Genomic DNA, 54,548 nt, shown 5'->3' on the forward strand with positions numbered 1-54,548 from the left:
CATCACCGGTTGTGGCACCAGCCGGATAAACTTGCCCAGCCGCAGCAGCCCGGCCACTATCTGCAACAGGCCAGCCAGCACAACCGTGGCAAAAACATACTCCACACCGTGCGACTTGGCCAGTGTGACAATGACCACCGCGACGGCCCCGGTAGCCCCGGAGATCATACCCGGCCGACCACCTAGCACAGACGTGACCAGCCCAATGGTAAAGGCGGCGTACAGACCGGTTAGCGGTGACAGACCCGCGATGAGCGCAAAAGCAACCGCTTCGGGAATCAGCGCCAGCGCAACGGTAAGCCCGGACAGAATTTCGTTTTTGTAATCAACTTTTTGATTGAAATCGAACAGATTGAGCGTGACTTGCATCGTATCGAGTGTAAAAACAGATGATAGGTCTACCCACCTAGGTCGGCAGACGGCGGTATAGATTCGGATTTATAAAGGCAGAAAAGCAACCAGGAGGGGTTAACCGTACCGGCAGGCCTGGTTAGCAGCTCGACAATAGCCTAAATGTGACGGATATAGGCGACGAGCGCGGTTCCTGAGTAAGACAGGGCCATAAGCGACATGGTGGCTCCAGGCCGCAGAGCGACAGCCAGACCAGCCTTACCAACTAGAAACGAATAGTAATCTCCCCAGCCCGGAACGGGCGGTTACGCAATGTGCTGAGCTGTAGAGGTCAGCGGTGATTGATCAATCAGGGGGGAGTAAGCAGTAGCATGATTCTCGTAACTGATCGCAAAGGTTGGAAAGAATCGACCAACCTTCACACGTAATCTGAAAACTCAATAAAGTCTATTGAAAAAGGTCTATTTTCAGTGGTAATCCCACGAACACCGGCCCCTATTGTACTGGACAAGGGCAGTGGATTACACCACAGGACCAACTGGCCAATTCATAACTGGTGCCGTCTTCATCTTGGCAGTCGTTCCAGTTGTTCAAAAACGGGGATCAGGGCCTGCCCCTTTTCCGACAGGGTGTATTCGATATGCAACGGCTTCTGTCTCACCGTTATCTTGTCCAGGTAGCCTTCCTCTACTAACTCTCGCAACGAAAGGGCAAGCGACTGTTTGTTGGCCCCTTCGATCGTGCGCAGCAGCGCGTTGAATCGCAAGGGCCCATTCAACGCCAACCGGAATAGCTGGGGTTTCCATTTGCCCGACAGCAACTTGAGCACCTCTTCGGCCGGGCAATTGTTTTCTGGTTTCTGCATAATCTGGTAGTCAGCTTTTTTTTACTAATTGACTGTAGCCTCAACGCCGGCGCACCTTTGCAGGCGCCGGATAGCCACGTCAGGAAGCCGTCGTTTTCTCAACAACGTTGGGCAGGCTGGCGCCCAAGTAAACAGAAGATCATGGAAACTCAACGAATCAATCCGCTTTTGTGTGACATCGAGTCCGGGTTGTGTGAATTGCCGGATTCACCCTCCGCCACACAGCAACACGTGTCATCGAGCCCAACTCAACCCGTCCGAATCATCTATTTTACCGATCCGATTTGCTCGTCCTGCTGGGGCATCGAGCCGCAACTGCGCCGATTGAAACTCGAATATGGCCCTTACATTGAGCTGGAGTACCGGATGGGCGGGCTCCTGCCCGACTGGAGTTACAACAGTGGGGGCATCAGCAAACCCGCCGACGTAGCCTCTCATTGGGATGAGGTAAGTGGGCATTACGACATGCCTATCGATGGCGACGTATGGCTGGAAGACCCGCTCGACTCTTCGTATCCGGCTTCGATCGCCTTCAAAGCCGCGCAGTTGCAGGGTTCTCAAAAAGCCATCCGTTTCCTGCGGGCAGTGCGCGAACTGGTTTTTCTGCACAAAAAGAACATTGCTAAGTGGGCGCATCTGGCTACGGCGGCGAAGCAGGCAGGCCTGGATGTCGATCAATTTGAGACCGACTACAACGGAAAGGCCATCGCGCTGTTTGAAGACGACCTGGCGCTGGGCAGGCAGTTGGGCGTGCGGGGCTTTCCAACGCTGTTTTTCGTCGACAGTCAGGGGCAACTGGAAAAAGTGTATGGTACTCAACCCTACGCCACCTACGAAAACGCGCTACAGAAACAGCTGCCTTCGGTAGCCAAAATGCCGATTGATTCCGATTGGAAGCGGTTGTTTGCCACCTTCCGCACCCTCACAACCCGTGAATTTGCTGAACTCTCAGGCCATGATCGGCAGGAAGCAGCCGGTTATCTGCAAAGCCTGGTCGATGGGGGGCACCTCGATAAAGTCGTCACCAAAAATGGGGTCTTGTGGGTACGTCCCTGAGCGGTGCCTTGTATCACAGACAGGAGAGCTATCAACTCATTCATCCCCCCTTTGGAGATAAGCCGACCGCTGCCTTCTGAATACATAGAAGACCAACTGTAAAGCGTCCACAGAAAGAGCGCCCCGCAACTAGTTGCGGGGCGCTCTTTCTGTGTGGCAGCGAAGCCTAGCAACCATGTAGTTACTATTTCAGCTATCGTATATCATCGATAGTAATATACCGGTAGATTTATGGCGCTTCTAAAAAACCATAAACCAATGAAAATAACGTTTACCCACGCGCTTTGGGTGCTGCTTGTTGTTACTTCTTTCGCGGGCTGTAAAAAGAATAACGATCCGGCTATAACAAAAGCTGTCCCAGACCTATCAGCTGCTGCGGCCGGGACATACGTAGTAACGAACACATCTACGGAAATCGGTACCAAATCCTATTTGGCAGAATCTGCCCCCAAAGTAACGATCACGTCAAAGGGAGAGAACCTAGCCGATATGGAGTTCGTCCAAAGCCCGTCTCTGGAGTCTAGTTACAAGGCCATTGGGGTAAGCTTGACAGGTGTCTTGGGGGCCATCACCTTTAACCAGACATACACGACCGGGAACCTGAAAAGTGTATCAGGAACAATAAACAATAACGCATTAACCTGGAAGTTCCTGCCCACCAATAGTCGGGAGACTACAGCTGTTGCCCAAAAGCAGTGATTGAACGTTATCGGTATGACTTTCTGAGTTGTCGAGCTATGCGGAGACGCCTACCCTCACCCAGCATGTTTTTTGTATCTATGAAGCTTCAAGACCTTATTCGCCAGCAAAAAGCTGGCGTACAAATGCTCCAAACGGTCGTTTTACCTCCTAATAAATAGGGTATGTTATTACTGGTTACAATTCGTCGATAACTGCGTATATTTAGTGGTAAGAATGGGTTAAACCCCTCCCCTATGATTTTTGCCTATATCCGCGTATCGACTGACCGCCAAACGGCCGAAAACCAGCGGTATGAGATCCTGAAGAAAGCTGCCGCCGACCGGGTTCACGTCGACCACTGGGTTGAGGAAACCGTATCGGGCACCCGATCAGCCGACGAGCGCGCAGTGGGCCAACTATTATCCTCGATGAAGCCTAAGGATGTGCTGTATGTGACGGAGCTATCACGCCTTGGCCGTAGCCTAATGGAGATCATGGCTATCCTGCATTCGTGTATGGAGAAAGACGCCCGCGTCTATGCCATCAAGGAGGGGTACGAGTTGGGCAACAACATCAATAGCAAGATGCTAGCTTTTGCCTTCGGCCTATCCGCTGAGATTGAGCAGCAATTGATTAGTCAGCGTACACGCGAAGCGCTGGAACGTAAGAAAGCTGAGGGGACTAAACTTGGTCGACCGCAAGGAAGCCAGAACAAGCAAGTAAAACTGACGGGTAAGGAGGGCGCTATCCGCGAGTTGCTAAAGGCTATTGTGTCCCAATCTGCGATCGCCCGAATTTTAGGGGTTGACCGTCAAACTGTCAGTACATTCATCAAAAGTCGCATCATTCAGTAAATCTGTAAACCTATGTTTATTAAGAAATTTAATGTAAAAAATTACAAGTCTATAGTTGATTCAGGTGATTGTTACTTAGAAGCAGATATGACTATACTTGCTGGAAAAAATGAAAGTGGAAAATCCTCAATACTAGAAGCACTACACGACTTTAACGTATCAAATAGCATTGATAGAAGTTCCGTACCTCTTGATAAGAGGCCGGAAGATCTCGCGATATCTATAACCTTTTTAGCTTCAGAAAATGAAATTAAGGACTATTTAGGAATACGTGCAGTTTCTTTTGAAAATGGATGGCTGGAGATCACCGTAACCAAAGATTTTTACGATAGATATTTTATCCAGAAAGATTTGCTATCATTCCTCAAATTAGTAGACATACATTCGCCCGAATATTTAAAAAAAGAAAAAGAATTATTACAGGATTCATATAATGAATTCAAAGATATCTATGAGGAATTTGCTACGTCCATCAATCTGACAGACCTTTTTGTATTTGACAGTTCAGATATTGAAGGTTCCAGAGAGAATTTGCAATCTGAAATAGAGGCTCTTGTAGGCTTAAAAGAAGAAGATAATGATGATACAACACAAAGTACTCTAAGCAGCTACATAAAAATATTAAGCAACTTTTACAATGTGCTCAGTATTGTTTTAGATCAAGAGCAGAGCAACAAAGAGCAATGGGACAAATTCTTATCTTTTTTGCCTAATTTTATAATATTTAAATCATTTGAAGATATTTTACCAAACAGTATATCTTTTGAAAAACTCAAAGAGTCACCATTTATCCAAGATCTCGCATCAGTTAGTAGTATTGATGTTGAACTATTATTATCAAGCGATACTCGCCGTAAAATAAAGCACAAGGGCGACATAAATTTTAACATAAACACCACTTACTCAACATATTGGAACCAAGACAAGACTGAGTTAAAAATTGATTGGGATTCAAATGATTTAACCTTCTGGGTTGAAGAAGAATCGGAATTATATAGCCCAACTCAGAGAAGCAAGGGGAAACAATGGCATCTATCATTCTATTTAAAGACTTCAGCTAGGACTATTGACAATAAAACAAATATTCTCTTAGTTGATGAACCAGGCCTGTTTTTACACGCTAAAGCTCAGAGAGACATATATGATAGATTATTAAATACATCTCAAAATCAAAATATACAGTCTTTATTTACAACGCATTCACCATACCTTATTCGTCATGATGAACTTCAAAGAATAAGGTTAGTCCAGAAAAGCAGTATCAAATTAGGCACACAAATTATTTCAAAACTACATGCTGTCTCTGATAAAGAGACATTGACCCCGATAATGACTGCTATTGGCTTAGAATTGAACCAAGGTATTCAAAACATTAATCAAGCAAACAACATTGTCGTTGAAGGCCCGTCAGATGTGCATTATTTTAATGCCTTTTCAACTCTAATTAATGATAAGAGCATAAATTTTGTATTTGGCGGTGGCTCAGGTAATATGGGAAACATTGGCGCCATACTTACCGGATGGGGATGTAACGTTGGATACATCTATGATAATGATAAGGGCAAAGCTGATGGAGTGAAAAATTTGAAAAACACTTGGTTTGTTGATGGAAGTCAAATATTTTCAGTAACAGATATACTGAACGGATCTATAGAAGACATCTTTACAGTAGAAGAGTTCAAGCTCTATATATTGGAGGATGAAGAACAAGAAATATCAGGAACAGTGTCTGATTTTATGAAAAGCTCAGGTAAGTTCAAGTCTAAAATCAATAAGGTACTTGCTTCAAAAAAATTCTTAACATCTGTAAATAAAAAATCTGTCAACTTATCTGAAGAAACCTTAACAAAAATTCGCAACGTTTTTGAAAATCTGAAAAGTATATTCTATAATTCGCATAATAGTTAGTGTTTGTTTGAAACTACCACAATAAGCTCATCCTGTTTCGATGCCGCTTACTGCTAACACATTATTGTGTCAACATTTGTTTTGACGTGTGAAATTATATCATTTGATAAAGTGATCGAAAACATTGATCTGCTCCCGCTTCCGTCGCTCGCTCAAATGAACATACAGCATAGTTGTTTTAATTGAACTGTGGCCCATGTAGGCTTGAAGTGTTACCACATCGCCGCCTAGCTCAATGAAGTTAGTGCCAAATGTATGTCGGGCAGTGTGAGTGCTCATCTTAATAGTCCAGCCAAGCGAATCCGCGATTTTGCGTAATTGTCGGTTGGTGTATTGCTCGGTATACGTGGCAAAAAGCCGACCAGCATTTGCCGTTATAAACCGCTTGGCAATGGGGTATAAAGGAATGGATATCGTCTTGTGTTTGCTGTTGCGTGTCTTATGGGCGTTGAACACTAGGCAGTCCTCAAGGATGTCTTCTGCCTTAACGCGTTGAATGTCAGAACAGGCCAGTGAAGCAGGAGAACAGAAGATATTAGAGGATGCAGTACTTGGCGGCCGGTAAGTGGGGTTATCCCTGATGGCACGTGCATTACTTGCACCGACGGTGCGGTAGTGCACGAAAACGCCCCGCAACTCAACTAGCTGCGGGGCGTTTTCTGTGGGCCAGCCTGGGCTCGAACCAGGGACCACCTGATTATGAGTCAGGTGCTCTAACCAACTGAGCTACAAGCCCTTGCCTTATCTGACAAAGCAGTAAGACGGCACAAAAATACGCCATTTCGCTAAATTGTGCGCGATTTGATGGAATTTTATGGGCGAATGAAGCCTCTTGCCAGATAGCCGCAAGCGGTAATGCGTTAGCCAACAGGGTCTAACGTACCCAAGCCATCCGATCAAGCGCTGCCAACTGGCCTCCGTCCCATGACCAACCGCAAGAAGTTACTCAACGATCCTGTCTACGGCTTTATCAGCATCTCGTCGCCGCTGCTGTTCGACCTGATCGAACACCCTTACTTCCAGCGGTTACGGCGTATCAAACAATTGGGGCTGTCGGAATACGTCTACCCCGGCGCGTTGCACACCCGCTTTCACCACGCCCTGGGCGCCATGCACCTGATGGGGCAGGCCACCGCCACGCTATGCAGCAAAGGGCACCAACTCTCCGAGGCCGAATGTGAAGCCGCGCAGATCGCCATTCTGCTGCACGACATTGGTCACGGCCCCTTCTCGCACGTGCTCGAATGCTGCATTCTGGAAGACGTTCACCACGAGCAGATCTCGCTCATGCTCATGCACGACCTCAACCGGCAGTTTGGGGGGGCGCTGTCGCTGGCCATCCAGATGTTTGAAGGAACGTACCCACGACCGTTTTTCCATCAGCTGATTTCGAGTCAGCTCGATATGGACCGGATGGATTACCTCAACCGCGACTGTTTCTACACGGGCGTGGCCGAGGGCGCCATCGGTGCCGAACGGATCATCAAAATGCTCGACCTGGCCGACGATCAGCTGGTGGTGGAAGACAAAGGCATCCTGAGCGTCGAGAACTTCCTGAACGCCCGGCGGCTCATGTACTGGCAGGTATACCTCCACAAAACGTCGATCTGCTGCGAGTCGATGCTGGTGCAGATTCTGCGGCGGGCCCGTTTTCTAGCGCGCAACCCCGACATCGGTCACGAACCCATCGACGCTCTGCCCGACTTCATGCTGTTTCTGCGGGGCACCATTTCCCTGACCGATTTCATGTCGGACACCACGTACCTGCAGGCCTTTACCCACCTCGACGATTACGACATCTGGGGCTGCGTAAAAGCCTGGGCCAACCACTCCGACCTTGTGCTCGCCACCCTCTGCCGAATGCTGCTTGATCGGCACCTGTTCAAAATCATGCTGTCGACCGAACCCTTTGCCCCCACGCTGGTCGACGAACTGGCGCAGCAGCTTCGTAGCAAGGGCCTTTCCGACGACGAACTGTCGTACTTCCTGGTGGAAGGGCAAGCCTCCAACGCCGCTTACCTGCCCGCCATCGACTCCATCCGGATCAAGTCCAAAAACGGCTACGTGCGCGACATTGCCGACGCCTCCGACCTGGCCAACATCGGTGCTCTCTCGACCATTGTGCGGCGTCACTATATCTGCTGGGCGCGCGAGCTGGCCTGGGAGGCCAAGGCCAAGCAGGTTTGAGGTTTGGTGTATACCGTTTGACGTTAACACCCTGGTAAACCAGCATTAGCCAACGCCGTACAGTAAACACCAAACGCCAAACCCTGTACAGGGGTAACAATAAATTGAATTAATTGGCCATTTATACGAATAGTGCAATTTGTTGGTTACCTTGCGACCCTATTGTCGGCCCAGACAACCACTGTTTTTTTCGGGCATGAATCGCAAATGGAGTTTACAGTCAGGCAGATAGCCGCTCTACTGGATGGGGAAGTAAACGGGGACGACACATTAACAGTCAGCCGTTTAGCCAAAATTGAAGAAGCAACAACGGGCAGCATTTCTTTCCTTTCCAACCTAAAATACGAGCCCTATCTGTACAGCACTGGCGCATCGGCCGTCATTGTTGACCGCTCCTTTACGCCCCGCGAACCGGTTGCGGCGGCGCTTATTTTGGTCGAAAACTCCTATTCCGCGTTCACCCGATTATTAGAAGAGTACCATCGGCAGCTTACGTTTGCCCGGGTGGGTATCGAGCAGCCAACGTACCTGCACGCGAGTAGCCAACTCGGTGAGCACGTGTATGTTGGCGCATTTGCCTACGTTGGCAAAAACTGCCGCATCGGGTCGAACGTGAAGATTTACCCCCACGTGTACATTGGCGATAATGTCACAATCGGTGATAATACCGTCATCCACTCGGGGGCCAAACTCATCGATAACACGGTGGTTGGCAAGTTTTGCGTCATCCACCCCAACGCCGTCATTGGCTCCGATGGCTTTGGCTTTGCCCCCCAGCCCGATGGCACTTACAAAACCATCCCGCAGTTGGGCAACGTGATCCTCGAAGACTTCGTCAGCGTGGGCACCAATACCACGATCGACTGCGCCACGATGGGCTCGACGATCATCCGGCAGGGGGCCAAGCTCGACAACCTCATTCAGATTGGCCACAACGTCGAAATTGGCCGCAATACCGTGATTGCCGCCCAAACCGGCGTGTCGGGTTCGACCAAGATTGGGGAGAACTGCGTGGTGGCGGGGCAGGTCGGCTTTGCCGGGCACCTGATCATCGCCAACAACACCCGATTTGGCGCCCAAACCGGCGTGTCGAAGTCAGTGAAAGAAGAAGGGCAGTCGCTCAACGGCTCGCCCGCTTTCGATCTGAAAGACTCCCTGCGCGCGGCGGCCGTTCATCGCCGGCTGCCCGATCTGGAACGGCGACTTATTGACCTTGAAAAAGAAGTGCAGCGTCAGCAACGTACCGAATCTGGGCAAGCCTAGGCACCTAGTCGCTCCTGGCAGCTCAACGTTTCTCTTCAGTGACTGCGTACTAAACAAACATGAATATTAAACAGCAAACCATCCAGAAGGCCGTCTCAGTATCGGGCGTAGGCTTGCATACCGGCGTGTCGGCAACGATGACGTTTATGCCCGCCCCGGCCAATCATGGGTTCAAATTTCAGCGTATTGATCTGCCGGGCCAACCCACCGTCGACGCCGACGTCGACTTCGTGGTGGATCTGTCGCGCGGCACAACGCTCGAACAAAATGGGGCGCGGGTGCACACCGTCGAACATACACTGGCCGCGTTGGTAGGCCTGCAAATCGACAACGCGCTCATTCAGCTCGACGGCCCCGAACCGCCCATCATGGATGGCTCATCGATCAAGTTCGTCGAGGCGCTTCAGTTTGCCGGTATCGAAGAGCAAAACGCCGATCGTAAGTATTTCGAAGTTAGCGAATTCGTTCATTACCGCAACCCCGAAAAAGACATCGAGATTGCGGCCCTGCCCCTCAACGACTACCGCCTGACGGTAATGGTCGACTACAACTCGCAGGTAATCAGCAGCCAACACGCGTCGCTCAACGACCTCACGCTGTTTGCCGACGAAATCGCCTCGTGCCGCACGTTCGTGTTCCTGCACGAGCTGGAAATGCTCTATAAGCAGAACCTGATCAAAGGCGGCGACCTGAGCAACGCCATCGTGATCGTCGACCGCGACGTCGACGAAGACGAGCTGGATCATCTGGCCAAGATGCTCAACAAATCGAAGGTGGGTGTCAACAAGCAGGCGGGGATTCTGAACAACCTGCAGCTGCATTACCCCAACGAGATGGCCCGCCACAAGCTGCTCGACATGCTGGGCGATCTGGCCCTGATTGGGCGGCCCATCAAGGCGCAGATTCTGGCGGCGCGGCCCGGCCACGCGGCCAACGTGGCGTTTGCCAAGAAAATCAAGAGCCTGATTCAGAAGAATGCGCAGAATCAGGTACCGCAGTACGACCCGAAACAGCCGCCGATCTTCGACATCAACCGCATCGCACAGCTGCTGCCCCACCGCTACCCGTTCCAGATGGTCGACAAGATCATCGCGCTGGACGAAAGCAGTGTCATCGGCATCAAAAACGTGACGATGAACGAGCCGTACTTCCCCGGCCACTTCCCCGGCAACCCCGTAATGCCGGGCGTGATGCAGCTGGAAGCCATGGCGCAAACGGGTGGCATTCTGGTACTGAGCACCGTGCCCGACCCCGAAAACTACTGGCCGTACCTGATCGGGATCGAAAATTGCCGGTTCCGCCGCAACGTATTGCCCGGCGACACGGTAATCTTTCGGTGTGAGTTCACCTCGCCCATGAAACGCGGCATCGTTAAAATGCAGGGACGTGGGTATGTGAACAACAACCTTGTCTGCGAAGCCGACATGATCGCGAGTCTGGTGAAAAAGAAATAGTTCACTGTTCACCGTTCTCTGTCGGCTGTTGCTCTCTCCCAACAGGCAACTGACGACAGTGAACAGCGGACTTTTTTAACAGTACAGATGATTCAACCATTAGCCTACGTCCATCCCGAAGCTAAGATTGCTCAGAATGTGGTCATTGAGCCTTTCGCCATTATCCACAAGGACGTTGAGATAAAAGAAGGTACCTGGATTGGCTCCCACGCGGTGATCAATTCCGGCGCTCGCATTGGCCGTAACTGCAAGGTCTATCCGGGCGCTGTCATTGCGGGCACGCCCCAGGACCTGAAGTTCAAAGGCGAGATTACCCAGGCCATCATTGGCGACAACACCACCATTCGTGAATACGCGACCATCAGCCGCGGCACCGAAGAGCACTGGAAAACCGAGATTGGTTCAGACTGCCTCATCATGGCCTACGCCCACGTGGCGCACGATTGCCGCATCGGCAACCACTGCATCCTGACCAACAACGTGCAGATGGCCGGCCATGTGTACATGGGCGACTGGGCGATCATCGGCGGGTCGAGCTCGGTGCTTCAGTTTACTAAAATCGGGGCACACGCCATGATTTCGGGCGGGTCACTGGTACGGAAAGACGTACCCCCGTTTACCAAAGCGGCCCGCGAACCCCTCTCCTATGCCGGTATTAACTCGGTGGGGCTGCGTCGTCGGGGGTTCACCAACGAGCAAATCAACGAGATTCAGGAGATCTATCGGTACGTGTTCCTGCGGGGCCTCAACAACGCCGAGGCGCTCAACCGAATCGAACTCGACATTCCCGCCACGGCCGAACGCGACGAAATTCTCAATTTCATCCGCAACTCGGAGCGGGGCATCATGAAAGGCCCCGGCAGCAGCAGCGGGGAGTAATGTTGAATGCACAATGAATAATGGACAATGCACAATGAGGTTGCACATCCTGGGTTGGCGCTGGTTCGTTGTCCATTATTCATTGTGCATTGTCCATTCCTTTTTCAATGATCATCACGGCTCAACAGCTTGGCAAAAAGTACCGCCGCGAATGGATCTTCCGCGGCGTTGATCTGACGCTGTCGGCCGGAAACAGCTACACGTTTGTTGGCCCCAACGGGAGTGGCAAATCGACCCTGCTACAGGTCTTGGCCGGTATGCAGCCTTCGTCGGCCGGTACGCTGACTTATACCCACGCCGGACAGCCGCTTGCCGATGAGCACTGGTACCGCCACATGGTGCTGGCCGCCCCCTACCTCGAACTGATCGAGGAATTGACGCTGACCGAATTGCTCACGTTTCATGGCCGCTTCAAACCTTTTCGGGCCAACGCCAACGTACCTGAGCTCATCGACCGCATGCAGTTGAGCCACGCTCGCAACAAAGAGATTAAGTTTTATTCGTCGGGAATGAAGCAGCGGGTGAAGCTGGGGCTGGCCTTTTTCTCCGATGCCCAGCTGGTCATGCTCGACGAGCCAACGGCCAACCTAGACTGGCAGGGAGCTGCCTGGTACAAAGAACACGTACTCCAACTCCCGCCCGACGTCTTGCTGCTGATTGGCTCCAATCAACCCAGCGAATACGACTTTTTCCCCCGTGCACACGCCAACGTCATCGAGGTGACGCAGTGGAAATAAGGCCAGTCGGGATGCCCCGACTGGATAGTAGGCTGGTAACAGTGCAAAGCCGTTCATGGTAATCAAGGCAAACGAACGTACCTGAACAGCAAAAGCCCGGAGTGTAGTCGTCGGCTTTTTGCTGTTCAGGTACGTTCGTTTGCTGGCGTTTGCTCTACTGAACTGCCAGAATCTTGAATTCTGTCCGTCGGTTCTGCTGGTGTTCGTTTTCCGAACATTCAACCCCGTCTGTACAGCCGTTTACAATCTCGTTTTCGCCGTAGCCTCTGGCCGATAGCCGTCCTGCCTGAATGCCCCGCGACACCATGTAATCCATGGCCGCCCGCGCCCGGCTCTCCGACAGCCGCATGTTGAAGGCATCCCCCGAGCGCGCGTCGGTATGTGACCGCAGTTCGATTTTCATCGTCGGATATTCTTTCAGCAGCGATACCACCCGGTCAAGTTCGCGGGCCGCGTCGGGGCGGATAAAGAATTTACCCAGATCGTAATAGATGTTTTTCAGCTGAAAGACGTCGCCCTCCCCGTAAATCCCGATCGAGTCCGGGGCGGTTTTCTGGCTGGCCACCACCCGCTTGGGCTGTTTACCGATTTTGGCTTTCTTGGTCGCGTATCGGTCTTTCTCGGCCGTGAGCGAGTAGCCAGCGTTGGGTTTCACGTTAAACTCATAGCCGCCATCGGGGCCAGTCACCACGGTCTGCGTGTTTTTGTTCTTGTCGTCGCGCAGCGTCACCTTCACGCCTTCGGCCGGCTTCTGGTTCACCTCAGTTTTTACCACACCCCGGATAATCGTGTTCTCGCTCTTCTCCAGATAAATCGAGATGTTCATCTCGGGCTTGTTCGACTGGGTCAGGGTTGAGAAACGGGCGCTGTTGGAAGCATAGCCTTCTTTCAGTGCTTTGAATTCGTATTCCGTATTGATGTCGAGGCACAGGTCGGTTTTACCATCGGGGCTCGTCATTTTCAGTTCCTGGTTTGACCCGTTGCGTACAATCCGTACGTCGGCCGATTCAATGGGGCGGCCCGTTTTGGCATCAAACACCAGAATGTTCAACTGCTTACAGGCGCGGCGGAATGAATAGATATCATCGTCGCTGACGCCCTTACGGCGGTTACTGCTGAAATACCCGGTGGTGCGGCCCCGATCCGTGATTAGCCCGAAATCATCTTTTTCCGAATTGATGGGGTACCCTACGTTCTGCACGCCCCGGAAAGGGATGCCGTCGCGCATTTCGGCATAGAAAATGTCGAGCCCGCCGATGCCCTCGTGCCCGTCTGACGCGAAGTACAGGTTACCCGCCGAATCCACGTACGGGAACATCTCGTTGCCCTCCGTATTCAGTTCCTTACCCATGTTTACCGGCGTACCCCACTGCCCGTTGTTAAACTCCACCACATACAGGTCCGTGCCGCCATAGCCGCCGGGCATGTCCGACACGAAGTAGAGCTTCTGATCGTCGGGTGAGAAGGCCGGGTGCCCCACCGAATATTCGGGGCTGTTGAATGGTAACTCCGTTACGTCGTGCCATTTGTTGTTGCGCATCACCGCCGAGTACAGCTTCAGCTTACGGACCCCATCGGTGCTTTTGCCTGACTTGCCTTTGCTGCCGTTGTTGCGGGTGAAGACAATGAATGTCTGGTCTTTGGTGAAGGTCATCGGGCCTTCGTGGTACTTGGTATTCAGCGTGCGGCTGAATTTTTCGGCTTTCGACGTAGGCTTGCTTTCGGCTTCAATCTCAACCGACTGATCGCCCGCCGGGCCGCCACCGCCCAACACCGCCGTACCCGCCGGCCGAACGATCTGATCGAAGCCGGGGATGCGCAACTGATTGGTATCGGGGAAGAAATACAGGTCGAGGAAGGGCGTCTGGTTCCAGTTGAACACCCGTTTGATGACGCCGCCTTCGTCGCGCGACGACACAAACACCAGACCCGACTTATAGTACATCGGGCTGAAATCGGCCTGCCGGGAGTTGATCGCCAGGTTTTGCACCCGGAACGACGACGAGTCGAGGTAGAACCGGCTGGGATCCATCAGACCGATCGTGTTTTTCTTACCACGCAGGTCCTGCGTCTGGCGGCGCCCATATTCGCTATACATCTTCTGCCCGTCGCGCGTCTTGCCATTGCTGACGAGGGCCTGCGCGTAGTAGAGATAGATTTCGCTTTCCAGGTCGGGGTAGTTGGCGATCAGTTCGGCATAGACCCGTTCGGCGTTGCGCGAGTCCTGAAGCTTCCGATAGCAAATACCCAATTTGGTTAAGGCCTCGCGTGATTCTGCCGGTTCAACGCGGCCACGAAGGAAATCCTCATACATCCGCACGGCGGTGAGGTAGCTGTAGTTGTCAAACTGCTTATTGGCTGCCCGTAGCCGCATGCTTTGCGCCTGTAGCGTCAGCGAAGTGGCCAATAGCCCTCCAACAAGGAGCAGAACCCGCAGGTATCGGTTCATGTAGTAAGCGTTTTTTCTATGGGTATTCCGACTATTGCTGTAGTCCATCAAATTAAGTGCCAAAATTCAGGTTGTTGGAGTCAAACTCAACCGAACAATCTGTTCGGTCGTTTCGGTAATCCGGCTTCGATGCGCTGTACGCACACCGATCACCCACATCACTTCGCCGCCCGCTTCCAGCACCCAGACCGACGATCGTTGCGGCGCGGGCACTTTGGCGTTGGTCAGCAAATCGCTCACCAGTTGCGTACCCGCCAGCCCCAGTGGCCTGAACCGGTCGCCGGGTTGCCAGCGGCGCAGTAGCCAGGGTAGCAAGAGTTGTGCCGCATCGAACAGGGCCACCGTTGAGGGCGTTTTTAGGTTGCCATCCCAATTCGTCCGGTCAAATCGTTCGGCGGTAACGTACCCAGCGCCCGGTAAGTCGATGGGCTGCGCCGGCCACGCGGTCACCCGAATCGGCTGGGGAAGCGGGTCAGCCTGGGGAAGGAGCCAGATAGCGCCCCGCTCATGCACAAGCCGATGCGTAGCCGATTGGATTACCTGCCCATTTTTGACGAACGTATCCCCCTCGGCGTCAACTGAATGCCAAAATTGTTGTAAGGCCTGCGCCGAAAACCCATAGGGTCGGAGCCACTCGCCTAGCCGGAAGAGCGGTTCCGACAACGCTTTCACGGCCGCCACGTCCATTTTTACGCCCGTCGGTTGCGGTTGGGCAACTGCCGCCCAGGACGCGGTCATCGTTTCCTGCACAATCGCATCGGCAGCACGCAGGTAACCCACCGTTCGGGGCAGGTGAGCCAACAACCCCGGATTGATCGTTTTCAACACCGGCACTACCTGATGCCGGATTCGGTTTCGGGCGTATTTGTCGGTGGCGTTGGAGGTGTCTTCTCGCCAGGGCAGGCCCCGCTCCTGGGCATAGGCTTCGATCTGCTCACGGCTCGCAAACCACAGCGGCCGCACCACGCCCTGCTCCGTCCGGATGGGAATACCCGTCAGGCCAGTGAGGCCGGTGCCTCGCGTCAGGTTCAACAGCATGGTCTCCAGCACGTCGTCGGCCTGGTGGGCAGTAGCCACGGCAACGTACCCGTGCGCCGGGCAGAGCTGCGCAAACCAGCCATAGCGCAACTGCCGGGCCGTTACCTGCACCGACTCGCCCCGCCGGGCCGCTTCGGCTTCGGTGTCGAACCGTATCTGGTGAAACGGAACCCCGTAGTCGTTGGCCCTGTTTTCGACAAAAACGGCGTCGGCCTCCGATTCGGCCCCGCGCAGGGCGAAGTTCACGTGGGCGATCCCGAACGTAAAGCCATGCTGATGCAGCAGGTCGGTCAGCACCATCGAATCGATGCCTCCGCTGACGGCCACCAGCAGCCGATCCGTTTTGTTGAAGAGGCGGTGCTCGTTAATAAATGCTAAAAAGCCTTCCATCCGCCAGGTACGTTCTAACTTTGTCGGTCATTTGTCGTTGGTCATTCGTCGTCATGTGTTGCCTAAACACCGCCTGATCCCTTCGTCCGCCCATGACCAATGACCCACTACCTAATGACACAAGTGCAAAAATATAGCCTTTCTGTCCGTTTAATCGCGCTGCTCACCTTGCTGTTGGGCGGCGTCAGCCCGTTGTGGGCGCAGGTGGGGCGCCCGCCGGCCGCCGGTGGCACCGAGCAGGTCGAAATCCTAAACGCTGACAGTCTGGAGGTATTGCAAACGCCGGGCAACGTGACCCGCCGTCTGGTAAATAACGTGCGGCTACGGCACAAAGGGGCGCTGATGTACTGCAACCTCGCCATTCAGAACGCCACGTCCAACGTGATCGAGGCGTACGGTAACGTCCGGATTTTGCAGGGCGATACCATTACCGTACGCGGCGACACCATGTATTATTATGGCAACACGCGCTCATCAACCCTGTTGGGACGGGTGTCGCTCAAGGACCGGAAAATGACCTTGACTACTGCCCGCCTCGACTACGACCTGGCCAACGGTATCGCGCACTATCCGGTAAAGGGCCGCATCGTAGATAAGGAAAATATCCTGACGAGCGACGAAGGTTACTACGACACCCGGCTGAAGCAGTTCACGTTTATCCGCAACGTGCGGCTCGTCAGCCCGAAAAGCCTGCTCACGGCCGATTCACTGCTTTACAACAGCTTTACAAAGGTCGCCACCTTCCAGGGGCCAACCCGGATCGTCAACGAAGACGGCACCCTGCTGGCGCGCAATGGTACGTATAATACCGTCACACGCGTCTCAAATTTCCGACAGCGCGCTACGGCCTACACCGACAAATACACGCTCACCGGCGACACGCTGAATTTCGACAACCAAACCGAACTGGGCATTGCCCGGGGCAACGTGGTGCTGGTTGGGAAAGAGAACAACACCGTTATCACCGGCGATCAAGGACGCTACAACGGCAAAGCGGGCGTATCGCGGGTGACGGGCCACGCCGTATTGCGATCCGTCGTCAGCAAAGACACGCTTTACATGCGGGCCGATACGCTTTTCTCCTACGATACGCCGTCGGGCGCGAAAGAAAAACGCCCCCGCAAACTGATTGGGCAGCGAAACGTGCTGGTGTACAAATCGGACCTGCAAAGCCGCTGCGACTCGCTAGTGTACTCCGTTTCGGATTCGACCTTTTATTTCTACAAGAAGCCCATCGTCTGGAGCCAAAGCTATCAGATGGAGGCCGACACCCTGACCGCCAAGCTGAAAAACAACCGCATCAATACCATGCTGCTGCGGGGCAAGTCGTTTGTGGTGTCGCAGGATACGCTCAAATACTTTAACCAGATTAAAGGCCGGTCGATCACGGCTACCTTCCGCGACGTGCGCGATACGCTGCGCCCGCCGGTGGCCAAACGCGCCGTGAAGGCGGGAAGCCGAACGGCCGCCCGCACCGCGAGTGCGCCCAAAGCGCCGCGATCGACCACGGCCGTAGGGGGCCCACCCAAGGTAGAAGAGAAAACGGTTTTGGATCGCGTGGTGGTTGAAGGCAACGGTCAGAGCATTTATTTCGTAATAGACGATAAGAACGTGTTTACGGGTATGAACCGCGTGGATTGCAGCAAGATGACCATCGACTTCAAGAAGAATCGCGTAGGTACCATCCGATTCTATGGACAACCCGACGGGACGCTGATTCCGCCCAAACAGTTGACTGAAGACAAGAAAAAGCTCGACGGTTTCCGTTGGCGCGAGAAAGAAAAACCCACAAAAGAGCAGGTATTGGGGCAACCGGAGCCTAAACCAAAGCCCGCTGCCCAAACCACAGCGGGGCCAATTACTGTCTCGACGGCCATACCGGCTTCGATCAATGCGGCTTCACTTCAGAAAGAAGTTAATACAACTGGCCTGCCGGTAAATAGGAACGGCATTAAAATTGACGCCCTGAATAAACCATTCACCCCCAAATCGGGTCAAAAGCAGTAAATCGCAGGCAGAATTAACAATTTTTTAAGTACGAACGCGTTGACATTCCCCTTTCACACAGGTACGTTTGTAGTAAGCAATGGTAACGCATTGATTGTCAAGCATGAAACAAACTTTACAGATATATGGGTGTTTACTGGGCCTCTTGGTGGCCACTTCGTTGCGGGCGCAGGATCCCGGGCGGAGTCGGCTTAACCTGGGCCGCAAGGCACCTGCCAACTCACCAACCGCCACCACGTCGGTCAGCAAGCCCCAGCGATTGTTGGTGCCCCGCCCCTATGTGATGGCCCCGATGGACCGCCTGCTGACGCTGGGCAAGAACTCGGCCATCCGCGATTACTACCGCTCGATTCTGATTGCTCCGAGCGCCCAGTCGACCCGCACCGCCAGCAGCACTCGGGCCACCGCGGCCGAGACGCCTTCGATGCCGATCGTTGAGCGAAACCTCTCGGAGAATACGCTGCATTCGGAAGAGCGGATGTACGCCAGCGACCACCTCACGGTATCGAATATCTACCCGAACCCGGCCAACGACTTCGCCGACATTGATTACGCGATGAGCAGTGGCGTAGGTAGTGCCAGCATCACCCTGCTGAATATTTTGGGATCGCCCATTGCCGAGTACACCCTCGACCGCAATGAACGCAAGGTGCGCCTTCAAACCCGTGACCTGCCCACAGGCTACTACTTTTACCAACTCTCGGTAGAAGGCACCAAAGTCGCCACCAAGAAGCTACTGGTAAAGCATCAATAAGGTAGTCTGGTCAGTCGTGCTAAACTAAGTACGAAGTCTGGAAAGACGTTTTAAGCGGAAGCGGCGTAAGCAATACAGAACAGACTTTCCAGACTTCGTACTTAGTTTAGCACGACTGACCAGACTCTTAAAGAACGTTAATCCCTGCACCAGAATGGCTACCGGCACGTTAACTAGCCGGTAGCCATTCTTTTTTGTATATTTGCACCCTTATGCGAAATCGCCGTATCCTTGTTTATTGTCTGGGCCTTTTGCTCGTAAGCCTATCGGCCTGTTCTGACTTCTCGAAGATCCAGAAAAACGGCACCGACGACGACAAGTACAAAGCCGCGCTGAAGTACTACAACAAGCAGGACTGGTATCGGGCCGGGGTTCTGTTTGAAGAGATTATCCCGAAACTGCGGGGCAGTGCCGAGCAGGAGTTGTCGCAGTTCAATTACGCCTACACCCAGTACAATCAGGGCCTGTATGAGCCAGCCGCTCAGCTCTTTAAGCGGTTCTACGAAACGTTTGCCCGCAGCGAGCAGGCCCCCGAGGCGATGTACATGTATGCCGTTTCGCTGTACAAAAGCACGCCGAGCTTCAACCTCGATCAGTCGGGTACCATCGGTGCCATGTCGGCCCTGCAGGATTTCGTGAACACGTACCCGGAGAGCGAACACGTCAAAGATTGCACCGACCTGATTCTAAACCTGCGGAAGCGACTCGAACGCAAAGCATACGAACGGGCTAAGCAGTATTACAAAGTGAGTGGTTTCAGCATCGCCAACTACAAATCGGCGGTGGTGGCCATCAACAATTTCCAGCGTGAGTTTCCCGATTCGGAATTCAACGAAGAATTGGCCTATCTGAAAGTAGACGCGCAGTATAGCCTGGCTAAAAACTCGCTCGATACGAAGCAGAAGGAACGTTATCAGGAGTCGTTGGCGTTTTATCAGGCATTCAAGGAGAAGTACCCCAACAGCAAGTACCTCAAGCAGGCCGACAAGATGGTCGAGGGCAGCCAGAAGGAACTCGACCGGATTGCCAAAGAAGAGAAGGCTCGCGAAGAACTTAAAAAGCAACAACAACCCGCCCCCAACGCACCCGCCAAGGTGACTTCAGGGCAGTAATCGATTATGGCAACGTCAAATCCGTCAATCATCACGCGCGACACCGACAAGATCGCAGCAGTAACGGGCAATCTGTACGAGTCGGTCTCGCTTATTTCGAAGCGTGCCCGTCAGATCTCGACCCGCAATAAGGAAGAACTGAGCAACAAACTGTCGGAGTTTGTATCGGCGGTCGATAACCTCGAAGAAGTGTTCGAAAACCGCGAGCAGATCGAGATTTCGAAATTCTACGAGCGCCTGCCCAAGCCGACGACGCTGGCCACCGACGAGTTTTTGCAGGGCAAAGTGTACCACCGGTACCCCGAAGAAGGCGAAGCCGCGGCCCAGTAAGCGTTTCACCCGCCTAGCCAAAAGCAAGCAACCAGACCGCAGGTACTACCCGCGTCGGGTTTCTTGCTTTTTTTGTTGTCGATGAATTCACTCCACAAAAAACGCATTCTGCTTGGTGTGTCGGGCAGTATTGCTGCCTACAAAGCGGCCTTGCTGGTGCGGTTGCTGGTCAAAGCCGGGGCCGAGGTGCAGGTTGTCATGACCGAGTCGGCAACGGCTTTCATTACCCCCCTCACGCTGGCGACCTTGTCGAAACGGCCCGTGCTGTCGCGGTTTGTAGCCGACGACACCGGTACCTGGAACAACCACGTCGAGTTGGGGCTCTGGGCCGATGCCCTCGTGATCGCCCCGGCTTCGGCCCGAACGCTGGCCCGCTGCGCCACCGCCCTCTGCGACGACCTGCTGTCGGCGGTGTACCTGTCGGCCAAGTGCCCCGTGTTTCTGGCGCCCGCCATGGACCTCGACATGTATCGCCACCCGGCCACGGTCGACAACCTGAACCGGCTGCGGTCGTTTGGCAACCACATCATCGACGCCACCCACGGCGAGCTGGCGAGCGGGTTGGTGGGTGAAGGTCGCCTGGCTGAGCCCGAAACGATTGTACAAACGCTAGAACGGCACTTCAGCCGGCGCCCCGAGCTGGTCGGCAAATCTATCCTGATTACGGCAGGCCCCACGCAGGAGCCCATCGATCCGGTCAGGTACGTTAGTAACCACTCGACCGGCAAAATGGGCTTCGCCATTGCGCACGCTTTTGCCCGCGCCGGTGCCAACGTGACACTCGTAGCGGGTCCAACGTACCTGGCTACCCCCGACGAGGCCATCCGACGCATCAACGTGCGGTCGGCGCAGGAGATGTTCCAATCGACGGCCGATGCCTTCCCTACCGCCGACGTTACGATCCTCAACGCGGCCGTGGCTGATTATACACCGGCCTACCCGGCCGACAAAAAGATCAAGAAAAACGACGCGCAGTTTGCCATCGAACTAACAAAAACGGTCGATATCGCCGCCACGTTGGGTGCCCAGAAACGACCCGATCAGTTGATGATGGGGTTTGCGCTTGAAACCGATAATGAGCGCGCCAACGCGCTGGGCAAACTGCACCGCAAAAACCTGGACTGGATTGTGTTGAACTCCCTGCGCGATTCGGGCGCGGGCTTTGGACACGACACCAACAAGATTACCGTTATTAGCAGGCAGGAGATCGTCCACGAATTTGACCTCAAACGCAAAGACGAAGTGGCCGATGATTTGCTGACGATTATCGCAGAGCAGTTGATGACGAAACTGCCTCCAAAAAACGAATGAAAAGAGCGATGAAACGCTACCTGTTTCTCTTTGCCTGCCTGCTGCTCGCCTACGTTGCCCCGGCGCAGGAACTGAACTGCACGGTGAACCTCAACTCCGATCAGTTGGTGGCCGTGCAGAAAACCGACTTCTCGTATTTCAGCCAGTTGAAAACGGTCATCAGCGACCTGATGAACAACCGCCGCTGGACCAACGATCAGTTTGGGCAGAACGAAAAAATCAACTGCACGCTGACGGTCAACCTGCTGCGCTCCGAGACGCAGGGCGTTTTTCAGGGCAACGCGCAGCTGACGGTAAGCCGGCCGGTTTATGGCACCAATTACCAGACCATTATTCTGAGCTACGTCGATCGGGGCTTCAACTTTTCGTGGTTGCCGACGCAGCCCATTTTTTACCGCGAAAACCAGTTTTCCGACGACCTGACCCAGATGCTGGCTTTCTACGCCAACATCATTCTGGCGGTCGATTACGATTCGTTTTCGCGGCAGGGCGGCAATCCCTACATCCAGCGGGCCTATCAGGTCGTGAACCTGGCGCAGGCGTCGAGCCCCAACCAGAGCGACTGGTCAAATACCGACAACGGACGGCGCAACCGGTTCTGGCTGGTCGAGAATCTGCAAAGCCAGCAGGTGATTCCCTTCCGCGACGGGTTCTACAACTACCACCGGCTGGGGCTCGATGCCTTCGCCAGCAACCCGGTTCAGGCTCGAAAATACACGATGGATTTGCTGACCAACATGCGGCAGATTACCTTGCAAAAGCCCGGCGCGGTGCTGTTGAACTCCTTCTTCGACGCCAAATCCGATGAGTTGCTGAACATCATGGCCGAGGGCACGCGCGACGAACGCAGGCGGGCGTTTGACCTGCTCTCGTTCCTCGACCCCAGTAAAACCGAGAATTACCGACGACTGCTGAACTAACACGTTCTCTGTTCACCGTTGCCCATCTTCAGCTGGCCACTTAAGCGTAAAAGTTTGGCGAAAGTAGCGTAACTGAGGACGGTCAACGGTGAACAGAGAGCCGAAAATGCTTGTTCTTTTTTCGTATGCTATCGCACTTATTGATCAAGAATTACGCGCTGATTGAGCAGTTGGAGATGGTGCCTGATGGGGCCCTGAATATCATTACGGGCGAAACCGGAGCGGGCAAATCCATAATGCTGGGTGCTATTGGGTTGTTGCTCGGTCACCGGGCCGACACGCGGGTGCTGTATGACCCTTCCCAAAAGTGCGTGATCGAGGGATCGTTCAACGTGACTGGGTACGTGATCGAAACCATTTTTGAGGAAGAAGAACTGGATTACGCCGAGCTGTGCATCGTGCGGCGGGAAATCAGCCCCAGCGGAAAATCGCGGGCGTTTGTCAACGACACGCCGGTGAACCTGGAAACCCTGCGGCGCGTGACGAGTCAGTTGATGGACATCCACTCGCAGCACGATTCGGTCATGCTGGGATCCAACGAGTACCAGTTGCAGATTGTGGACACCTACGCGCAGGACGACGACCGGCTACGTACCTACCGGGCCGATTACCAGACCTACCGCGACCGGCAGATGACCTACGATCACCTCCAGAACGAGGCCGGGGCCATGCGCCGCGAGTTTGACTACAACAATTTTCTGTACCAGGAACTGCTGAAAGCCAACCTTCAGGCCGACGAGCAGGAATTGCTGGAGCAGGAATTGAACGTGCTGGAAAACGCGGGCGAGATCAAGGAGCGGCTGCTGATGGCCTTCGAATACCTCGACAACCCCGAACAGTCGGTCGTGTCGCAGTTGAAAAGCGCGGTCGGCTGCCTCAATCAGGTCACGAAGGTTGCCGAGCAGTACAAAGCGTTGCAGGAGCGCGCCCAAAGTGCCCTGATCGAACTCCGTGATCTGGCCGACGAGATCAGCACCGAGCAGGAAAGCGTTGATATTGATGACAGCCGCGCCGAAGTGGTGCGTGAACGGCTCAGCCTCATTTACCAGCTTCAGACCAAGCATCAGGCGAGCAACATTGCCGCGCTGATCGCGCTGCGCGATGAACTGGGCCAGAAAGTGAGTCAGGTGCTCAACCTCGACGATGAACTGGCCAAGGCCAAGGCAAAAGCCGAAGCGGCCCAGAAGAAGATGCTGACGTCGGCCGAGGCACTCTCGAAAGCCCGGATGGCGGTGCTGAAACCCATCGAAAAAGAGATCAAAGGCCTGCTCGACGATCTGGGGATGCCCAATGCCTCATTGCAGATCAGCGCCGAAAAAGGTCGCCCGACTCCTTCGGGTATCGATACGGTGTCGTTCCTGTTTTCGGCCAACAAAGGCGTCAAACCGCAGCAGTTGAAGAACGTCGCGTCGGGCGGTGAATTTTCGCGGTTGATGATGGCGATCAAATACATTCTGGCCAGCAAACGCTCGTTGCCGACCATCATCTTTGACGAAATCGACACGGGCGTTTCGGGCGAAATCGCCATCAAAATGGGCCACATGATGCGCGATATGGCCCATACGCACCAGTTGATCGCCATCACGCACCTGCCCCAGATTGCTGCTCAGGGTACGGCGCACTATTTCGTCTACAAAGACCATTCCGCCGCCAAAACGGTCAGCCGGGTACGTCGGTTGTCGTTTGAAGAGCGGGTGCAGGAGATTGCGCAGATGATCGGTGGCAAAACTCCGTCGCCCAGCGCTGTCAGTTCGGCCCGCGAGATCCTGGAACAGAACGCGGTGGCCTAACGGCAACGTAACCGGATGCTCCGTTGCCGCCGGCCATCAACCTTACCATTATTGACCATTACTGGAATGAAAATCCCCCACTACCCTATCGCGCTGGCCCTGTTGACGCTGGCCTGCGGCCCGTCTGATTCAGACAAGAAAGAAGGCACCGAGCAGGCTGCTTCTGTTGAGCAACTCGAGAAAGACGTATTCGCCGTTCACGACGAGGTGATGCCCCGCATCAGCGAGATCATGAAACTGAAAAAAGACCTGAACGGCAAACTGGTCACGCTCGACAGCCTCAAACAGGCTTCACCCAGCGAGGCAGTCCGCATCGACGAGCAGAAAGAACAGGGGCGGCTGATTGTACGCCACCTGACCGAAGCCGACAGCCTGATGATGGACTGGATGCACCGCTACAATGGCGACACGCTCAAAGCCCTCCCGGAAGCCGACGCCGTGCGTTACCTCAACAGTCAGAAAGAAATCATCAACGATGTTAAGAAAAAGATTAACCAGAGTGTGGGCGATGCTCAGTCGTACCTCAAGCAGTAACGCCCCGCTGGGCCGTGTTGCGCTGGGTACGTTGCTCGTAGGTACGTTACTGGCTTGCTCGCAGGCGGGCGACCAACTGCCCATTCTGGGCGAGCGGGAAGCGGTTACCAAGCAGGTTGACGGGAAAACCGTGACTGATACCGTGTATCACACCATCCCCGACTTCAGCTTCGTCAGTCAGTATGGCGACACGGTTACGGCGGCGGCGGTCAAGGACAAAATCTACGTGGCCGATTTCTTCTTCACGACCTGCCCCACCATCTGCCCGAAGATGAAAACGCAGCTCAAGCGGGTTTACGAGCGGTTCCAGACCAACCCCAACGTGCTCTTGCTGTCGCATACCATCGACCCGGAACATGACTCGGTGGCGGTACTGCGCGAATTTGCGGGCGAACTGGGCGTAAAAGGAAAGAATTGGCTCTTTGTCACGGGCGACCGCGATAAGATCTATGAGATTGGCGAAAAGAGCTACATGGTTACCGCGCAGAAAGACGCGTCGGCCCCCGGCGGTGTAGTCCACAGTGGTGCCTTCATTCTGGTCGATACACAGCGCCGCATCCGCGGTATCTACGACGGCACCACCGAAAAAGGTGTCGATCAGCTCATGACCGATATGGACAAGCTGTTAAAGGAGGATGAATAATAGAGAATGTACGATGAACAATGTGCAATTTTCAATGAACAGTGTGCGACGTTCAATGTTGAATCAGTTCGCCAGTAGGATATAATGAAGCGTCGCTTACTCCTTCATAGGCTATTTGCCTCACTTGGCTGGTCAGCCGTCACTGCCCCCTTGTGCATTGTACATTGTACATTATTCATTCTATCCGCCTGCCAGTCGGACGATGAAACGAAGCGGCAGAAATACATTACGGAGGGTATTATGCTGTATCGAAACAACTGCGCCAACTGCCATCAGGTGGACGGCGCCGGCTTGGCGGGGCTGTATCCGCCGCTTGCTAACTCCGATTACCTGAAAGCCAACAAAAATGCCGTGATCTGTTCGATCCGGCACGGGCAGCAAGGGCCTATCGTGGTGAATGGCAAAACCTACAACCGCCCGATGCCGGCTCAGTTGCAGTTCAGCGCCCTTGAAGTAGCCGAGATTACGACCTATATCTACAGCCAGTGGGGCGATGATAAACGCCTCGTAACCGGCAAAGAAGCCGAAGCCATCCTGGCAACCTGTAAGAAGTAAGTTCAACGTCCAAGGTCCAACGTGGCTGACGCAATCAGAGAACGCGTCAGCCACGTTGGACCTTGGACGTTGAACTTACCTTAAAATCCTCCTTCCAGGTTGAAGACACCGGTGGGTTTGCGGATGGAATAGCGCGAAAAATCCTGATTGGCGTCCAGCCCCAGTCCATACAGTCGCTCGCCCGTTAGCTGACTCGACACGACAACCCGGCTTTCGGTAAATACCTTCTTGGTGTTGGGGTTCCAGTGCAACAGGTTCGTCTGTAGCTTCTCCCGCTTCTGCTTGTTGATGACCACCACGTGGCCCATCACCGTGTACAGATCTTTGATTTTGTCGTACCGCCCCGAATCAGACCGGAGCGTCGTCACGACCTGCTGCCCAGTGGGGTCGTAGAAATCAACGAATACCTCTTTGGGGTACTTCCGGTCATCGTTTGTGTAACGGAGTTGTTTAGCTGTCGTCAGCTTCACTTTCAGGGCCGCGGCCTCGCTGTAGAGCAGCTTCACGTTCTGAATCTCCTCGATTGGCCCCTTGTACTCAACCCGCGCCGGTTTCTTCTCTTCTTCGCAGGCAAGTAGTGTAATGCACAATGTACAATGTACAATGTACAATGCCATCCGGCCGACAAAAACGCCTGCCGACCTTAGTCGAACATACTTATGCCAATACCCATTGTGCATCGTGAATCGTCCATTATGCATTAAGCCTAGTCGATCACCGTTTTGCGGAACCACCAGTCGTTGAGCGAGAAGCCCAGCGCCACTTTGAAGTACCGCTCCCGAATCTGCGAACCAGCCAGTGAGCCGCGCTGACCACCAACGAGGGCCAGATTGATGTGATTTACGAAATAAGCGCCCACCGGGATTGAGAAACCAAGGCTACCATTGATGTCGGTAATCTGCGTGCCATCGACCTGATAGGGCATTTGGTTGTATTGAAAGCCAGCCCGGTACGTAATCAGATCGCGGTAGCGCGTCGAGGCGGGTTTGGGCGTATATTCAACGCCAACCGCCGTATGCAGGCCGTCGCGCAGGTTACCCGGCTGATCGGTCACCGTGCGAAACTGCGACCAGCTCTGGAAGCCTACCTCAGCCCCAATAGCCAACTGATTGTTTTTTTCGTACGTAATCCCAAACTGAAGCTGCTGCGGCACCATCGACCGGGCGGCCGTGTTCGACCGCAACGTATCGTCGCCCGACACCAGACTGCCGTTGAGTTGTTGCTGGAACACGTCAGTTTCGGTGGCGCTCAGGTTGGTGCGGGGCGCAAACGTAAGGCCGATGTTCAGCGCGCGGTCTTTGCCCAGATTTGGCCGCCAGGCGGCACCGAAGTTCACGGCAATATCAGAGTAATTCACCCGGTTCACCCGGGCTACCGTGATGTCTTCACTGGAGTTGATCAGCACCCGCGACGTGGAGTTGGTGGTGATGTTGCCAAACAAGAAGGACGCTTCAGCACCCAGGTAAATGTTTTTTCCCAGCCGTACGCCGTTGCTGATCGACGCCCGGTTCAGCCCCCCTTTTCCGCTGTAGATCAGTTCGGTTTCGTAGATCGAATTGGGTACGCGGCCGTAGGTTTTGGTCTGGTAGTCGACGTAGCTGTACGGGCGCAGGCTGATGGCCGTGTTCCAGCGCGACGAGAGCGGGAACGCCAGTGCCAGATAGCTCAGGTTACCGCCAAAATCGCGCTGTGTCTGCTGCTCGCCCGACCGAATCTGGCTGAGCGCCTTCTGTTGGCCCAGCAGCCCCACCTCGAAGATGGTAAACCGCGACCGCCGGGCCAGCAGGGCCGGGTTCTGGCTGTTCAGGTAGAACGGGCTCGCATAACTGACGCCGATACCGCCCATGCCCAGGTTAGTGACGTTGGCGGAGGGCAGCAGTTCGCCCAGACCCAGTGCCGAATAAGGTGAGTTGCCGAGGCCCTGCGCCGATGCGTTCCCGGCGATCAGCAGGCTAAGGCCAGCGACGAATAAGAATGACTTTTTCACAAATAGAAGCGTATCACGTGCTGGTTACACGTCAGTGATTCTGACGCGACAGGTTGTATAAAAGAATCTGATTCAGGCCCAGCAGCACCAGATCAGGCACTGCAAATATACCCGGTTTCAGGCGGTTTACGAACAACGGAGCATCGCCACCGCAGACGATGACCCGTAAATGCGGATATTGGTTGGTATATCGGTCGATCAGGCCGTTCAATTCAAGCGCCATGCCGTTCATCGCGCCACTCAGCAGCGCATCGCGGGTGTTGCGGGCCGTGATGGGGGGCCACTCGCCCAGAGCCGGCAATTCGGGCAGGGGCAGGCGGGCAGTGAAGGTGTGCATGGCCCGCAGGCGCATCTGCAACCCCGGCGCAATGAGCCCCCCCTCGAACGTACCTGAGGCCTCGCCCGCCGACACGAAATCGGCGGTGATACACGTACCCAGATCAAGCACCAGGCAGGGCTCGCCGGGGCAGACAGCCGCTACCCCCGCCGCCGCCGCCAGCCGGTCAGCACCCAGCGTTTGCGGCGTTTCATAGCCATTTTTGACCGGTACGGGCAGGGTGGGCGACAGCAGCAGCCAGTCGGCGCCGCCGTCGAAGTCGTCCAGGGCGAGCCGCAGTTCGTCGGCCGGGCGGCTGGTCGAGGAGACAATGACGTGCTGCGGCGGCTGGCGCTGAAGGGCGTCGCGCAGGTCGTCGGGCGAGGCATACCGGGCGGTTTTCTGCAACTGATTGCCAGCAAACCAACCGGCTTTGATGCGGGTATTGCCCCAGTCAATGGCGAGGTTCACAGCAGGGTCAAGCTTCGTGGTCATTGGTGGTCATTGGTGGTCATTCATTGTTTCTGCGATTAATGACAACGAATGACCACCAATGACAGCGAAGCTAAATGACACCAATGCCCGATGACGATTAATCCTTCCATTTTTAACAAACTTTGTGACTCCTTATGCCAACGCTCTATCTGATTCCGACCCCGCTGGCGCCCGACACGGCCGCCCAGGTACTGACGCCCCCCATCGCCGACGTGATTGCCCATACCGACTGCTTTTTTGTGGAAGAACTGCGCACGGCTCGGCGGTTTATTAGTAGCCTGAGCACGGGGCGCGTCATCGATGACACAACGTTCTACGAGCTCCACAAAGACACGCCCGAAGCCGATACCAAACGGCAACTGACCGATCTGCTGGCGAAGGACCGCGATGCCGGCGTACTCTCCGAGGCGGGTTGCCCCGGCGTGGCCGACCCCGGCGCCGTGGCCGTGCGGCTGGCCCATCAGCTGGGCTTCCGGGTCGAGCCCATGGTGGGGCCGTCGTCGATTCTGCTAGCGCTGATGGCCTCGGGCATGAGCGGGCAATCGTTTGCGTTTCACGGCTACCTGCCCATCGATCGGGCCGAACGTACCCAGCTCCTGAAACAACTGGAAACCGACGCCCGCCGGAAAGGACAAACGCAGTTGTTTATGGAAACGCCCTACCGCAACAACGCCCTGCTGGCCGATCTGCTCGCGGTTGGCCAGCCCGACACCCGCCTGTGCATTGCCTGCCACGTGACGGCCCCCGACGCCCTCATTCAGACCAAAACGTTGAAGCAGTGGAAAGCCGCCCCCCCAGACCTCCACAAAAAACCAACGATCTTTGTATTGGGTTAACCAACGAGTGAAAGCGTGCCAGAGCATGTGGGTCGGCCTACTACTCTTTCACCCATTCGCTGTTCACTCATTGAGTTTTCGTACTTTTGCCCCCGTATTATGGTACACGCGTTTGAGTTCTCGCCGTTTCAGGAAAACACGTACGTCATCGCCGACGAAACGACCCGCGAGGCGGTTATTATTGATCCCGGTTGCTACGAGCAGGCCGAAAAAGAGCAACTGGCCGAGTTTATCGCCAGCCAGAACCTGACCGTTCGCTACCTGCTGCTGACCCACGCTCACCTCGACCATGTGTTTGGGGCGGCCTTTGTCAAGCGCAAATACGGCGTCGAGCTGTACCTCAACGAAAACGACGTACCCATCCTGACCGACGTACCCAACCGCTGCCGGGCCTTCGGCCTGCGCGGCTGCGAACTGGTCGAGCGCGACCAGAATCTGGCCGAAGGCGATATCATCCGGTTTGGCAACATCGAACTGGCCGTGATCGAAACGCCGGGGCATGCGCCGGGACACGTAGCCTTCATCAACCACGCCGAACGGTATGTGATTGGCGGCGATGTGCTGTTCCGGGGTAGCGTAGGCCGCACTGATCTGCCCTACGGCGACTTCGACACGCTGCTGACCAGCATTCAAACGAAATTCTACACGCTCCCCGACGATTATGTGGTGTATGCAGGCCATATGCAACCCACCACCATCGGCCAGGAAAAGCGGTCAAATCCATTTACCAAAGGAATGTAGAATGTACAATGGGACTTCTTGCCAACGTACCTATCCGTGCTTATCCATCCATTGTACATTCTACATCGTTCATCGTACATTAAAACTATGCTCAAACACGTACCCAACGCCATGACCTGCGGCAACCTGCTTTGCGGGTGTCTGGGCATTCTCTTCACCATGCAGGGCGAGCTCGTCACGGCTGCCTGGCTCATCATTCTGGCGGGAGTGCTCGACTTTGGCGACGGATTCGTGGCACGGGCCGTGGGGGCATCGGGGCCGTTTGGCAAAGAGCTCGATTCGCTCGCCGACGTGGTTACGTTTGGCGTGCTGCCTTCGTTCATCCTTCTCCAATTGCTGCGCGGCGACACACCGGGCCAGCCCATCACATTCGGCTGGCCGCTGCTGTCATTTGCCATCGCGGTTTGTGGGGCGCTGCGGCTGGCGCGGTTCAACATCGATACCCGACAGACCGACCAGTTTCTGGGCGTACCCATTCCGGCCAATGCCATCACGGCGGCCTCGTTTCCGATGATCGTGGCCTTCCAGCCGCAGTACGCGCCCATCGTACTGAGCCCCATCTTTCTGTACGGCTACATCGTGATCATGTCGCTGCTGATGGTGTCGGAGCTGCCTTTGATGGCATTCAAATTCAAGTCGTTTGGCTGGGCGGCCAACCAGATCAAATACAGTTTCCTCTTCGCCTCGGTGCTGCTGATCGTCCTCCTCCACTACGCCGCCATTCCGCTGATTATCCTGCTGTACATCCTGCTGTCTGTGCTGACAAACCAGCGGGAAGGCTCCCCAGCCAGCCACTAACCAACGTAAACGCCTCCACGAAGCGCTGCTTCACGCAATCAATAATTCACTCTTTTACGTATATCATGAAATTCTTCGCTGAAATCGACATCATGCCCCAGAAAGAAATTCTGGACCCCCAGGGTAAAGCCGTTAAGCTGGGTTTGCACAACCTGAATATGGATACCATCGACAACGTCAGGATTGGCAAACATATCCGGCTGGAAGTCGACGCGGCCAGCGAAGAAGACGCCCGCACGACGATCGACGCCGCCTGTCGTCAGTTGCTGGCCAACCTGATCATGGAAGAATACAGTTTTACGCTGAAGGCGGCGTAATCCAAAACCTGATAGGTCTTGACGACCTATCAGGTTTGACCCTCATCAACAATGACACCGATTTATGCACGCATCACGGGGTTGGGCTTTTACGTACCCGACAACGTGGTCACCAACGATGACCTGACGCAGTACATGGAAACCTCCGACACCTGGATTCAGGAGCGGACGGGCATCCGGCAGCGTCGGTATTTTACGTACGGCAAAGACACCAACGCCAGCATGGCCACCGCCGCCAGCCGCATGGCACTCGACCGGGCGGGTTTGCAAGCCGCTGACGTTGATCTGATCGTCTACGCCACCATTACGCCCGATTACTATTTTCCCGGTTCGGCGTTTCTGATGCAGCGCGAGCTGGGTCTGGAAGGCACCGCCGTGATCGACATCCGCCAGCAGTGTTCGGGTTTCGTGTATGCGCTGTCGATCGCTGATCAGTTTATCCGGGGCGGCATGTACAAAACCGTACTCGTCGTGGGCTCCGAAATCCAGTCGACGTACCTGAACAAGAGCACCGAGGGCCGCAACGTAGCCGTGATTTTCGGAGACGGGGCTGGCGCTGCCGTTCTACAGGCTACCACCGACCCCGAACACCGGATTCTGAGCACGCATCTGCACGCCGACGGTCGCTATGCCGAAGACCTGATGGTGAAAGAGCCCGGTAGCAGCAGTCACGCCGAGCGTTGGGTAACCCCCGAAACCCTGACCGACAACCAGTATGGCGTGACCATGAACGGCAACGCGGTCTTCAAGCATGCCGTGGTGCGCTTCATGGAAGTAATCAACGAAGCGCTGGAGGCTAACGGCAAAACCGCCGACGACCTCGACCTGCTCGTGCCGCATCAGGCCAATATTCGCATCTCTGACTACGTACGGCAGCAGTTAAATCTGCCCGAAAGCAAAGTCTACAACAACATCGATCGCTACGGCAATACCACTGCCGCGTCCATCCCCATCGCCCTTACCGAGGCTTACGAGGCAGGCCTGCTCCAACCCGGCAACCTGATTTGTCTCGCCGCGTTCGGCAGCGGCTTCACCTGGGCTTCGGCGCTGATTCGCTGGTAAAGAAGTTCAACGTCCAATGTTGGCTGACGCGTCTACAATCGTGCGTCAGCCAACATTGGACGTTGAACATTGAACGTCAAATTAGTCCTTTCCGGTACGCGCTGGGGGTTTGGCCGGTTAGGGCTTTGAAGGTTTTGTTGAAATGCGATAGGTTGGTATACCCCACGTCGGTGCCGATCGTCGCGATGGGCTGATCGGTGTGCAGCCGCTGCCGGGCCTGACTGACGCGGTATTCGTTGACAAAGTCGGTGAAGGTCAGGTGGGTCATTCGCTTGAAATAACGGCAGAACGCAGGCACCGTCAGGTTGGCCAGATCGGCCACCGTACGCAGGTCAATGGCCTCGGTATAATGCTCGGCAACGTACCTGTAGATCCGGTTGATGCGCTGTTCTTCCTTCGGGTCGACCGCAAACTGAATGCCCTCGGCCTGTAGGGGCTGAATGTCGGGCGCCTGCCCCATTCGCTGAAACACCGTCAGCAGAGTTAGTAGTCGGTCGAAACCCGACTGGTAGGGCAGTTGCCGTAACAGTGGCCCCACCGCCCGCTTGGTATCAGGCCCAAAGGCTAAGCCTTGTCCGGCCCGTTCAAACAACCGCCGCACCGCCTCCATCTCGGGTTTAAGCAAAAAATCGGGACCCATAAAATCGTCGCGCAGCTGCACCACCACCTCTTCATACGGTCCTTCTTTGTCGTAGCTGAAGTTCAGGTGAGGTACGTTCGGGCCGATGAACACCAGTTCCCCGTCGTCGTAGGCCGATACGTGCTGCCCCACATGCCGCCGCCCGTTGCCTTCCGGGATATAGACGATCTCATATTCTGGATGATAATGCCAGTAGACCCAGCAGGTTTGCGGCTGCGTCAGGTGCACAATCTTAAACGAACTATCGGGCTGGGGATCTATCTTTTCGAATTGCAGGCGCATAGTGAGCAGAAAAAGGGGGCATGGTTACTGTTGCCTAGTTAACACCAAAACGGACAAAAAGCGCCTTTTGGCCCTCAATTTGATTAATGTAGCATCAGAAAGCGTAAATCCGGTAGCAGTAACATGCCCAACAGCACGCTACCTTTGATACTATGAATACGACCGCTTCACGACCCCAAAACCCCTTCGTCCGTAACGTAGCCACTTTCTTCGGCAGCGCACAGGCGCGGGCTGTCGGGCTGGTATTTGCGTCGGACAGTGTGCTGTTTGGCAGTTGGGTATCGCACATCCCGCATGTGAAAGCGAGCCTGCACCTCGACGACGCCCAACTGGGTATGACGCTCTTTGCAATGCCCGCCGGTTTGCTGACGATGAACCCGCTCACGGGCTGGCTCATTGGGCGGCTGGGGCCGGTGCAGGCCTGTTTCTGGGCCGCTATTTTCCTATGTCTGTTTATGTGCATTCCCGTCAATGCCCCCAACGTGTGGGTGCTGGTTGGCGGGTTGTATGGTGTCGGCCTGAGCGCCGCCCTCATTAACGTGGGTATGAACACGCTGGCTACCGACGTAGAAAAAGCGCATGGTATCTCCATCATGTCGTCGTGCCACGGTATGTGGAGCGTAGGCGGTATGGTTGGCTCGGCCGTGGCCGGGGTAGCGATTGCGCAGCATGTACCACCGGGTGTGCACGTAGCCCTCATGGCCCTGCTGGTGTTGGGCCTGACTTTCCTGATCCGGCCGGCCTTGCAAAGCATCCCGCTGACCGTTCCCGAAAAGGCCTCTTCGTTTGTGCGCCCCAACATCGACCTGTTCCTGATGATTCTGATCGGACTGGCGCTAGCGATGGGCGAAGGCGTTGCGTTTGACTGGAGCGCCGTTTACCTGCGCGAAACCCTTGGCGCGAGCAGTCAGGTAGCGGCGTTGGGCTTCGGTGCCTTCTCGCTGACGATGACGCTGGGCCGTTTCACTGGCGATGTCATCATTCCCCATATCGGCGGGCGTCGCTGGCTGTTCATCGGCGGTATCGTCGGGGCAGTGGGTCTGTTGCTGGCGGTGCTGTTCCCCTACCCGCCCGTGGCGCTGATCGGCTTTGCGCTGCTGGGCGCTGGCTGCTCGCTGGGTGCGCCCATCCTCTACGGTGCTGCCCTGCGCGTGCCGGGCATTGCGCCTGCCGCTGGTCTGGCTACGTTTGCCACTTTCAGTTTCATTGGTTTTCTGGCTGGGCCGCCCATTATCGGGTTTGTGGCCGACGCCTTCGGGCTTCCCTGGGGGCTGGTTTTTGTCGCTGCAACCTTGCTCATCTCGGCCGGCCTGAGCCGAATCGTTAATTTGTTTTAGTCATCAATTGTCATCGGTTGTCATTCGCTGCGCTGTCATTCGTTGTAAGTCAATGGCTTTTACCATGAATGACAGCGCAGCGAATGACAACCAATGACTTTTTCTCATGCTCAAAGCAGTCATCTTCGATATGGACGGCGTCATCGCCGATACCAATTCCCACCACGAAATTGCCTGGCGGAAATACTACGAGCTGCATGGCCGTACGCTCTCAAACGACGAGTTTGTCGAGTACATTTCGGGAAAACACAACCGGCAGATCGTGAGTCACCTGTTTCCAGGGCAGGATCTGCCGCTGGACGACGTCGACCGGCTAGGGTACGAAAAGGAAGCCCTGTTCCGCGAACTCTACGCCCCCGACATCAAGCCCGTGCCGGGTATTCCCGACTTTCTGGCCATGCTGAAAGCGCACGGCATCAAAACCGCCGTGGCGACGTCGGCACCCGTCGAGAACCTTGATTTTGTAATCGATACGCTGCAACTCCGCCCGTTCTTCGACGAACTGTTGCACGAAAAGCTGGTCACGCGCCCCAAACCCAACCCCGAAATTTACCTGAAGGCCATGGCAATGCTGGGCGTTTCGGCCGAAGACTCCATCGTCTTTGAAGACTCGATGACGGGCATCCGGGCGGGGCGGGCGTCGGGCGCTAAAGTCGTCGGTGTCGCCACAACCCACAGCCCGGCCGAGCTCGCCGAACTGACCAACGATGTCATCACCGATTTTACCGAAATGACCTGGGAACGGCTGACCAAGCCGAGGTGAAAGAAATAGTTTGGCGTTTATAGTTTGGGGTTAAAATTGGCGCAAGCGAGAATGTGGCAGCCAACTTTAACCCTCAAACTTATTTTATCAAGTTGACCGCATCGCCTACCTGCACGGTGCCGCCCTGCACTACGCGGGCGGTGATGCCGCCGTGGCCGCGCAGGGCGTTGTACCCGCCTTCACCCAGGGCTGTCTCCATCTTTGAGCAGGGATAGCATTCGCCTGTGTATTCCAGCACGACGTCATCGCCAAGGCTAAACCGTTGTCCTTTCAGTGCGAGCAGGTTGATACCCGACACCACCAGGTTACGGCGTAGCAGCGCCGGGTCAATGGGCAACGTACCGGGCTGCCCGCCCGTCAGGAACGACGCAATAACCGGCAGATGCTCGGCCTGAATCAGCGTTACGTCGCGCTTGCCGCTTTGCCCGCTGTAGTGATCGCCCACCAGACCGCCATTCGCATCAACCCGTACCGATGAAACGGCCGTGACAGGTACGTTCCGCGCCGGGCGAATCCCGATCCAGGTTACCCGACCGGACTGCGGAATCACCGTAAACAGGTCTTTAATGTTAGCAGGCATAAGAAATCAGTATGCCGTATACAGTGATCAGTATGCAGTTGGCGCAAGCAGTGCGCACGGCCTACTGATCACTATACACGGTCTAGATGGCCGGAACAAACTCCAGGTTGACGGGCGTATCGACGCCATCGACTTTGGTGGTCTGCCGGATGGCAAAGCGCGTGCGGCTTAGGGCGATAATGGGGAAGATTCCTTTGAAGCCCGTCACGTTCACGTCGAGAGAGGCATTGTCTTCAACCAGGTACCACGTGCCGCCGTTGATGATCTGTTTGCTGCTTCGATCAATAGCCCGCGCCACGTTGTTGCTAGTGAACTGAATGTCGGCGTAGTTAAGGGCCAGCGCCTGCACGCCCAGCCGATTCAGGGCGATGGTGCCACCGCTAGTGTCGTTGATACGGTCGAGTCGCCAGTTGTTAGCCGCCAGCAATTCGGTACGGCCTTCGAGCGTAACGACTCCGTTGTCATTCTTGCAGGAAACGGCACCCACAAACAGGGCGACTATCAGTATCAATCGGGCAAAATGCATAGGTGTATGTTGAGGTTGATTACGCGAAAAACGAACAAATTTCCGATTTGGCGTATATTAGTGTAACAACTCGATTATTCCGCTGTGCCATGAATCGGTTCTTTTTATCCATAGGTCTGCTGGTGGGCTGCCTGGGCTGCGTCTCGAACCGCCCCATGAAGGGCCACACGCCCACTGATCCGTCGGAATATTACGTGCAGGCGTCGCCGCTGGAAGAACTGAACCGGCGCATCCTGCCCGACCCCATTGGCGGGCTGGGCCACAGTAACGACATCCAACTGCGCGTCACCGACATCCGGCTCACCAACCAGTATACCGTCCTCTACATGCTGTTCGATCACGGCGTGGGGCAAAACGCAGGTGGGTCAACCCAGATCTCGATCGACCCGAAAGCGAAGCTGGTAAGCCGGGATGGCAAGTCCACGTTTGCCTTCGTCAAAGCCGAAGGCATCCCGCAAACGCCTGAACACCTCGACGTTCAGGCTGCCGACAAGGCCCGGTTTATCCTCTATTTTGAGCGCCTGACACCCGGTCTCAACGAGTTTGCCCTCTTCGAGTGCGAAGACACCGCCACGACCACCTGCTGGAACATCACCGACATGCACGTCGAAAATCCGGCTCAATAGACCGGATCATCAGTAATCGCATCAGGCCTCTTTAAAAACGGTACGCCCGACTTTCATCAAAATCGAAAGTCGGGCGTACCGTTTTGGCTTTATATTCCTACCGTTTTGGTGTCAGGTAGGCGAAGGGAATGATGATCTCTTCAAGTGACACACCACCGTGCTGGAATGTATCGCGGTAGTAGTTGACGTAGTAGTTGTAGTTGTTCGGATACGCGAAGAAGTAATATTCCGTCGTAAACACGTAGGCCGTCGAGACGTTGGGCTTGGGCAGGAAAAACCGTTCCGGCTTCCGGGCCACAAACAGGTGAGCGTCGTCGAAACCGAGGTTTTTACCTTGCTTGTAACGCAGGTTGGTGTTGGTTTCGCGGTACCCCACAATCTTGGCTGGTTTCTGCACCCGAATCATGCCGTGGTCGGTCGTAATCACCAGGCGACCACCTTTGTCGGCGATTTTCTTCAGCAGGTCAAACAAGGGCGAGTGCAGGAACCACGAGCGCGTCAGGCTGCGGTAGCCCGACTCATCCGGAGCCAACTCTTTGATCATGGCCATGTCGGTACGGGCGTGGCTCAGCATATCCACGAAGTTGTACACGACCACGTTCAACTGATTCTGCATCAGGTTATTGACGTTATCGACCAGCGATTTCCCCTGGTTGATGTTCAGAATCTTGTTGTACGACATCTTCACGTTCAGCCGTGCCTTGTCGAGTTGCCGCTTCAGGAATTCGTCTTCGTGGTTGTTGAGGCCCGCTTCTTCGTTGTCGTCGTTCACCCAGATGTCGGGGTGCTGCCGCTCCATCTCGCTGGGCATCAGTCCCGAGAAAATCGAGTTCCGGGCAAAGCTTGTGGTCGTGGGCAGGATCGAGTAATACGACGACTCCTCCTGTACCGTGTAGAAATCGGCGATGATCGGCTCGATTACCTTCCACTGATCGTAGCGCAGGTTATCGATCAGGACGAAGAACAGCGGCGCTTCCGACGACGACAGCAGCGGGAACACCTTCTTCCGCATCAGGTTGTTCGACATCAGCGGCTTGTCGATTTTCGGGTCGTTGAGCCAGTCTTCGTAGTTCTCCATGATGAACTTGCAGAAGTTAGCATTCGCCTCGCTTTTCTGCATGTTCAACACCTCCGACATGCTGTTGTCCTGCGCGCTGTCGAGTTCCAGTTCCCAGTAAATCAGCTTCTTATACACATCGGTCCATTCCGCGTGGTCCATCCGGTCATTGAACTGCATGGCCAGGTTCCGGAAATCCTGCTGATAGCCAATGTTGGTGCGCTCCGTCACCAGCCGTTTGTTGTCGAGGTTTTTCTTCAGCGACAGCAGCAACTGACTGGGGTTGATGGGTTTGATGAGGTAATCGGCAATTTTCGACCCGATTGCCTCTTCCATGATGTGCTCTTCTTCACTTTTGGTGATCATCACCACCGGCAGGTTGGGCCGCATCTGCTTGATCTGCGCGAGCGTTTCGAGGCCGGTCATACCGGGCATCATCTCGTCGAGCAGCACCAGGTCAAACTGGGCTTGCTCAACTTGATCGAGCGCATCGGCCCCCGAGTTGACGGGCGTAACGGCGTATCCTTTGTTTTTCAGGAAAAGTATATGGGGCTTTAACAGATCAATTTCGTCGTCAGCCCAGAGAATCGTGTAGTTCTGCATGGAAGGAATAAACAGTTGGCGTTCGGAGTTTGGCGGTTGTTGCTACCCATCTGTCGCCCCAACTGGAACGGGACAGGCGGCTGATTCAACGCGGCAAACCATGCTTGTTTAAACAGCTAACGCCTCCTTCTGTTCGTGGCGTTCGATTTTAATACTATTTAACAGTATGGACAGGCCTGAAAACCGCGTCGGCTATCGCGTTGAGTGACAGCAAATCAGCTAATGAATCACCCAGTTCGGGCAACGTACCCAGCGATTCGCGTAGCAACGTACCTACCTGCTGAAACACTCGTGCGGGGCTTTCTCCCGCCAGCCGCATCGCCCGAATTGACGTTGGCCCCGCCGCGCCACTCCCCGCCGATTTGGCCAGTTTCTGCCCCGACGCATCCAGCAGCAACGGATGGTGCCAGACCTGCGCCTCCAGGAACGTACCTGAATCTGCGATGGATTTGTCCGGGGAGAACGTACCCCGCTTCAGCCGTTCGGCCAGTTCGCGCTGCATCCGGGTCGAGTTGTACAGGTCCTGCCCACGCACCAGATGCGTGACGCCAAAGTCGATGTCGTCGGTGAGTGAGGCAATCTGATAAGCGGGCAGCCCATCGCGGCGGCGCACCACAAAATCGCCCCCATCATCGGCCCGAAACCGCCAGGCTACATCGAGCGCATCGAGGGGCAGGTGCTGGGTACGTATCGCGGCTGGGTACGTATCACCGAACTGGACCAACTGCTTCCGCGACCAGCCACAGGCATAGACCGCCTCCGCCGCTGCCAATTGGCCCAGCGTCGCCTCGTAGCGCGCCAGCCGGTGCCGTTGCGACCAGTTGGCCTCAAAGTCGTCGGGGCCGCTGGGGCCAAGGTCGTAGTCCAGCCCCAACCAATCGAGTGTGTAGAAAATGTCGGCCACGTATTCGGGGCGCTTCCGATCGGCATCAAGGTCGTCGATGCGCAACAGCACCCGACCGCCCCGCTGCCGCGCCGCCAGCCACGTTAGCACGAAATTGACGGCGTTACCGATGTGCAGATACCCAGAAGGCGTTGGCGCAATACGAGTCAGCATAATTTAATGTATGATGCACGACGAATAATGTACAATGCTTGCTAGGCCAATGGCAACAACTTCACTGTACATTCTTCATTGTGCATTATACATTATCTTCTCCAGGTCCTCCGGCGTGTCGATACCCACGGTTTCCAATTCGGTTTCGACGACGCGGATGCGGAAGCCGTTTTCGAGCCAGCGAAGCTGTTCCAACGCTTCGGCCCGTTCGAGCGATGAGGGCGGTAGTTGTGTGATCTGCGCCAGCACGTCGGTGCGGTAGGCGTAGAGGCCAATGTGTTTGAAATAGGTATGGTGCTGAAGCCACTCGGCCTGCGGGCGATCGCGCTGGTACGGGATGGGTTGCCGGCTGAAATAGAGCGCTTCAGCAACGATACCGGCGCTGATCACCACCTTGGGCGAATTGGGGTTGAGCAACACGGCGGGGTCGGTGATACGCTTGATGAGCGTAGCCAGTTCGGTCGTGCCATCGAGGACCGCCGTCAGCCGGTCGATCTGCTCAGGCTGAATAAACGGTTCGTCGCCCTGGATATTCACCACGTATTGGTACGCGCCGTCCACCTGTGCCACCACCTCCTGGCAACGATCGGTGCCGCTTTGGTGGTGGGGGCTCGTCATCACCACGGTCGCGCCAAACGCCGCCACGTGTTCGCGGATGCGCTCGTCGTCGGTCGCCACCACCACGTCGGTCAGCGAGGTGGCCTGCCGGGCTTGCTCTACCACCCGCCGGATCATGCTTTTTCCGTGAATATCGACGAGCGCTTTCCCGGGAAAACGGGTCGACCCGTAGCGCGCCGGAATTATACCAAGAATCTCCATGAAGGCGTTTTCTTGCAAATATGCCCGAACTTATAACTACAGAACGTTATGGAACTAAGCGTTCTGCAAGGGCCTTTTTTGCGGTGTTTTGGTGATACTGTGGAACGTTAAGTTCCATGTTATTCTTCGGTTTGTTTCAGTGGTGTTTCAGTGGGATCACCCTGTTGACCGGCTTCTGATTTTGTCCGCCGCCGCATGTAGACGTCATCATTGGCGGAATCGACCACGGTCTGCTTAAACCGGGAAACGTACCGTTGGGTATAGTCGAGGCGGCTATGCTGCAACGTCATCTGTACCTTTCGGATATCCCCACTGGCCTCGTAGAGGTCGTCGGCAAATTTGTGCCTGGCCGTGTGCATGGTGATGCGGGGGTTGACGCCAAACTCTTTGGCGATCTGCTTCAGCAAGATACCGATGTAGGAGATCCGCTTCGAAATCTCCGGCCCCAGATCCTCTTCGCTCAGGAAGCGCAGGCGCTGGGGCAGAAACGGAAATACGAATTCGTCCGGTGCTTTGTCCGCCAGATACGGGGCTAGTTTATCGAGCAGATACGGCTCGACCAGCACGCTTTTCATCTTATCCCGTTTATCACTGATGTAGTGCAGCCGCGTCACCTGAGCGGATTCCCCATTGACAATGGCCCACACTTTTTCAAACTGTTCCGCCCGCAGCGAGATCAGGTCACCGATTCGGATGCCATGCAGGTAGTAGGATGCCAGATAGGCGATCCGTACCGCTTCCCGGGTACGATCCGCCCGTTTCAGTTGAGGCACCGGCGTATTCTCCCAGCGCATCAGTTCGGCATCGGTCAAGCGCTCAACCTCGGTATCCGTACGGGGGAGGCGTAGGCCTCGCGTGGGATCGCTCTCGCTGGGTAATTTGTATTTGACAATATACGCCGTCACGTGCTGGCGGAATCGGTGAAGCCGATCGGAGACTGAGTTCCGGCGGCGGGCCGGGGTGTAGCGCGAGTTTACTGCGGGTTTGTTGAGTAACCAGCTTTCCCATTCCAGCACGACATCTTCCGTGAGCTGACTGAAGTGAATCGCGGGTCGATCAGGATCAAAGGCCGGGTCGAGTTCGCCGGGCAGGGGCTTACGTGGTTTCTTCTTGGGCGTATCATAATCGAAGAGAAACTTGCGTAGGCTGTTGAGCATGGCCTGATGACAGCTCACCAGGCCGCGGTTCTTGTTGCGGCGCCAACGGTCAATTTGGGCCTCGACAAAATCGCTGAACGTGGTTTCCTGCTGGCCCAGCAATTTGTCTTTCACCTGCTGGGCGGTGTACACGGCGTGCGGGTTGGCCTGAACTAACCTTTTTTTCAAGGTCTCGATTCGATCATCCCAGGCTTTCAGCGTCGTGTTCAGCAGCGCCTGATTCGGATGGGAACGCCGTATCCAGTTCCTCTTCTGGGCGTTGCCCTCGGCATTGAAATATTTTTCCTGAACGTAAACGGTGGTATCGACGTATTTCGATTTCCGCTGGCTGGTGATACGCATCATCACCAGTTGCTGGCCATCGGACTGTCGCACGGTGGTATTGAGGAAAAACGCGTGTGTAATCGCCATGATCTACGCTTACAGTGGCCCGTCGAGACGGTGAGGCAGGTGAAAAAACAGGCTGATGTCGTCTTTAGGCACGGAGATATAGGCGCCAGCCCCTTCCTGATAAGGTGCCAGCAGGATACTGGGTTCTGCGGTGGCCAGCGTGTTGCGCTCAATGCGCCGGACCAGGAACCGACCATGCTTGGTCAGCAGGGCAACCAACCCCTCGTCGAGCAGGTGGTAAACGCTTTCCTGCAGGAGCTGAGCCAGCACCCAGTCGCCGGCCACCAGCTTGGGCTCCATGCGATCGTAGGCCCCGATTTCGAGCGCGTAAAAATCCGTGATCTTACCGGCCAGTTTCCCACCGACGACGCGCTTCATCAAGCGGCTATCGACGTATTGAATCGCGCGATCGGGTTCCCGGCTGCCGGTGGCGGGGTGAAACGGGGCTTTTAACTCGTCCATGCGTTCGGGCGTGAGCTCGGCCCGCAGCGACACCGATACGCGGGGGATGGGGAACGAGCCGGTATCGCTACCAGGCAGGGGCAGTACGACGTCGTCGACGCCGAAGATATCGACCTCGGTAACGGTTCGATTGAGCAGCTTGGAGAATGCCTGCACGAGTTCTTTCCTGATCTTTTTCCCGATCTGGCGCGTCGCCCGCTCGTACCGATTATAGCTCGACCTCCCTTTCTCCATCAGGTCGGCTACCTGCGCCGACTTGAGGTTATTACGCTCACGGAAGCGGCGCAGGCGAGTGCCGTCCCATTCCCGTTTATCCTCTGACCGGCCTATGCTCAGGCTCAACGGCAGTTCGGTACCTTCCGTGGTCAGCCAGTCGACGGGGATGTTCACCGCATCGGCGATCTGGGTGAGCGTTTTGCGGGTTACGGTCGTCTTGGGCTTGGGTCGCTGGAGGCGCGACATCGTGGCTGGGCTGATACCGACCTGATCGGCGAAGTGGCCTGGTCGCATATCGAGCAGGTCCAGGAGCAGGTGCATCTTGGCGGCGACTATGTCGGCCGATACGCGGTTCTGATCGTCGTTACTGGATGGGGTTGTTGAGTTAGCAGGCATGAGGTGGCTCCTGAAAAAAAGGCGTAAAAAAATCGCTCACTTGATAGCAACTCTGCGTTGCATTTTTTACTTTTGAAAGTAATAATTAACAGACAGCGGAAAGAAAGGCGTTTTGTCTTATCAAACCAGACATTTTTCGACAAATGGACAGATTTTTTGGGCGACTGGGTTATCGGCTGGGCTTACGGCGAATCGCTGACAAGTCCGGGGTCAATTACCATACCGTGAGTAGACTGCTCAAGGGCGGGCCACCAGCGGGCGGCACGAAGGTGCGTTTGTCCACGCATAACGTCGAGATCCTCGACAATGTCGAGACGATGATGGACGAGCGAATTCAGGAGTTGCTGGACGAGATAAAGGAGATCAACGCGCACAAACCTGTATTACGGCAATGGAAGAAAGCCTTGTTGGGCGAGGTAACGCCCTAAAGCAACTCCCTCCTATACCAGCCCAGATGGGGTTTCTGGCTCCGGAGGTAATAGCTTATTTTCAGGAGCTGAGCGGCATTGTGGTCGCTGTGCAGCAGGAATTGCTTGACATGAAGGTGCTGACCGTTGGCGGAGCCGATGGTACGTTGTCGCGCTATCAGGCTATGGAGTTCTTAGGCCTCAAGCATGCGAAATTCAATCTGATCAAGGAGCAGCTGACGAAGGCCGGTTCGCCCGGACGCCCCCGTTATACGCTGCAATCCTGCATGGCTTGGTTGCAGCAAAAGAAACCCATTAGCCAGGTCGATATGGCCCGGCGACTGGACCACGCCTTACTGGCTGGCAACAAAGAGAGCCAACGTGCGTCGCTTCGCCGGCCGCAACCGCATGCCGTTTTTTCGGCGCAGTGAATTGCTATTAAGAGCAATTAATCCGATTACGCGTACCAATAAAATCAATATGCAGTCTATGAACACGTCGCACATCCCAACACCTACTCTGTCGCCGCCGCCTCGACGACGTCCCGATTTTTCACCTGCAACCCGGTCCGGCTCGTATGGTGAAGAAAGATGAAATGATGGCCGACCTCGTTTACTTCGAGGCGACCCAGTTCGGGGTCAATGAACGCATTTTCGTCCGGGAACTCGCCGCCCGCGCCGCCAACGAACAGCCCGTTTTCATCTTCGCCGACATCGTCGATCGTCGCCCTTATCGGCAGCGTGAAGTCGAGTTAAACCGGTACTACACAACCCAGGCCGACGCCTGGGCGGCGGTGGTACGCGTACGGCTCGAACTGCTGATGGAAGCCTTAGCCTCGTTCTATCATCATCGCCCCCCGAAGCCCGGCGCTATTCACGATCCAGTCACAACCAGCCCCCTGCAATGGACACGAATCGCATGCATGAACTCTTAGATGAGTTGCAGGTCTGGATAACCGATTTCAGGTCCGAATTGCCGCCATACGTACCGCTGGAGGCCACCGAGCGCGTGAGTCATACCCGGCCAATCCAGAGTCTGGGGCAACTGCTGAAAACGTTGAAAACGACGCCGGTGGTGCCCCAGTACCCGCCGCTGGCCAACGTGACAACGACGCCGATCGGCACGACGCTTGCCTACGAACGGCTCGATTACTGGGTGGCCGATATCGGGAAGCTCGATCCAGATGATCTGGACGCCTGGGATCGCCACCGCGCCGCGCTGATGGTCTTCGTACAGAACGGTCATAGCCTGCAGGCCGCCGAGGCGATGGAGCTGTTGCTTCAGCACGCAGCAACGCAGTATATCGGCTACGATCGCTACGCGAAAAAGAAGAAGTTTTTTTACCTCCCGTTTCCTGACGACGCAGATGCGGCTACCTGACGCTCAGGCCATCCTGACCGCTGTGGCCGTCGTGTCGCAGCGGTCAGGTACGGCGAGCCGATCCGGTAGCGTATATTGCTCTTGATAGCAATTTTAGCCCTAATGAGTGATTATGATATTTTTAAACTGAACCGGCGCTGGTGGAATTTTTATTCGCGCTACCCCGGGAAGCGGAATCCATCGATGGGGCTGCTCTACTACTGGCTGGTCGAATCGGCCAATCAGGAGCGGTGGCCCGCCCAGTTCGAGATGGCCCCGAAAACGGCGATGGATGCCATCGGGGTGCAGAGTCGGACGACCTACGACAAGCTGCTGGACCAACTCTCGGCCTGGGGCTTCATTACGGTAAAACGGAGAGGCCTCAACCAGCACGTGCCGCAACTGATCGCTTTGTCAAAAAATGATAAAGCAAGTGACGAAGCAATCCATGCTGTGTTTGATCGTGCCTTATCAAATTTTGATAAAGCAGCTGACAAAGCGGCTGGCGAGGCAACGGATACCGAAGCCGATCCGAAGCCGGACGATGAGCCTGCTGGTTTGCCAACTGCCTTACCAGAAAATGATAAAGCAGATGATAGACCGACTGAAAATGCTTTGCCAGAAAATGATAAAGCAGATGATAAAGCAGACGGGTTTGCTTTGTCAAATTTTGATAAAGCGGCGGGGGGTGTACCTATAGAGTTAAAACATGTAAACCCTGAACACACACAATCTCCCGCGGGTGAGCGTGCGGATGGGCGTGAGCCGGTCGATGGAATTGACCCGGCGTTTCTGACCGATCCGGCTGAGCCCAAGCCCGGTGATGGCCAGCCCCCAAAAGCCCCCCCCGGTTCCGGCGCCCCCCCCCGGATTGATCCGTACCGGGGCATCAAGGAGCGAGCCGAGGCGTGTAACGTCCCGTTTTCGCGCTGGTTCAAGGCTTACGACTACAACGCAACCATGAATCAGGCCATGCAGGCCTGGATCGCACTGACCGATGACGAGCGGGAGTTGGCGATGCAACATACCCCGGAGTATGTCCGGTCAAAACCGCAAAAGCAATTCCGAGGCTACCCCGTCAACTACCTGATTGAGAAGAAATTCAACGACGAAATCGTGTACCGCAATGCAAAAGAAAACCCCAAGTCTAACCCCGGAACAGGCAGCCGAGCCAAACTCAACCGATCAACCACTCAGCGAGACGACATCAGCATCGACGGCGACTTCTAACTGGTCGAACCGCACCGAAGACGGTCGATTACTGCCGCAGGCAATGGACCCCAAGCTCGCTGCTGAATCGCAGGAAATTCACCAGAAGGCGCGTATGAAAGCCCAGGGCACGCCTAAACCGGTAGCTAACTCAGGTGCAGCGGCCGAAGCCCCGACGCTCACCGAGTTTCAGAAAGAGTACCGCCGCAATCTTAACCAGCCGCTAACCCAGACGCCGTTCGAGAAAGCGATGGCCGCGCTGGAGCGTCGCTACCCGGTCGACGAGGTCTACGTCAGCCCGATCACGTACGAGGAGGCCAGTAAGCTGTTCAAGACGATCATGCGTGGAGAGCTCGCCCGTATCGGCCGGACGCCGTATTACACAGCCGCCGACAGTGTCGTCATCAAAGGCTTGTTGCTCTGGCTGTTACGTGATCGCACCTCGCCTTACGATCTACACCGGGGGATCTTCCTGCATGGTCAACCCGGTTTGGGTAAGTCGCTGATTTTTCGGGCGCTGAAAATTCTGGCGGCCAACGTACCGCTCCCCGACCGACTATTCAACATGGCTTCGACGAAAGGGCTGCTGGGCGACATCAGCATCACGAAGGAATTCGGATCGCTGACCCGCTATAAATCGGGTTGCTGGCTGCTCGACGACCTGATGGACGAGAAAGACGGCGAGTCGGCTGCTTACGCCGAACGCATGGACGTGCTGGACTGGCTGCTGACCGAGCGGGCTAAGGTGTTCGTCGAAAAAGGGCTGTTTACGCTGTTTACGTCCAACAAAGGCAAAGACGATATCGAGCTACACTACGGCACCCGCATCGCTGATCGCTTCGAGGAGCTGGTGACGTTCGTCGAACTAACCGGGGCCACCAAACGCCCGGTTCAGACTGGTGTGCCATCGCCAACCAATGCAACGCCTGAGAGCAATGAAGGCAACAATGATGCTAATTTGACTCTCAATAGCTAAAATTATTTTCATTATTGTTGCTATTGAGAGCAATTAATTAGTACTTTTGAACAAGAAACAACATCAATATGAGTACCCGCAAGCCCCTCGTTTACAAGCCGGACACGCCCCAGAAGCCGATGTCCGATATGAACAGAAACCTGCTGTTTCTGCTTTACGGCGGTATCGCACTAGTCATTGCTGCCTGCGGGCTTCACTCCTGCGCCTACAGTTAGTGGCATGACCGATCGGGAAACCCAGTTTCAAATCGTTTGCGTACGCTGGTTCCGCGAACTCGCCTATCGCCCTTTCGCCCGTCTGCTGTACCACGTTCCCAACGGTGGGAAGCGAACCAAAGCGGAAGCGGGTATTTTCAAGGCGATGGGCGTTCAGCCTGGCACTCCCGATCTGCACCTTGCCCTGGCCCGCTGCGGGTATCACTCTCTCTACATCGAGCTAAAGGCAAAGGGCAACGACCTCGATCCGGAGCAGTTTACCCAGATCGAGCTACTCCAGGCCCAGGGCCATCTGGTCCGCGTGATCTGGGATGACCTCGATGCCTTCATTGCGCTGGTCACGGCTTACATCAACAATGCGCCGTTGGACCAGATCGTCTACCCGCAACCACCCGGCCGAAGCGCCGGAGCCCTCTTATCACTGGCGCGTTCTCAGCGAAAACGTCGCCGCTTCTAACCTCAACATGGGTGAATTGTCCAAAATCGAATGGCTCCGACCTCGTCGGGCCGATGGCACGGCTATGCCCGGCCACACCGCCAATTTGTGGTGGGGCTGTGAGCATGTCCACGCCGGTTGCGACAACTGTTACGCCGAACGCTGGTCGAAACGCTACGAACCCGTAGGCCTGTGGGACAAGGAAACCCCGCGCCGCATGATGATCAAAGGCGTCTGGGATCAGCTTAGAAGCTGGCAACGGCACGCCGCCGCGCTCGGCGAGATTCACCGGGTCTTTACCGGCAGTATGATGGATATCGCCGAGAAATCACAGATGCTGGTCGACCGAGAGGGCGCAAAAATCGTGTTGCCGGGAGGCTTCGAGATTCCGATGATGACGGCGGATCTGCGGGTTCGCTATTTCGAGCAGGTCGTGCCGGCAACGCCCAATCTGGAACATCTGCTCTTATCGAAACGCCCGAGCAACTACAACAAAGTCGTTCCACAGACCTGGCTCACCAAGCCGCCCGTCAACGTCATGTTCGGGGCTTCGGTGGTCAGCCCTAAAACGTTAACGCTGGTTGATCAGCTTCGGCGCGTGAAGGGTCGGCGGTTTCTCAGCATCGAACCCCAGCTGGAGCTGATCGACGCGATCGATCTGACCGGTATCGACTGGGTGATCAACGGCGGTGAGTCTGGCCCGCTACGTCGCCCGTTCAACACGGACTGGGCCCGCCGCCTGCGCGATATCTGCCGCGAGCAGGGCGTTCCTTTCTTTTTCAAGCAGGTCGACAAAGTGCTTCCGATTCCCGACGACCTGCTGATCCACGAGTTCCCCGTTCTCCCCTATCAACCCTTGCAACATGCCGCTTAACGACGATCAAATCAGCGCACTAGCCGCTGACAACATGGGGGCGATGGCCTTTTTGCTGGAGCTGAACCACAGCCGCTACAACGCTGATCGGGCCATTATCCTGGCCGCACTGACGCAAATGCCGACCGTGAAAGGCCCCGATCTGTACGTCCTGTGGTCGACGCTCTGCGACCGCAACGTGGATACGGTCGTGCACCTGGTTCGCCATTGCCCCTTCGAGGTGCTGGCCCAGGCCTGCGCCCGGTACGACCAGTCGAGCCGTGAGCTGGTGGCACCTTATCTGCCGCTCAGCCATCGTTCCCGGCCCAATCCGACTACACTCGTTCGTAAACCCATCACTCAACCCAATGGCTCATCCACTCACCGTCCCTGATTCGCTGAAGCATCTGACAGTTCAGAAAGGCTACCCCGTTCCGTACTTCGTCGCTTATCCGACGAAAGACGAGCAGGGCCAGCCGGCGGCTGATTTCCGCTATGCGGACCCGCTCAAACTGGTCAACAGCATTCGCGGCGACAAATGCTTTGTCTGCGGCAAACCGCTGGCCAAGGATCGATACCTGATCGCGGGCCCGGAGGGCTTGAAGAACCGGATACATACCGACATGCCGATGCACGAGGCCTGCGCCCGGTTCTCGCTCACCACCTGCCCGCACCTGGTGTATGAACGCGCCGATCGCCGAACCAGCAACGAGGTAGCCACCCAGCAGATCGAAGGCCAGGCCCTGCAAAAACCCGGCGAATTCTATCTGGTACGGCTTTTCAATTACGGCTTCATCCTCGATGGCGGGGCGGTGTACATCAATTTTCAACCGTCTGCCGTCGAGCGCTGGCACTACGTCGATGGCCGGCTCGTCGCTGACGGACAGGGCTGGCAACGACGGCCCGACTTCCTGCAATGGATGCGCCCCGCCATGGTGCCGCGCAATCACCTGATCGCAAAACTGAAACGCCTGTATCTATGAAAACCGCCCAATTTGTACGCACGCTCTCAGTCGGTGATGGCTGGCGGTCTGATGCGACGGTTCATCTGTATAAGCTCAGTGAGCCGCATTCGTACACCCCTCCGCCGTTCGAGGCCAAGCCTGCCCGCGGACCCGGTCACATCGTTCCCCAGGGCACGAAACAGCCGGTATTGACTCATTATCTGGCGGTCAGTTCGCACCCGTTCAACCGCATCACCAGTCAGCCCGAAACCATCGTGATCTGCACGGATGAAACGGGCCGCCCGCCGTCGATCCATCGAATGGCCATTCAGGCGAAGCGTCCTTACGAAATGGCCTTTGCCGACGTGCTGAATGACCTTGGTTACGCCCAGGTGTTCCTTGATCTGGCAACCGGGCCAGATACACAGGTTACAATACCCCTCTCAGTTCAAACCCAATCCCCCGACACGCCATGTCAGTAGCGCTCACTCCGATTGATAACGAACGTATGTATCTGGTCGTCAATCCTGACGGAACGGCTGAGCCCTCGACGCTCACCACCGACTACCAGTCCACAATGGCCCTGCTTTCCCTCTACGACCAACACGGCATCGGTAAGCCAGTCGCCGAAACCTTCGAGGATGGGGCGCAGATCCTTCCGGTTCGGGTAACGATTCAGCCAGACGGTACCGCTGACGACGCCCTGGCGGCCGCAGGGGCAGCGGTCGGTTCCGACGAAACGGTGCTTTACCTTGCCCGGCTCCTGGCCACCGTCAGCATGTCCATCCGTGAACTAACCTGGGACCGCTACGTCGATGACGGTGAGGGCGGGTACGAGTTTTTTGGCTGGTTGCCCCGAACCGATGGCCAGCGTGATTTCCTGCTGATCATGGTCTATCCCGGCGTAGGGTTGTCTTTCACGACGAGTTCGGCGAAGTACTCGAAGCGGATCGCACAGGCGCTTGGTCTGGACGATACGCCGCATAACCCGTGCACGCCCATCGCTGACTTATTCGGGCGGGCGGATGAGATCGAACACCGCCTCAATAACGGTGCAGCACCTCCGGTCGATGAGTCGAAAAAGGAAGTACTGGATACGGTTATTTCGGAAATCATCGCCGCTCATACCGAGCCGTTGCGGTACCGCCAGGCGACGTATGCCACGTACCCGTTGGAGGACCAGCCCCTGGGCAAAATTCGCCTGACCTGTGGCGAAGGGCCGGGCGAAGGTATCTGGGTCGCCCGGCCGGCCGGAGCCGATCACGTCGTGTTGCAAAACGACGCGCTCAACTTTTACCCGAACAAAAGTATCGGCGTCATCCTGCCGACAACCGGCAACAATTACGACGCCACGAACCTGCTCAACGAGGGCGTCCTTGATCTGCATCCCGAAGCCTGGCAGCAATACCTCGAGCACGGCCTGATCGACGCCAGTGGCCGCTGGCTTGGCCCTTCACAACCCGTAACTTCTAGCCAATCCTAACGCATGCTGTCCATGAATCTGGTAGACCTCATTGCTGAGTACGGCAAGGACCGGCTCAACTCGCTCACTAAGTTTCCATCCATTCTGACGCTCCATGGCATAGGCGACCGGGGGCGACTAACAGACCAATTGACAACGACGTTCGATCCGGACGAGCCGTTGCTGGTTCGGGAAAAAGTCGATGGTACCAACGTCCGTATCCTGATCACGAGCCCTACTGCCTACACGGTCGATTATATCGTTGGCTCCCGGGAGTCGCTGCTGCACCGGGCCGGCGAAACGATGTACGACCCGTCGGTGGGTATCGTTGACTGGCTTCAGGAATTACGGATCCTGCCGTTGCTGGCCCAGTTGAAACCAGTCACGCATGACGTCGCCCTGCGCGTTGTCTACGGTGAACTGTATGGGGGCAACGTCGGCGCCAGCGCGAAGCAGTACGGGAAGCAGCACGCTGACTTTCGGATCTTCGACGTGACGGACTATCGCCCAGACCAGCTTAAGGAGCTATTAGCCTACACCCCCGCCGAGCTGTCACAGTGGCGGGAACGGGAAACGTACGAAGGCATTGTGTACGGCCAGCCCTTTCTGACCCACCAACAGGTAAGAGACTTGCTGGGTCCGACCGTTTTCAAAGGCATACCAATTCTCAAGACGAACCGGGCGTGCCACTGGATCGGCACCGACGCCCAACCGATGAGCCATGCTGATGTACTGGAGCGGCTACGGGCGACACTGCCGCTGTCGCGCTGCATCATCGGTGGCGACGCGTTGGGCAAAGCCGAGGGGGTCATCCTGACCGACGCTACCCGATCCAAGATCGTCAAGGTCCGTTTCGAGGACTACGAGCGGACCCTGCGCAGCTCGACGCACCGCTGATCACACCTCATCATCAGTATCAAATCGCCCCCGAACAATGGCAATCAACGATCAGAAAATTGAGCCCAACGACCGGGTTCAAGTCACGCTCACAGACCGGTTCGGCAAAACGAACGGCTTTTCCGGTACGGTCATCCGCTGGAACCCGGCGGGTACACTGAAGGTCCAGAGCGACCATGCCGGCAGTAAGCAACGCATTAAGAATGTGTCATCCGACAACGTGCGCCTCATCGCCAAAGCTCCTAAGTCATGACCCACCACCTTAGCTACAACATCCGGGTGAGCGTCAGCGTCGAAGCCGCCCCGGTTTTTCAACTCGAATACCGATCGACGATCCGGATCGGTCGGCTTCGACTCTATTACTGGGCCATGATCCGGGAACAGGAAGCGCTGCCCGCCGACGGCGTCGAGCTGACGCGTACCCTGGCCAGCGTCGGCCAGTTTATGCTCGATCAGGAGCTGCAATCGGAAAGTCGGCTCACCCGGCGACGCGCTCGTCAACTCGCTATTCGGAAGCGACGCCAGTACTGGCAGCGGCTTACCCACTGGCTCAAGGCCTTCACAACGTCCCCTTCCCCATTTATCTCTAATCCGTTTTAATATGCCAACCTGGTTTTATGGCGCCATCGCCTTCCAACAAACCGACGACTCCGTAGCCGTCGACACTCAAAAAGACGGCTCGCCCGAAGCGCCGAAGATGAAAAAGGTCACCGAAGCGTATCTGTTCGATGCGGTTTCGTATACCGATGCGGAGGCCCGGCTTTACGCCTGGATTGCCGATAACACCCCCGATTTCGAGATCACGGCCCTGCGGCCGATGCGACTCAGCGACGTCTTCCAGATCGATAAGGAAGTTGGCGAAGGCATCGATGGGGAGACCTGGTACCGCTGCAAGACCTATTACATGACCGAAGACGACAAGGGCCGGTCGAAGAAGGTCGCCAGCGCCATGCTGATCAACGCGCATAACGTGCAGCAGGCGGTCGAGCGACTGACCGAAAAGCTGAGCACCATGCTGGTCCCGGTCGTGATCACCGACGTCAATACGACCCCGATCCTGGACGTGGTACCGTACGCAGCCATCGACCTGCCGCAGCCGAAGCCTGCACAACCCGAAGCAACGCCGGTTTAGGCCGGCCGCTGGGAGTAGGCCAGTACGCGCAGTAGTACTTCCCGCTGCGTGTCAGCGCCCGGCAGATTAGCCCGAATCCGGGCTTTGGCCAACTCGATCATCTCAGGCATGTTGTTGGTAGACTCGAAGGAGAAATACTGAACGTACCCTGCCTCGCCTAGGTCGAGCTGGTCTACCGCTGCAAACAATTCGTCATCTGTCACAGCCCCAAAATTACGCATATGGATCTGTCCCTTGAGAAACGGACCTACGAGTTATTACGTGATATCGCGTTGCCTAACAAATACATGCGGGCAGGTACCCGGAAAACCGGGGCGGAATGGATTGCCCTGGGCTACGCTCAGTCAGGTACTCGTCAGGTCCTGTGCCCGCGCTGGTTTCGGGACCTCACCACCGCGCCAACGGTAATTCAAGACCCGCTGAAGGCGTTCTGCCGGGATGTACTGGCCGAGCATGGGCTGTACTCCCTTACGTTCATTGATGCCGCTGCCGAGTGCGTTCGGCGCGCCCAGACGATTCCACCCCCGCCGCCGGTCAGAGCCGCTGTTCCGGTTTGTGAGATGACCTGCTCGACTCGGCTTTTCAATATCCTGTGTGGCCGTTTCAGCCGTGATAAAAGGGGCTTTACGCTGGTCGACTGCCTAGCCAACGGCTTAACGAAAACGCAATTTATGCGGTGCAACAACGCAGGAAAGGCGACCCTGACCGAACTGGAGAATCTGCTTAAAACAAACGACTTGGAACTACCCCTTTAACCTGATCGCCAAACGCAATCTGTGCCAGCGGCGATACTCAATCAATCCAGAACTTTTATCATAAACGCAACCATGGACCAACCAACTTACAAACTGGCCGATCACCTGCATTTCGACCGCACCGGCACCCAGAATTTTTTTGATGTGCCGCAGGCCTGGGTCGATACCATCAATAAGACGATCGGCGAACTGGCCGGAGCGGCTATTCAGGCGAAAGCCGTCGATGTGCCGCTCACCGACCAAGACCTGACGCTAATGATGGTCCCCATCCGGGACCATCTGGAGCAGCAGTACGGCCCCTTTACGTTCCCCCAGCTGCTGTCCGTTACCAACGCGATCACGTTTTATTACGCCTCGCTGATGGGCTTTAAC

The 54,548-nt window shown here is 55.6% G+C and carries 62 protein-coding genes and 1 tRNA gene (2 of these 63 only partly in view); 45 read left to right on the top strand and 18 right to left on the bottom strand.

From position 1 onward, the window contains the following. Together FAES_RS19670 and FAES_RS19675 are read right to left on the bottom strand one after the other, a co-directional pair. On the bottom strand, positions 1-369 hold the 5' portion of the coding sequence (locus tag FAES_RS19670) for a SulP family inorganic anion transporter (RefSeq protein ID WP_015332974.1). 1,176 nt of this gene lie to the left of the window's left edge; only the first 369 of its 1,545 coding nucleotides appear in the window; it begins with the start codon at positions 367-369; its stop codon lies off the left edge, out of view. A gap of 547 nt (positions 370-916) precedes the next feature. Continuing rightward, a complete protein-coding gene (locus FAES_RS19675) occupies positions 917-1,216 on the bottom strand; it encodes a winged helix-turn-helix transcriptional regulator (protein ID WP_015332975.1) in 300 nt (99 codons plus the stop codon). Positions 1,217-1,357: 141 nt separating this feature from the next. Here FAES_RS19675 and FAES_RS19680 point away from each other — a divergent pair, with 141 nt between their 5' ends. From FAES_RS19680 to FAES_RS19695, 4 genes are all read left to right on the top strand, one after another. Continuing rightward, on the top strand, positions 1,358-2,272 hold the full coding sequence (locus FAES_RS19680) for a ClpXP adapter SpxH family protein (protein ID WP_015332976.1): 915 nt from the start codon (positions 1,358-1,360) through the stop codon (positions 2,270-2,272). Between the two features lie 258 nt (positions 2,273-2,530). Beyond that, positions 2,531-2,971 (top strand): hypothetical protein, encoded by a 441-nt coding sequence (locus FAES_RS19685; protein WP_041258170.1) that lies wholly within the window; start codon positions 2,531-2,533, stop codon positions 2,969-2,971. A gap of 236 nt (positions 2,972-3,207) precedes the next feature. Next, complete coding sequence (locus tag FAES_RS19690; protein ID WP_015332977.1) at positions 3,208-3,807, top strand: master DNA invertase Mpi family serine-type recombinase; 600 nt, start codon at positions 3,208-3,210, stop codon at positions 3,805-3,807. Positions 3,808-3,819: 12 nt separating this feature from the next. Further along, positions 3,820-5,715 (top strand): AAA family ATPase, encoded by a 1,896-nt coding sequence (locus FAES_RS19695; RefSeq protein ID WP_015332978.1) that lies wholly within the window; start codon positions 3,820-3,822, stop codon positions 5,713-5,715. 99 nt (positions 5,716-5,814) lie between these two features. On the opposite strand, the gene FAES_RS29670 is transcribed toward FAES_RS19695, so the two are convergent. Continuing rightward, positions 5,815-6,336: a tyrosine-type recombinase/integrase gene (locus FAES_RS29670; protein WP_158408796.1), complete on the bottom strand. Its 522-nt coding sequence runs from the start codon at positions 6,334-6,336 to the stop codon at positions 5,815-5,817. 41 nt (positions 6,337-6,377) lie between these two features. Further along, positions 6,378-6,451 (bottom strand) — tRNA-Ile (locus FAES_RS19705). 188 nt (positions 6,452-6,639) lie between these two features. On the opposite strand from FAES_RS19705, the gene FAES_RS19710 reads away from it, so the two are divergent. The 5 genes from FAES_RS19710 (at position 6,640) to FAES_RS19730 (ending at position 12,235) form a co-directional block, all read left to right on the top strand. Next, positions 6,640-7,902, top strand: coding sequence for an HD domain-containing protein (locus tag FAES_RS19710; RefSeq protein ID WP_015332979.1), 1,263 nt, complete (start codon positions 6,640-6,642; stop codon positions 7,900-7,902). Positions 7,903-8,109: 207 nt separating this feature from the next. Continuing rightward, the gene (gene lpxD, locus FAES_RS19715) at positions 8,110-9,165 is read left to right on the top strand and encodes a UDP-3-O-(3-hydroxymyristoyl)glucosamine N-acyltransferase (RefSeq protein WP_015332980.1); all 1,056 of its coding nucleotides are present in this window, start codon (positions 8,110-8,112) and stop codon (positions 9,163-9,165) included. 59 nt (positions 9,166-9,224) lie between these two features. After that, on the top strand, positions 9,225-10,619 hold the full coding sequence (locus FAES_RS19720; RefSeq protein WP_015332981.1) for a bifunctional UDP-3-O-[3-hydroxymyristoyl] N-acetylglucosamine deacetylase/3-hydroxyacyl-ACP dehydratase: 1,395 nt from the start codon (positions 9,225-9,227) through the stop codon (positions 10,617-10,619). A gap of 87 nt (positions 10,620-10,706) precedes the next feature. Further along, positions 10,707-11,498 carry an acyl-ACP--UDP-N-acetylglucosamine O-acyltransferase gene (lpxA, locus tag FAES_RS19725; RefSeq protein ID WP_015332982.1) on the top strand — a complete coding sequence of 264 codons (792 nt, stop codon included), beginning with the start codon at positions 10,707-10,709 and terminating at the stop codon, positions 11,496-11,498. Between the two features lie 107 nt (positions 11,499-11,605). Further along, positions 11,606-12,235 (top strand): ABC transporter ATP-binding protein, encoded by a 630-nt coding sequence (locus tag FAES_RS19730; RefSeq protein WP_015332983.1) that lies wholly within the window; start codon positions 11,606-11,608, stop codon positions 12,233-12,235. 154 nt (positions 12,236-12,389) lie between these two features. On the opposite strand, the gene FAES_RS19735 is transcribed toward FAES_RS19730, so the two are convergent. Beyond that, positions 12,390-14,684, bottom strand: a complete 2,295-nt coding sequence (locus FAES_RS19735; protein ID WP_041258173.1) for a carboxypeptidase regulatory-like domain-containing protein — start codon at positions 14,682-14,684, stop codon at positions 12,390-12,392. Between the two features lie 66 nt (positions 14,685-14,750). Then, a complete protein-coding gene (gene tilS / locus FAES_RS19740; protein WP_015332985.1) occupies positions 14,751-16,112 on the bottom strand; it encodes a tRNA lysidine(34) synthetase TilS in 1,362 nt (453 codons plus the stop codon). 114 nt (positions 16,113-16,226) lie between these two features. On the opposite strand from tilS, the gene FAES_RS19745 reads away from it, so the two are divergent. From FAES_RS19745 to FAES_RS19790, 10 genes are all read left to right on the top strand, one after another. After that, entirely contained in the window at positions 16,227-18,119 is a 1,893-nt protein-coding gene (locus FAES_RS19745; RefSeq protein WP_148289412.1) for an OstA-like protein, read from the top strand. A 103-nt stretch (positions 18,120-18,222) separates the two neighbouring features. Beyond that, positions 18,223-18,873: a T9SS type A sorting domain-containing protein gene (locus tag FAES_RS19750; RefSeq protein WP_015332987.1), complete on the top strand. Its 651-nt coding sequence runs from the start codon at positions 18,223-18,225 to the stop codon at positions 18,871-18,873. Between the two features lie 212 nt (positions 18,874-19,085). Then, positions 19,086-19,985 (top strand): outer membrane protein assembly factor BamD, encoded by a 900-nt coding sequence (locus FAES_RS19755; protein ID WP_015332988.1) that lies wholly within the window; start codon positions 19,086-19,088, stop codon positions 19,983-19,985. A gap of 6 nt (positions 19,986-19,991) precedes the next feature. Next, positions 19,992-20,315: a DNA-directed RNA polymerase subunit omega gene (locus FAES_RS19760; RefSeq protein ID WP_015332989.1), complete on the top strand. Its 324-nt coding sequence runs from the start codon at positions 19,992-19,994 to the stop codon at positions 20,313-20,315. Positions 20,316-20,396: 81 nt separating this feature from the next. Continuing rightward, positions 20,397-21,626: a bifunctional phosphopantothenoylcysteine decarboxylase/phosphopantothenate--cysteine ligase CoaBC gene (coaBC, locus tag FAES_RS19765; protein WP_015332991.1), complete on the top strand. Its 1,230-nt coding sequence runs from the start codon at positions 20,397-20,399 to the stop codon at positions 21,624-21,626. 8 nt (positions 21,627-21,634) lie between these two features. After that, the gene (porD, locus tag FAES_RS19770) at positions 21,635-22,546 is read left to right on the top strand and encodes a type IX secretion system protein PorD (protein WP_229364508.1); all 912 of its coding nucleotides are present in this window, start codon (positions 21,635-21,637) and stop codon (positions 22,544-22,546) included. 125 nt (positions 22,547-22,671) lie between these two features. Then, the gene (recN, locus tag FAES_RS19775; protein WP_015332993.1) at positions 22,672-24,336 is read left to right on the top strand and encodes a DNA repair protein RecN; all 1,665 of its coding nucleotides are present in this window, start codon (positions 22,672-22,674) and stop codon (positions 24,334-24,336) included. A gap of 66 nt (positions 24,337-24,402) precedes the next feature. Further along, entirely contained in the window at positions 24,403-24,870 is a 468-nt protein-coding gene (locus FAES_RS30155; protein ID WP_041258175.1) for a hypothetical protein, read from the top strand. Then, positions 24,845-25,513, top strand: coding sequence for an SCO family protein (locus tag FAES_RS19785; RefSeq protein ID WP_041258177.1), 669 nt, complete (start codon positions 24,845-24,847; stop codon positions 25,511-25,513). Before FAES_RS30155 ends, FAES_RS19785 begins: the two co-directional genes overlap by 26 nt. A 240-nt stretch (positions 25,514-25,753) precedes the next feature. Next, positions 25,754-26,068 (top strand): c-type cytochrome, encoded by a 315-nt coding sequence (locus FAES_RS19790; RefSeq protein ID WP_229364509.1) that lies wholly within the window; start codon positions 25,754-25,756, stop codon positions 26,066-26,068. An 80-nt stretch (positions 26,069-26,148) separates the two neighbouring features. Here the strand turns inward: FAES_RS19790 and lptC are convergent, their stop codons facing one another. The 3 genes from lptC to FAES_RS19805 all read right to left on the bottom strand — a co-directional run bounded on the left by lptC (position 26,149) and on the right by FAES_RS19805 (position 28,866). Next, positions 26,149-26,658 (bottom strand): LPS export ABC transporter periplasmic protein LptC, encoded by a 510-nt coding sequence (lptC, locus tag FAES_RS19795; protein WP_229364510.1) that lies wholly within the window; start codon positions 26,656-26,658, stop codon positions 26,149-26,151. 116 nt (positions 26,659-26,774) lie between these two features. Then, the gene (bamG, locus tag FAES_RS19800; RefSeq protein WP_015332997.1) at positions 26,775-28,055 is read right to left on the bottom strand and encodes a BamG family beta-barrel-assembly machinery protein; all 1,281 of its coding nucleotides are present in this window, start codon (positions 28,053-28,055) and stop codon (positions 26,775-26,777) included. Positions 28,056-28,086: 31 nt separating this feature from the next. After that, on the bottom strand, positions 28,087-28,866 hold the full coding sequence (locus FAES_RS19805; RefSeq protein WP_015332998.1) for a type III pantothenate kinase: 780 nt from the start codon (positions 28,864-28,866) through the stop codon (positions 28,087-28,089). A gap of 134 nt (positions 28,867-29,000) precedes the next feature. On the opposite strand from FAES_RS19805, the gene FAES_RS19810 reads away from it, so the two are divergent. From FAES_RS19810 to FAES_RS19830, 5 genes are all read left to right on the top strand, one after another. Continuing rightward, positions 29,001-29,702: an SAM-dependent methyltransferase gene (locus FAES_RS19810; protein ID WP_015332999.1), complete on the top strand. Its 702-nt coding sequence runs from the start codon at positions 29,001-29,003 to the stop codon at positions 29,700-29,702. Positions 29,703-29,801: 99 nt separating this feature from the next. Beyond that, complete coding sequence (locus FAES_RS19815; RefSeq protein ID WP_015333000.1) at positions 29,802-30,443, top strand: MBL fold metallo-hydrolase; 642 nt, start codon at positions 29,802-29,804, stop codon at positions 30,441-30,443. 87 nt (positions 30,444-30,530) lie between these two features. Further along, positions 30,531-31,241, top strand: a complete 711-nt coding sequence (pssA, locus tag FAES_RS19820; RefSeq protein WP_015333001.1) for a CDP-diacylglycerol--serine O-phosphatidyltransferase — start codon at positions 30,531-30,533, stop codon at positions 31,239-31,241. Positions 31,242-31,306: 65 nt separating this feature from the next. Continuing rightward, positions 31,307-31,558, top strand: coding sequence for a phosphoribosylformylglycinamidine synthase subunit PurS (gene purS / locus FAES_RS19825; RefSeq protein WP_015333002.1), 252 nt, complete (start codon positions 31,307-31,309; stop codon positions 31,556-31,558). 51 nt (positions 31,559-31,609) lie between these two features. Continuing rightward, positions 31,610-32,620 carry a 3-oxoacyl-ACP synthase III family protein gene (locus FAES_RS19830; RefSeq protein ID WP_015333003.1) on the top strand — a complete coding sequence of 337 codons (1,011 nt, stop codon included), beginning with the start codon at positions 31,610-31,612 and terminating at the stop codon, positions 32,618-32,620. A gap of 76 nt (positions 32,621-32,696) precedes the next feature. Here the strand turns inward: FAES_RS19830 and FAES_RS19835 are convergent, their stop codons facing one another. Further along, positions 32,697-33,542 carry an AraC family transcriptional regulator gene (locus FAES_RS19835; protein WP_015333004.1) on the bottom strand — a complete coding sequence of 282 codons (846 nt, stop codon included), beginning with the start codon at positions 33,540-33,542 and terminating at the stop codon, positions 32,697-32,699. Positions 33,543-33,694: 152 nt separating this feature from the next. Between FAES_RS19835 and FAES_RS19840 the strand changes: the two genes are divergently transcribed. Next, positions 33,695-34,879, top strand: coding sequence for an MFS transporter (locus FAES_RS19840; RefSeq protein WP_015333005.1), 1,185 nt, complete (start codon positions 33,695-33,697; stop codon positions 34,877-34,879). Between the two features lie 106 nt (positions 34,880-34,985). Beyond that, positions 34,986-35,642, top strand: a complete 657-nt coding sequence (locus tag FAES_RS19845) for an HAD family hydrolase (protein ID WP_015333006.1) — start codon at positions 34,986-34,988, stop codon at positions 35,640-35,642. Positions 35,643-35,721: 79 nt separating this feature from the next. Here FAES_RS19845 and FAES_RS19850 read toward each other — a convergent pair whose 3' ends face one another. After that, the gene (locus FAES_RS19850; protein ID WP_015333007.1) at positions 35,722-36,222 is read right to left on the bottom strand and encodes an MOSC domain-containing protein; all 501 of its coding nucleotides are present in this window, start codon (positions 36,220-36,222) and stop codon (positions 35,722-35,724) included. A gap of 82 nt (positions 36,223-36,304) precedes the next feature. Then, the gene (locus tag FAES_RS19855; protein ID WP_015333008.1) at positions 36,305-36,748 is read right to left on the bottom strand and encodes a hypothetical protein; all 444 of its coding nucleotides are present in this window, start codon (positions 36,746-36,748) and stop codon (positions 36,305-36,307) included. A gap of 89 nt (positions 36,749-36,837) precedes the next feature. Between FAES_RS19855 and FAES_RS19860 the strand changes: the two genes are divergently transcribed. Further along, complete coding sequence (locus tag FAES_RS19860; protein WP_015333009.1) at positions 36,838-37,374, top strand: hypothetical protein; 537 nt, start codon at positions 36,838-36,840, stop codon at positions 37,372-37,374. Positions 37,375-37,471: 97 nt separating this feature from the next. Here FAES_RS19860 and porX read toward each other — a convergent pair whose 3' ends face one another. The 5 genes from porX to FAES_RS19885 form a co-directional block, all read right to left on the bottom strand. After that, a complete protein-coding gene (porX, locus tag FAES_RS19865) occupies positions 37,472-39,034 on the bottom strand; it encodes a T9SS response regulator signal transducer PorX (RefSeq protein WP_015333010.1) in 1,563 nt (520 codons plus the stop codon). A gap of 154 nt (positions 39,035-39,188) precedes the next feature. Continuing rightward, positions 39,189-40,091 carry a glutamate--tRNA ligase family protein gene (locus FAES_RS19870; RefSeq protein WP_015333011.1) on the bottom strand — a complete coding sequence of 301 codons (903 nt, stop codon included), beginning with the start codon at positions 40,089-40,091 and terminating at the stop codon, positions 39,189-39,191. Between the two features lie 75 nt (positions 40,092-40,166). Beyond that, positions 40,167-40,910 carry a 3-deoxy-manno-octulosonate cytidylyltransferase gene (kdsB, locus tag FAES_RS19875; RefSeq protein ID WP_015333012.1) on the bottom strand — a complete coding sequence of 248 codons (744 nt, stop codon included), beginning with the start codon at positions 40,908-40,910 and terminating at the stop codon, positions 40,167-40,169. A gap of 119 nt (positions 40,911-41,029) precedes the next feature. Next, positions 41,030-42,478 carry a tyrosine-type recombinase/integrase gene (locus FAES_RS19880; RefSeq protein ID WP_015333013.1) on the bottom strand — a complete coding sequence of 483 codons (1,449 nt, stop codon included), beginning with the start codon at positions 42,476-42,478 and terminating at the stop codon, positions 41,030-41,032. A gap of 9 nt (positions 42,479-42,487) precedes the next feature. Next, a complete protein-coding gene (locus FAES_RS19885; protein WP_015333014.1) occupies positions 42,488-43,531 on the bottom strand; it encodes a helix-turn-helix transcriptional regulator in 1,044 nt (347 codons plus the stop codon). A 143-nt stretch (positions 43,532-43,674) separates the two neighbouring features. Here FAES_RS19885 and FAES_RS19890 point away from each other — a divergent pair, with 143 nt between their 5' ends. From FAES_RS19890 to FAES_RS19965, 16 genes are all read left to right on the top strand, one after another. After that, on the top strand, positions 43,675-43,959 hold the full coding sequence (locus tag FAES_RS19890; protein ID WP_015333015.1) for a hypothetical protein: 285 nt from the start codon (positions 43,675-43,677) through the stop codon (positions 43,957-43,959). Continuing rightward, positions 43,923-44,369 (top strand): hypothetical protein, encoded by a 447-nt coding sequence (locus FAES_RS19895; RefSeq protein WP_015333016.1) that lies wholly within the window; start codon positions 43,923-43,925, stop codon positions 44,367-44,369. Before FAES_RS19890 ends, FAES_RS19895 begins: the two co-directional genes overlap by 37 nt. A gap of 146 nt (positions 44,370-44,515) precedes the next feature. After that, positions 44,516-44,872, top strand: coding sequence for a hypothetical protein (locus FAES_RS19900; protein WP_015333017.1), 357 nt, complete (start codon positions 44,516-44,518; stop codon positions 44,870-44,872). Next, positions 44,857-45,318, top strand: a complete 462-nt coding sequence (locus FAES_RS19905) for a hypothetical protein (protein WP_041258182.1) — start codon at positions 44,857-44,859, stop codon at positions 45,316-45,318. The genes FAES_RS19900 and FAES_RS19905 overlap by 16 nt, the downstream gene beginning before the upstream one ends. A 102-nt stretch (positions 45,319-45,420) precedes the next feature. Next, positions 45,421-46,527: an LvrA C-terminal domain-related protein gene (locus FAES_RS19910; protein ID WP_015333019.1), complete on the top strand. Its 1,107-nt coding sequence runs from the start codon at positions 45,421-45,423 to the stop codon at positions 46,525-46,527. A 43-nt stretch (positions 46,528-46,570) separates the two neighbouring features. Continuing rightward, on the top strand, positions 46,571-47,482 hold the full coding sequence (locus FAES_RS19915) for a hypothetical protein (protein ID WP_041258184.1): 912 nt from the start codon (positions 46,571-46,573) through the stop codon (positions 47,480-47,482). A 219-nt stretch (positions 47,483-47,701) separates the two neighbouring features. Further along, positions 47,702-48,154 (top strand): VRR-NUC domain-containing protein, encoded by a 453-nt coding sequence (locus FAES_RS30160; RefSeq protein ID WP_083891502.1) that lies wholly within the window; start codon positions 47,702-47,704, stop codon positions 48,152-48,154. Positions 48,155-48,161: 7 nt separating this feature from the next. Then, positions 48,162-49,007 (top strand): DUF5131 family protein, encoded by an 846-nt coding sequence (locus FAES_RS19925; RefSeq protein WP_148289413.1) that lies wholly within the window; start codon positions 48,162-48,164, stop codon positions 49,005-49,007. Further along, positions 48,997-49,380 carry a hypothetical protein gene (locus FAES_RS19930; RefSeq protein WP_015333022.1) on the top strand — a complete coding sequence of 128 codons (384 nt, stop codon included), beginning with the start codon at positions 48,997-48,999 and terminating at the stop codon, positions 49,378-49,380. Before FAES_RS19925 ends, FAES_RS19930 begins: the two co-directional genes overlap by 11 nt. Then, the gene (locus tag FAES_RS19935) at positions 49,355-49,969 is read left to right on the top strand and encodes a hypothetical protein (protein WP_015333023.1); all 615 of its coding nucleotides are present in this window, start codon (positions 49,355-49,357) and stop codon (positions 49,967-49,969) included. Before FAES_RS19930 ends, FAES_RS19935 begins: the two co-directional genes overlap by 26 nt. Continuing rightward, a complete protein-coding gene (locus tag FAES_RS19940) occupies positions 49,966-50,412 on the top strand; it encodes a hypothetical protein (protein WP_041258185.1) in 447 nt (148 codons plus the stop codon). Before FAES_RS19935 ends, FAES_RS19940 begins: the two co-directional genes overlap by 4 nt. After that, positions 50,403-51,413 (top strand): hypothetical protein, encoded by a 1,011-nt coding sequence (locus FAES_RS19945; protein ID WP_015333025.1) that lies wholly within the window; start codon positions 50,403-50,405, stop codon positions 51,411-51,413. The genes FAES_RS19940 and FAES_RS19945 overlap by 10 nt, the downstream gene beginning before the upstream one ends. A gap of 12 nt (positions 51,414-51,425) precedes the next feature. Further along, the gene (locus tag FAES_RS19950; protein ID WP_158408797.1) at positions 51,426-52,289 is read left to right on the top strand and encodes an RNA ligase family protein; all 864 of its coding nucleotides are present in this window, start codon (positions 51,426-51,428) and stop codon (positions 52,287-52,289) included. A gap of 37 nt (positions 52,290-52,326) precedes the next feature. After that, positions 52,327-52,542 (top strand): hypothetical protein, encoded by a 216-nt coding sequence (locus FAES_RS19955; protein ID WP_015333027.1) that lies wholly within the window; start codon positions 52,327-52,329, stop codon positions 52,540-52,542. Further along, the gene (locus FAES_RS19960) at positions 52,539-52,889 is read left to right on the top strand and encodes a hypothetical protein (RefSeq protein ID WP_015333028.1); all 351 of its coding nucleotides are present in this window, start codon (positions 52,539-52,541) and stop codon (positions 52,887-52,889) included. Before FAES_RS19955 ends, FAES_RS19960 begins: the two co-directional genes overlap by 4 nt. Before the next feature lies 1 nt (position 52,890). Continuing rightward, complete coding sequence (locus tag FAES_RS19965) at positions 52,891-53,421, top strand: DUF4494 domain-containing protein (protein ID WP_015333029.1); 531 nt, start codon at positions 52,891-52,893, stop codon at positions 53,419-53,421. Here FAES_RS19965 and FAES_RS19970 read toward each other — a convergent pair. Beyond that, positions 53,418-53,624: a hypothetical protein gene (locus FAES_RS19970; RefSeq protein ID WP_148289414.1), complete on the bottom strand. Its 207-nt coding sequence runs from the start codon at positions 53,622-53,624 to the stop codon at positions 53,418-53,420. The genes FAES_RS19965 and FAES_RS19970 overlap by 4 nt on opposite strands. A gap of 18 nt (positions 53,625-53,642) precedes the next feature. Between FAES_RS19970 and FAES_RS19975 the strand changes: the two genes are divergently transcribed. Continuing rightward, positions 53,643-54,176 carry a hypothetical protein gene (locus FAES_RS19975; protein WP_015333031.1) on the top strand — a complete coding sequence of 178 codons (534 nt, stop codon included), beginning with the start codon at positions 53,643-53,645 and terminating at the stop codon, positions 54,174-54,176. 72 nt (positions 54,177-54,248) lie between these two features. Next, on the top strand, positions 54,249-54,548 hold the 5' portion of the coding sequence (locus tag FAES_RS19980) for a hypothetical protein (RefSeq protein ID WP_015333032.1). It continues 138 nt past the right edge of the window; only the first 300 of its 438 coding nucleotides appear in the window; it begins with the start codon at positions 54,249-54,251; its stop codon lies off the right edge, out of view.

This window comes from Fibrella aestuarina BUZ 2, from assembly GCF_000331105.1.
Lineage (GTDB): Bacteria > Bacteroidota > Bacteroidia > Cytophagales > Spirosomataceae > Fibrella > Fibrella aestuarina.

Excerpts from the sequence above, each read along its gene's own strand:
- purS (WP_015333002.1), top strand. The coding sequence starts at position 31,307 with ATGAAATTCTTCGCTGAAATCGACATCATGCCCCAGAAAGAAATTCTG.
- FAES_RS19975 (WP_015333031.1), top strand. The coding sequence starts at position 53,643 with ATGGATCTGTCCCTTGAGAAACGGACCTACGAGTTATTACGTGATATC.
- FAES_RS19735 (WP_041258173.1), bottom strand. The coding sequence starts at position 14,684 with ATGAACCGATACCTGCGGGTTCTGCTCCTTGTTGGAGGGCTATTGGCC.
- FAES_RS19835 (WP_015333004.1), bottom strand. The coding sequence starts at position 33,542 with ATGCGCCTGCAATTCGAAAAGATAGATCCCCAGCCCGATAGTTCGTTT.
- FAES_RS19930 (WP_015333022.1), top strand. The coding sequence starts at position 48,997 with ATGCCGCTTAACGACGATCAAATCAGCGCACTAGCCGCTGACAACATG.
- kdsB (WP_015333012.1), bottom strand. The coding sequence starts at position 40,910 with ATGGAGATTCTTGGTATAATTCCGGCGCGCTACGGGTCGACCCGTTTT.
- FAES_RS19925 (WP_148289413.1), top strand. The coding sequence starts at position 48,162 with ATGGGTGAATTGTCCAAAATCGAATGGCTCCGACCTCGTCGGGCCGAT.
- FAES_RS19845 (WP_015333006.1), top strand. The coding sequence starts at position 34,986 with ATGCTCAAAGCAGTCATCTTCGATATGGACGGCGTCATCGCCGATACC.
- coaBC (WP_015332991.1), top strand. The coding sequence starts at position 20,397 with ATGAATTCACTCCACAAAAAACGCATTCTGCTTGGTGTGTCGGGCAGT.
- FAES_RS19680 (WP_015332976.1), top strand. The coding sequence starts at position 1,358 with ATGGAAACTCAACGAATCAATCCGCTTTTGTGTGACATCGAGTCCGGG.
- FAES_RS19815 (WP_015333000.1), top strand. The coding sequence starts at position 29,802 with ATGGTACACGCGTTTGAGTTCTCGCCGTTTCAGGAAAACACGTACGTC.
- FAES_RS19805 (WP_015332998.1), bottom strand. The coding sequence starts at position 28,866 with ATGACCACGAAGCTTGACCCTGCTGTGAACCTCGCCATTGACTGGGGC.
- FAES_RS19870 (WP_015333011.1), bottom strand. The coding sequence starts at position 40,091 with ATGCTGACTCGTATTGCGCCAACGCCTTCTGGGTATCTGCACATCGGT.
- lpxD (WP_015332980.1), top strand. The coding sequence starts at position 8,110 with ATGGAGTTTACAGTCAGGCAGATAGCCGCTCTACTGGATGGGGAAGTA.
- tilS (WP_015332985.1), bottom strand. The coding sequence starts at position 16,112 with ATGGAAGGCTTTTTAGCATTTATTAACGAGCACCGCCTCTTCAACAAA.
- FAES_RS19810 (WP_015332999.1), top strand. The coding sequence starts at position 29,001 with ATGCCAACGCTCTATCTGATTCCGACCCCGCTGGCGCCCGACACGGCC.
- FAES_RS19830 (WP_015333003.1), top strand. The coding sequence starts at position 31,610 with ATGACACCGATTTATGCACGCATCACGGGGTTGGGCTTTTACGTACCC.
- FAES_RS19730 (WP_015332983.1), top strand. The coding sequence starts at position 11,606 with ATGATCATCACGGCTCAACAGCTTGGCAAAAAGTACCGCCGCGAATGG.
- FAES_RS19955 (WP_015333027.1), top strand. The coding sequence starts at position 52,327 with ATGGCAATCAACGATCAGAAAATTGAGCCCAACGACCGGGTTCAAGTC.
- porD (WP_229364508.1), top strand. The coding sequence starts at position 21,635 with ATGAAACGCTACCTGTTTCTCTTTGCCTGCCTGCTGCTCGCCTACGTT.
- FAES_RS19695 (WP_015332978.1), top strand. The coding sequence starts at position 3,820 with ATGTTTATTAAGAAATTTAATGTAAAAAATTACAAGTCTATAGTTGAT.
- FAES_RS19855 (WP_015333008.1), bottom strand. The coding sequence starts at position 36,748 with ATGCATTTTGCCCGATTGATACTGATAGTCGCCCTGTTTGTGGGTGCC.
- recN (WP_015332993.1), top strand. The coding sequence starts at position 22,672 with ATGCTATCGCACTTATTGATCAAGAATTACGCGCTGATTGAGCAGTTG.
- FAES_RS30160 (WP_083891502.1), top strand. The coding sequence starts at position 47,702 with ATGACCGATCGGGAAACCCAGTTTCAAATCGTTTGCGTACGCTGGTTC.
- FAES_RS19910 (WP_015333019.1), top strand. The coding sequence starts at position 45,421 with ATGAGTGATTATGATATTTTTAAACTGAACCGGCGCTGGTGGAATTTT.
- pssA (WP_015333001.1), top strand. The coding sequence starts at position 30,531 with ATGCTCAAACACGTACCCAACGCCATGACCTGCGGCAACCTGCTTTGC.
- FAES_RS19720 (WP_015332981.1), top strand. The coding sequence starts at position 9,225 with ATGAATATTAAACAGCAAACCATCCAGAAGGCCGTCTCAGTATCGGGC.
- FAES_RS19965 (WP_015333029.1), top strand. The coding sequence starts at position 52,891 with ATGCCAACCTGGTTTTATGGCGCCATCGCCTTCCAACAAACCGACGAC.
- FAES_RS19685 (WP_041258170.1), top strand. The coding sequence starts at position 2,531 with ATGAAAATAACGTTTACCCACGCGCTTTGGGTGCTGCTTGTTGTTACT.
- FAES_RS19745 (WP_148289412.1), top strand. The coding sequence starts at position 16,227 with ATGACACAAGTGCAAAAATATAGCCTTTCTGTCCGTTTAATCGCGCTG.
- FAES_RS19710 (WP_015332979.1), top strand. The coding sequence starts at position 6,640 with ATGACCAACCGCAAGAAGTTACTCAACGATCCTGTCTACGGCTTTATC.
- FAES_RS19785 (WP_041258177.1), top strand. The coding sequence starts at position 24,845 with ATGCTCAGTCGTACCTCAAGCAGTAACGCCCCGCTGGGCCGTGTTGCG.
- FAES_RS19960 (WP_015333028.1), top strand. The coding sequence starts at position 52,539 with ATGACCCACCACCTTAGCTACAACATCCGGGTGAGCGTCAGCGTCGAA.
- FAES_RS19750 (WP_015332987.1), top strand. The coding sequence starts at position 18,223 with ATGAAACAAACTTTACAGATATATGGGTGTTTACTGGGCCTCTTGGTG.
- FAES_RS19935 (WP_015333023.1), top strand. The coding sequence starts at position 49,355 with ATGGCTCATCCACTCACCGTCCCTGATTCGCTGAAGCATCTGACAGTT.
- FAES_RS19690 (WP_015332977.1), top strand. The coding sequence starts at position 3,208 with ATGATTTTTGCCTATATCCGCGTATCGACTGACCGCCAAACGGCCGAA.
- FAES_RS19850 (WP_015333007.1), bottom strand. The coding sequence starts at position 36,222 with ATGCCTGCTAACATTAAAGACCTGTTTACGGTGATTCCGCAGTCCGGT.
- FAES_RS19675 (WP_015332975.1), bottom strand. The coding sequence starts at position 1,216 with ATGCAGAAACCAGAAAACAATTGCCCGGCCGAAGAGGTGCTCAAGTTG.
- FAES_RS30155 (WP_041258175.1), top strand. The coding sequence starts at position 24,403 with ATGAAAATCCCCCACTACCCTATCGCGCTGGCCCTGTTGACGCTGGCC.
- FAES_RS19940 (WP_041258185.1), top strand. The coding sequence starts at position 49,966 with ATGAAAACCGCCCAATTTGTACGCACGCTCTCAGTCGGTGATGGCTGG.
- lpxA (WP_015332982.1), top strand. The coding sequence starts at position 10,707 with ATGATTCAACCATTAGCCTACGTCCATCCCGAAGCTAAGATTGCTCAG.
- FAES_RS19840 (WP_015333005.1), top strand. The coding sequence starts at position 33,695 with ATGAATACGACCGCTTCACGACCCCAAAACCCCTTCGTCCGTAACGTA.
- FAES_RS19900 (WP_015333017.1), top strand. The coding sequence starts at position 44,516 with ATGGTGAAGAAAGATGAAATGATGGCCGACCTCGTTTACTTCGAGGCG.
- porX (WP_015333010.1), bottom strand. The coding sequence starts at position 39,034 with ATGCAGAACTACACGATTCTCTGGGCTGACGACGAAATTGATCTGTTA.
- FAES_RS19945 (WP_015333025.1), top strand. The coding sequence starts at position 50,403 with ATGTCAGTAGCGCTCACTCCGATTGATAACGAACGTATGTATCTGGTC.
- FAES_RS19760 (WP_015332989.1), top strand. The coding sequence starts at position 19,992 with ATGGCAACGTCAAATCCGTCAATCATCACGCGCGACACCGACAAGATC.
- FAES_RS19880 (WP_015333013.1), bottom strand. The coding sequence starts at position 42,478 with ATGGCGATTACACACGCGTTTTTCCTCAATACCACCGTGCGACAGTCC.
- FAES_RS19890 (WP_015333015.1), top strand. The coding sequence starts at position 43,675 with ATGGACAGATTTTTTGGGCGACTGGGTTATCGGCTGGGCTTACGGCGA.
- FAES_RS19755 (WP_015332988.1), top strand. The coding sequence starts at position 19,086 with ATGCGAAATCGCCGTATCCTTGTTTATTGTCTGGGCCTTTTGCTCGTA.
- FAES_RS19915 (WP_041258184.1), top strand. The coding sequence starts at position 46,571 with ATGGACCCCAAGCTCGCTGCTGAATCGCAGGAAATTCACCAGAAGGCG.
- FAES_RS19885 (WP_015333014.1), bottom strand. The coding sequence starts at position 43,531 with ATGCCTGCTAACTCAACAACCCCATCCAGTAACGACGATCAGAACCGC.
- FAES_RS19790 (WP_229364509.1), top strand. The coding sequence starts at position 25,754 with ATGCTGTATCGAAACAACTGCGCCAACTGCCATCAGGTGGACGGCGCC.
- FAES_RS19905 (WP_041258182.1), top strand. The coding sequence starts at position 44,857 with ATGCATGAACTCTTAGATGAGTTGCAGGTCTGGATAACCGATTTCAGG.
- FAES_RS19950 (WP_158408797.1), top strand. The coding sequence starts at position 51,426 with ATGAATCTGGTAGACCTCATTGCTGAGTACGGCAAGGACCGGCTCAAC.
- FAES_RS19895 (WP_015333016.1), top strand. The coding sequence starts at position 43,923 with ATGGAAGAAAGCCTTGTTGGGCGAGGTAACGCCCTAAAGCAACTCCCT.
- FAES_RS19860 (WP_015333009.1), top strand. The coding sequence starts at position 36,838 with ATGAATCGGTTCTTTTTATCCATAGGTCTGCTGGTGGGCTGCCTGGGC.